This is a genomic window from Ruegeria sp. CDSA021, assembly GCF_059612325.1.
In genome coordinates this window covers 1-54727 of sequence record NZ_JBXWQJ010000021.1, presented here as the reverse complement: position 1 = coordinate 54727, position 54727 = coordinate 1, and the positions used below count along the sequence as shown (strand labels likewise).

47 protein-coding genes and 1 pseudogene are annotated in these 54727 nt (G+C 57.8%); 27 read left to right on the top strand and 21 right to left on the bottom strand.

The genetic code is table 11. The features are described 5' to 3' along the window. Positions 1 to 221 precede the first annotated feature (221 nt). Together AC2FLD_RS20335 and AC2FLD_RS20330 are read right to left on the bottom strand one after the other, a co-directional pair. Positions 222 to 431: pseudogene (locus tag AC2FLD_RS20335) on the bottom strand (IS6 family transposase); the annotation flags it as partial. A gap of 89 nt (positions 432 to 520) precedes the next feature. Further along, positions 521 to 1447 (bottom strand): LysR family transcriptional regulator, encoded by a 927-nt coding sequence (locus AC2FLD_RS20330; RefSeq protein WP_050604441.1) that lies wholly within the window; start codon positions 1445 to 1447, stop codon positions 521 to 523. Positions 1448 to 1552: 105 nt separating this feature from the next. On the opposite strand from AC2FLD_RS20330, the gene AC2FLD_RS20325 reads away from it, so the two are divergent. The 5 genes from AC2FLD_RS20325 to AC2FLD_RS20305 all read left to right on the top strand — a co-directional run bounded on the left by AC2FLD_RS20325 (position 1553) and on the right by AC2FLD_RS20305 (position 8069). Continuing rightward, positions 1553 to 2929, top strand: a complete 1377-nt coding sequence (locus AC2FLD_RS20325) for an aminotransferase (RefSeq protein ID WP_496673386.1) — start codon at positions 1553 to 1555, stop codon at positions 2927 to 2929. A 104-nt stretch (positions 2930 to 3033) separates the two neighbouring features. Next, complete coding sequence (locus AC2FLD_RS20320; protein ID WP_496673383.1) at positions 3034 to 4518, top strand: aldehyde dehydrogenase family protein; 1485 nt, start codon at positions 3034 to 3036, stop codon at positions 4516 to 4518. Next, on the top strand, positions 4515 to 5777 hold the full coding sequence (locus tag AC2FLD_RS20315) for a PLP-dependent aminotransferase family protein (protein ID WP_496673381.1): 1263 nt from the start codon (positions 4515 to 4517) through the stop codon (positions 5775 to 5777). Before AC2FLD_RS20320 ends, AC2FLD_RS20315 begins: the two co-directional genes overlap by 4 nt. After that, entirely contained in the window at positions 5778 to 6791 is a 1014-nt protein-coding gene (locus AC2FLD_RS20310; protein WP_496673379.1) for a glutamate cyclase domain-containing protein, read from the top strand. Between the two features lie 18 nt (positions 6792 to 6809). Next, positions 6810 to 8069 (top strand): aminotransferase class V-fold PLP-dependent enzyme, encoded by a 1260-nt coding sequence (locus AC2FLD_RS20305; RefSeq protein WP_496673377.1) that lies wholly within the window; start codon positions 6810 to 6812, stop codon positions 8067 to 8069. Positions 8070 to 8116: 47 nt separating this feature from the next. On the opposite strand, the gene AC2FLD_RS20300 is transcribed toward AC2FLD_RS20305, so the two are convergent. The 8 genes from AC2FLD_RS20300 to AC2FLD_RS20265 form a co-directional block, all read right to left on the bottom strand. Next, the gene (locus AC2FLD_RS20300) at positions 8117 to 10531 is read right to left on the bottom strand and encodes an FAD-dependent oxidoreductase (RefSeq protein ID WP_496673375.1); all 2415 of its coding nucleotides are present in this window, start codon (positions 10529 to 10531) and stop codon (positions 8117 to 8119) included. A gap of 5 nt (positions 10532 to 10536) precedes the next feature. Further along, positions 10537 to 12954, bottom strand: coding sequence for a GcvT family protein (locus AC2FLD_RS20295; protein ID WP_496673373.1), 2418 nt, complete (start codon positions 12952 to 12954; stop codon positions 10537 to 10539). Between the two features lie 4 nt (positions 12955 to 12958). Continuing rightward, positions 12959 to 14455, bottom strand: coding sequence for a trimethylamine methyltransferase family protein (locus tag AC2FLD_RS20290; protein WP_496673370.1), 1497 nt, complete (start codon positions 14453 to 14455; stop codon positions 12959 to 12961). A gap of 176 nt (positions 14456 to 14631) precedes the next feature. Continuing rightward, positions 14632 to 15876: a Tm-1-like ATP-binding domain-containing protein gene (locus tag AC2FLD_RS20285; RefSeq protein WP_496673367.1), complete on the bottom strand. Its 1245-nt coding sequence runs from the start codon at positions 15874 to 15876 to the stop codon at positions 14632 to 14634. A 22-nt stretch (positions 15877 to 15898) separates the two neighbouring features. Next, a complete protein-coding gene (locus tag AC2FLD_RS20280) occupies positions 15899 to 17383 on the bottom strand; it encodes an aldehyde dehydrogenase (protein WP_496673364.1) in 1485 nt (494 codons plus the stop codon). Between the two features lie 6 nt (positions 17384 to 17389). Then, complete coding sequence (locus AC2FLD_RS20275) at positions 17390 to 18910, bottom strand: tripartite tricarboxylate transporter permease (protein ID WP_496673362.1); 1521 nt, start codon at positions 18908 to 18910, stop codon at positions 17390 to 17392. A 7-nt stretch (positions 18911 to 18917) separates the two neighbouring features. After that, on the bottom strand, positions 18918 to 19454 hold the full coding sequence (locus tag AC2FLD_RS20270) for a tripartite tricarboxylate transporter TctB family protein (RefSeq protein WP_496673359.1): 537 nt from the start codon (positions 19452 to 19454) through the stop codon (positions 18918 to 18920). Positions 19455 to 19516: 62 nt separating this feature from the next. Further along, positions 19517 to 20446 (bottom strand): tripartite tricarboxylate transporter substrate binding protein, encoded by a 930-nt coding sequence (locus AC2FLD_RS20265; RefSeq protein WP_496673357.1) that lies wholly within the window; start codon positions 20444 to 20446, stop codon positions 19517 to 19519. A 108-nt stretch (positions 20447 to 20554) separates the two neighbouring features. Here AC2FLD_RS20265 and AC2FLD_RS20260 point away from each other — a divergent pair, with 108 nt between their 5' ends. Further along, complete coding sequence (locus tag AC2FLD_RS20260; RefSeq protein WP_496673354.1) at positions 20555 to 21334, top strand: IclR family transcriptional regulator; 780 nt, start codon at positions 20555 to 20557, stop codon at positions 21332 to 21334. A gap of 34 nt (positions 21335 to 21368) precedes the next feature. Next, entirely contained in the window at positions 21369 to 22721 is a 1353-nt protein-coding gene (locus AC2FLD_RS20255) for an aspartate aminotransferase family protein (protein ID WP_496673351.1), read from the top strand. Positions 22722 to 22753: 32 nt separating this feature from the next. Here AC2FLD_RS20255 and hpaR read toward each other — a convergent pair whose 3' ends face one another. Continuing rightward, entirely contained in the window at positions 22754 to 23194 is a 441-nt protein-coding gene (gene hpaR, locus AC2FLD_RS20250) for a homoprotocatechuate degradation operon regulator HpaR (RefSeq protein WP_496673348.1), read from the bottom strand. 105 nt (positions 23195 to 23299) lie between these two features. Here hpaR and AC2FLD_RS20245 point away from each other — a divergent pair, with 105 nt between their 5' ends. From AC2FLD_RS20245 to AC2FLD_RS20210, 8 genes are all read left to right on the top strand, one after another. Further along, on the top strand, positions 23300 to 23698 hold the full coding sequence (locus AC2FLD_RS20245) for a 5-carboxymethyl-2-hydroxymuconate Delta-isomerase (RefSeq protein ID WP_496673345.1): 399 nt from the start codon (positions 23300 to 23302) through the stop codon (positions 23696 to 23698). Positions 23699 to 23701: 3 nt separating this feature from the next. Beyond that, the gene (gene hpaE, locus AC2FLD_RS20240) at positions 23702 to 25210 is read left to right on the top strand and encodes a 5-carboxymethyl-2-hydroxymuconate semialdehyde dehydrogenase (RefSeq protein ID WP_496673342.1); all 1509 of its coding nucleotides are present in this window, start codon (positions 23702 to 23704) and stop codon (positions 25208 to 25210) included. Positions 25211 to 25264: 54 nt separating this feature from the next. Continuing rightward, the gene (gene hpaD / locus AC2FLD_RS20235) at positions 25265 to 26107 is read left to right on the top strand and encodes a 3,4-dihydroxyphenylacetate 2,3-dioxygenase (protein WP_050604460.1); all 843 of its coding nucleotides are present in this window, start codon (positions 25265 to 25267) and stop codon (positions 26105 to 26107) included. Between the two features lie 112 nt (positions 26108 to 26219). After that, on the top strand, positions 26220 to 27617 hold the full coding sequence (locus tag AC2FLD_RS20230; protein WP_496673339.1) for a pyridoxal phosphate-dependent decarboxylase family protein: 1398 nt from the start codon (positions 26220 to 26222) through the stop codon (positions 27615 to 27617). Beyond that, positions 27614 to 28468 carry a fumarylacetoacetate hydrolase family protein gene (locus AC2FLD_RS20225; RefSeq protein WP_496673337.1) on the top strand — a complete coding sequence of 285 codons (855 nt, stop codon included), beginning with the start codon at positions 27614 to 27616 and terminating at the stop codon, positions 28466 to 28468. Before AC2FLD_RS20230 ends, AC2FLD_RS20225 begins: the two co-directional genes overlap by 4 nt. Then, positions 28465 to 29265 (top strand): 2-oxo-hept-4-ene-1,7-dioate hydratase, encoded by an 801-nt coding sequence (hpaH, locus tag AC2FLD_RS20220; protein WP_496673335.1) that lies wholly within the window; start codon positions 28465 to 28467, stop codon positions 29263 to 29265. The genes AC2FLD_RS20225 and hpaH overlap by 4 nt, the downstream gene beginning before the upstream one ends. 11 nt (positions 29266 to 29276) lie before the next feature. Continuing rightward, positions 29277 to 30332 carry an aldolase/citrate lyase family protein gene (locus tag AC2FLD_RS20215; protein WP_496673333.1) on the top strand — a complete coding sequence of 352 codons (1056 nt, stop codon included), beginning with the start codon at positions 29277 to 29279 and terminating at the stop codon, positions 30330 to 30332. A 60-nt stretch (positions 30333 to 30392) separates the two neighbouring features. Next, entirely contained in the window at positions 30393 to 31175 is a 783-nt protein-coding gene (locus AC2FLD_RS20210) for a hypothetical protein (RefSeq protein WP_496673330.1), read from the top strand. Positions 31176 to 31199: 24 nt separating this feature from the next. Here AC2FLD_RS20210 and AC2FLD_RS20205 read toward each other — a convergent pair whose 3' ends face one another. Genes AC2FLD_RS20205 through paaG form a run of 4 tightly spaced genes read right to left on the bottom strand, consistent with a single transcriptional unit; the run spans position 31200 to position 34348 of the window. After that, the gene (locus tag AC2FLD_RS20205) at positions 31200 to 31796 is read right to left on the bottom strand and encodes a TetR/AcrR family transcriptional regulator (protein WP_496673328.1); all 597 of its coding nucleotides are present in this window, start codon (positions 31794 to 31796) and stop codon (positions 31200 to 31202) included. 3 nt (positions 31797 to 31799) lie between these two features. Beyond that, positions 31800 to 33110, bottom strand: a complete 1311-nt coding sequence (paaK, locus tag AC2FLD_RS20200; protein ID WP_496673326.1) for a phenylacetate--CoA ligase PaaK — start codon at positions 33108 to 33110, stop codon at positions 31800 to 31802. Positions 33111 to 33134: 24 nt separating this feature from the next. Further along, the gene (gene paaI / locus AC2FLD_RS20195) at positions 33135 to 33560 is read right to left on the bottom strand and encodes a hydroxyphenylacetyl-CoA thioesterase PaaI (RefSeq protein WP_496673323.1); all 426 of its coding nucleotides are present in this window, start codon (positions 33558 to 33560) and stop codon (positions 33135 to 33137) included. Positions 33561 to 33562: 2 nt separating this feature from the next. Beyond that, positions 33563 to 34348: a 2-(1,2-epoxy-1,2-dihydrophenyl)acetyl-CoA isomerase PaaG gene (gene paaG, locus AC2FLD_RS20190; protein ID WP_496673321.1), complete on the bottom strand. Its 786-nt coding sequence runs from the start codon at positions 34346 to 34348 to the stop codon at positions 33563 to 33565. Between the two features lie 121 nt (positions 34349 to 34469). Between paaG and AC2FLD_RS20185 the strand changes: the two genes are divergently transcribed. The 6 genes from AC2FLD_RS20185 (at position 34470) to paaZ (ending at position 42822) form a co-directional block, all read left to right on the top strand. Further along, positions 34470 to 36485, top strand: coding sequence for an FAD-dependent oxidoreductase (locus tag AC2FLD_RS20185; protein WP_496673319.1), 2016 nt, complete (start codon positions 34470 to 34472; stop codon positions 36483 to 36485). Between the two features lie 69 nt (positions 36486 to 36554). Then, complete coding sequence (locus AC2FLD_RS20180; RefSeq protein WP_496673317.1) at positions 36555 to 37574, top strand: TRAP transporter substrate-binding protein; 1020 nt, start codon at positions 36555 to 36557, stop codon at positions 37572 to 37574. Positions 37575 to 37631: 57 nt separating this feature from the next. Beyond that, the gene (locus AC2FLD_RS20175) at positions 37632 to 38135 is read left to right on the top strand and encodes a TRAP transporter small permease (RefSeq protein WP_050604472.1); all 504 of its coding nucleotides are present in this window, start codon (positions 37632 to 37634) and stop codon (positions 38133 to 38135) included. Beyond that, the gene (locus tag AC2FLD_RS20170) at positions 38135 to 39487 is read left to right on the top strand and encodes a TRAP transporter large permease (RefSeq protein ID WP_496673314.1); all 1353 of its coding nucleotides are present in this window, start codon (positions 38135 to 38137) and stop codon (positions 39485 to 39487) included. Before AC2FLD_RS20175 ends, AC2FLD_RS20170 begins: the two co-directional genes overlap by 1 nt. Further along, on the top strand, positions 39487 to 40674 hold the full coding sequence (locus tag AC2FLD_RS20165) for a cytochrome P450 (protein ID WP_496673311.1): 1188 nt from the start codon (positions 39487 to 39489) through the stop codon (positions 40672 to 40674). The genes AC2FLD_RS20170 and AC2FLD_RS20165 overlap by 1 nt, the downstream gene beginning before the upstream one ends. A 117-nt stretch (positions 40675 to 40791) precedes the next feature. Further along, complete coding sequence (paaZ, locus tag AC2FLD_RS20160) at positions 40792 to 42822, top strand: phenylacetic acid degradation bifunctional protein PaaZ (RefSeq protein WP_496673308.1); 2031 nt, start codon at positions 40792 to 40794, stop codon at positions 42820 to 42822. Positions 42823 to 42974: 152 nt separating this feature from the next. On the opposite strand, the gene AC2FLD_RS20155 is transcribed toward paaZ, so the two are convergent. From AC2FLD_RS20155 to comD, 3 genes are read right to left on the bottom strand one after another with little or no spacing between them, the layout of a single operon-like run. Next, positions 42975 to 44096, bottom strand: a complete 1122-nt coding sequence (locus AC2FLD_RS20155) for an alpha-hydroxy acid oxidase (RefSeq protein ID WP_496673306.1) — start codon at positions 44094 to 44096, stop codon at positions 42975 to 42977. A 10-nt stretch (positions 44097 to 44106) separates the two neighbouring features. Next, positions 44107 to 44661, bottom strand: coding sequence for a sulfopyruvate decarboxylase subunit beta (gene comE / locus AC2FLD_RS20150; protein WP_496673303.1), 555 nt, complete (start codon positions 44659 to 44661; stop codon positions 44107 to 44109). Then, the gene (gene comD, locus AC2FLD_RS20145; RefSeq protein ID WP_496673300.1) at positions 44658 to 45164 is read right to left on the bottom strand and encodes a sulfopyruvate decarboxylase subunit alpha; all 507 of its coding nucleotides are present in this window, start codon (positions 45162 to 45164) and stop codon (positions 44658 to 44660) included. The genes comE and comD overlap by 4 nt, the downstream gene beginning before the upstream one ends. 124 nt (positions 45165 to 45288) lie before the next feature. On the opposite strand from comD, the gene AC2FLD_RS20140 reads away from it, so the two are divergent. Then, the gene (locus tag AC2FLD_RS20140; protein WP_496673298.1) at positions 45289 to 46182 is read left to right on the top strand and encodes a LysR family transcriptional regulator; all 894 of its coding nucleotides are present in this window, start codon (positions 45289 to 45291) and stop codon (positions 46180 to 46182) included. Between the two features lie 403 nt (positions 46183 to 46585). Here AC2FLD_RS20140 and AC2FLD_RS20135 read toward each other — a convergent pair whose 3' ends face one another. The 3 genes from AC2FLD_RS20135 to AC2FLD_RS20125 form a co-directional block, all read right to left on the bottom strand. Next, positions 46586 to 47857, bottom strand: a complete 1272-nt coding sequence (locus tag AC2FLD_RS20135) for an MFS transporter (protein ID WP_496673295.1) — start codon at positions 47855 to 47857, stop codon at positions 46586 to 46588. A 72-nt stretch (positions 47858 to 47929) separates the two neighbouring features. After that, positions 47930 to 48214, bottom strand: a complete 285-nt coding sequence (locus AC2FLD_RS20130) for a DUF333 domain-containing protein (protein ID WP_496673292.1) — start codon at positions 48212 to 48214, stop codon at positions 47930 to 47932. A gap of 167 nt (positions 48215 to 48381) precedes the next feature. Beyond that, positions 48382 to 48984, bottom strand: a complete 603-nt coding sequence (locus tag AC2FLD_RS20125) for a helix-turn-helix domain-containing protein (RefSeq protein ID WP_050604481.1) — start codon at positions 48982 to 48984, stop codon at positions 48382 to 48384. 146 nt (positions 48985 to 49130) lie between these two features. Between AC2FLD_RS20125 and glyA the strand changes: the two genes are divergently transcribed. The 5 genes from glyA to AC2FLD_RS20100 all read left to right on the top strand — a co-directional run bounded on the left by glyA (position 49131) and on the right by AC2FLD_RS20100 (position 54635). After that, positions 49131 to 50384, top strand: a complete 1254-nt coding sequence (gene glyA, locus AC2FLD_RS20120; RefSeq protein ID WP_496673289.1) for a serine hydroxymethyltransferase — start codon at positions 49131 to 49133, stop codon at positions 50382 to 50384. An 11-nt stretch (positions 50385 to 50395) separates the two neighbouring features. Further along, a complete protein-coding gene (gene lpdA, locus AC2FLD_RS20115; protein WP_496673286.1) occupies positions 50396 to 51775 on the top strand; it encodes a dihydrolipoyl dehydrogenase in 1380 nt (459 codons plus the stop codon). Positions 51776 to 51789: 14 nt separating this feature from the next. Next, complete coding sequence (lipA, locus tag AC2FLD_RS20110; protein ID WP_496673285.1) at positions 51790 to 52734, top strand: lipoyl synthase; 945 nt, start codon at positions 51790 to 51792, stop codon at positions 52732 to 52734. 25 nt (positions 52735 to 52759) lie between these two features. Beyond that, positions 52760 to 54133 (top strand): alanine/glycine:cation symporter family protein, encoded by a 1374-nt coding sequence (locus AC2FLD_RS20105; RefSeq protein ID WP_496673282.1) that lies wholly within the window; start codon positions 52760 to 52762, stop codon positions 54131 to 54133. A 79-nt stretch (positions 54134 to 54212) separates the two neighbouring features. Then, on the top strand, positions 54213 to 54635 hold the full coding sequence (locus AC2FLD_RS20100; protein WP_496673279.1) for a universal stress protein: 423 nt from the start codon (positions 54213 to 54215) through the stop codon (positions 54633 to 54635). Positions 54636 to 54727: the final 92 nt, after the last annotated feature.

The window sequence follows — 54727 nt, the reverse complement described above, 5'->3', positions numbered from 1 at the left end:
TAGATGCCCGAAAGTCTTCCTGTCAGCCATCGCACTCGCCGCACTCGTCATCTATTGGCTATGAGTCCTGAGCCTAGGGCACGGCGCGTCAATTCATCGAAGGTAGAGTGTGAGGCGGCCAGCTTAGCGAATTGTTTGAAAGAACAGAGTCCGGGCAAGGGGTGGCCCTTTCAAATCATATGCGTAAGTTCGATGCCAGCGTTGCCGCCTCAGAAGCGAAAGCCTTGAACCTCAGCATGGGTCTCATCCATTCTCCGGGAACGGTCGCATTGTCCTTTTTGTCGCGGCGCTGCTTCCGCAATGGCACAAGAGTACCGCGCGCGCCATCAGTTCAACGTGGTGTGATCCACTACGACGCCGTATCGAACACTAGAAAGCACTGCATACAGGATCACATCCTTTGGACATTGCGCACCTTTGAAGGAAATCATGAACAGGCTCTCGGCTGAATTGTATCAACGTCCTCTCACTGTCTGCCTTCGCGTGCATCAATGGGAACAAGTTTGCAATAGATCTGACTTCAATTCATATGAAACCCGCAGCCGGGCAGGTCGCACCATTCCGACAACAGCTTGGCGATTTGTAAAATCGGATCTCCTTCTTCGAGATCCTCCGAGCGCAACACCGCGTGCCAAGGCACGGAAATTCCGTCCTGAGTAACCTGGGCACCAACGATGCGACCTTCTTTCAATGCGGATTGAAGCGCCCAGTTGGACAACACACTTGTGCCCAGATCCGAGGCAACCAGTTCGACAATCGCCTCGGGCAGTTCAACGGTCGCAGCCCATTTCGGGTAGCTGTCCGTGGGGCGAAACAACAGCGCAAATTCCCGGTCTGGTTCGGGGATCTTGGTATAGGTGATGAAAGGCTCGCCTACGATATCAGAACCTTCCACATACGGGCGATCTGCCAGACGATGTGACGGCGGCATGATGTAAAGCAGAGGATCGTCAAACAGTTTGATGCTGCTGAGCCCGGCCTGCGACACCTTGCCTGAGGTAATCGCAATGTCCAGATGCCGGTTCAAAAGCCCGGTCAGCGGATCACTGCGCGCACCCGCCATGATCTGAATATCGATCCCGTCGGTACGTGATTTCATGAATTTGATGAAGGAGGGCAGCCAGCGATAGTTGCTGTAGGCTTCGACCGACAGGCGCACCACATGCTGCACATTGGCATTCATTCGCCGCACGTCCTCTTCCGCGCGGCTCAGATCGGTGAGGATGCGTTCTGCCACGATTGCCATGTAATCCGCCGCCGGTGTCCGGCGCAGTTTCTTGTGCATTCGGGTGAACAGGGGCACATCCAGCCGACGTTCGGCCTCGCGCAGGCGATGCGACAGGGCCGATGGTGTAACCCCCAGTTTCTTGGCGGCATCGGTGATCCGACCGGTTTCGTTTATAGCCTGGATCAGTTGCAGATGCCGTAGATCGAGCAGCGGTTTCATGTGTTTTTAGCCTGAATGAAATTCACAAAAACCAAAAAACTTCGAAATTGAAATTCAGTCAATAAAAAGGTGAAGTTCCGGCAGATTTTCATTTGGAGCATCCCCATGAACGTTGACGCCCGACGCGCGATCGAACAGGACAAGGCGCACCACGTCCATCCTCAGTCGAACCTGCGCCAACACGCCCAAGACGGCCCGACGATGATCACGCATGGTAAAGGGGTGTTCATTTACGACAGCGAAGGGCGTGAGATCATCGACGGGTTTTCCGGGCTGGGCTGTGTATCATTGGGCTATCACAACGAACGATTGTCGAATGCCGCCAAGCGACAGATGGATGTGCTGCCTTTTGCACCAACCTTCTACAACCGCTCGCACCCGCGGGTGGCCGAGCTGGGTAAACGTCTGATCGGCATGGCGCCGGGCAAAATGAACCGGGTGATGTTCCAGTGTTCGGGGTCCGAGGCAAACGACACTGCAATCAAGCTGCTGTGGTACACCAACACAGCCCGTGGCGAGCCGCAGCGTCGCAAGATCATTGGCCGGGTGCGGGGCTATCACGGCAATACGGTGGCGACGGTGTCCCTGTCGGGACAACCGCACATGCATGCCAAGTTCGGCCTGCCGCTGCCCGAGTTCAAGCACGCCGAGCTGCCGAACTATTACCGTTTCCATATCGACGGCGAGAGTGAAGAAGAGTTTTCGGCCCGGATGGCGGCGAATTTCGAAAAGCTGATCCTGGCGGAAGGTCCGGAATCCGTGGCGGCCTTTTTTGCCGAACCGGCCATCTCGGGTGGCGGGGCGCTGATGCCGCCTGAAGGCTACTGGAGGGAAATGCAGGCGGTACTGCGCAAGTATGACATCAAGTTCCTGGCCGATGAGGTCGTGTGCGGTTTTGGCCGAACCGGCAATATGTGGGGGTCACAGACCTGGGGGCTGGAGCCTGACATGATCTCTTGCGCCAAGGCGCTGTCCGCTGCGTTCTTTCCGATCTCGGCCCTTATGTTCAAGGATGAGATGTATGCCGACATGATGAAGAACTCGGACGAGGTTGGCACCTTTGGCCATGGATATACTTATGCAGGTCACCCGGTTGGCGCTGCCGTCGGTCTAGAGGCACTGGATATTTACGATGAAATCGATCTGGTGGGTCACGTCCGCGCGGTTTCGGCCCGGTTCCTCGAAAAATGCTACTCGATGGCCGATCACCCGCTGGTGGCCGAAGTGCGCGGCGTCGGTCTGTTCTGCGGCTTCGAGCTGATGAAGGATGCAAAATCCCGTGAACCGTTCGATCCCTCTTGGAAAGTGGGTGAGCTTGTGCAGAACTTTGCCCATGATCGGGGTCTGTACCTGCGGGCGATTGGCGACCGGATGAGCTTTATGCCGCCGCTGATCATCAACGAGGATGAGATTGATATTGCCACTGAACGTTTCAAGGGCGCCTTGGATGACGCCTGGGCGGTGGTTCGAGCGAAGATCTGATTGAATTGGGGTCGGACTCAAGCTTTCATCCGATCCCAGCGCCGGTGGAAGCCCCCTCAGGCGGCGCGCATTTTTGAAACCGCGGTTCGCCAAGGAGAATAGGGATGACGACATACTTGGAGCCGAAACTGCCCGATGTGGGCTTGGCCGGTAGTTACATCAACGGTGCCTGGCATTGGCCCGAAGGGCGGCTGGTGGTCGAAAACCCCTCGCGCCGCACCCCGATCTGCGAGGTTGGTCGCGGCACGTCAACCGAGGTCGATTTGGCCGTCGCCGCCGCTCGTGCCGCGCTGCCGACGTGGCGCGCCTTGGCGGCGAGTGAGCGTGGCAAACGTCTCACAGAGCTAGGCCGTCGCCTGGAAGAGAACGCCGAAGAAGTGGCTCGCGTATTGGCGGCGGAAAGTGGCAACGCGATCAAGACCCAATCGCGGGGCGAAGCGATGGGGGCTGCCGGGGTTCTTAAGTATTACGGTGGCGTCTCGGTCGAACAAAAAGGGGAAACCCTGCCACTCGGACCGGGTCTATTCAGTTACTCCACCCGAGAACCACATGGTGTTGTGGGTTCTATCATTCCGTGGAACTCGCCACTCCAGTTGGGCGCTGTAAAAATCTCCATGGCATTGGCAACCGGAAACTGTCTGGTGTTGAAACCGGCTGAAGATGCGCCACTGGCGATTCTGAAATTGGCTGAACTGGCGGATGGACTGTTTCCACCGGGCGTCTTCAATGTTGTGACGGGGCTGGGTGAAGAGGCAGGCGCGGCGCTGGCTTCCCACCCCGATGTAGACAAGGTGTCCTTTACCGGTTCAAGCGAGGTCGGCAAGCTGATTGGCAAGGCCACTTCTGATCGCATTGCCAAGCTGACGCTGGAACTGGGGGGAAAGTCACCGACGATCGTGTTCCCGGACGCCATTTCCGAGGGCCGTCTGGACAGCACCGCGCAGCAGGTGGCTAACGCCATGCGCTTTGCTCGTCAGGGTCAAAGCTGCACTGCCGGATCGCGCCTGTTTGTGCATAAGGACATCTGGGATGAGCTCATGCCCAAAGTGGCCGAAAAATCGGCAGCTTTGAACGTCGGCGATGCACTGGATCCGGATGTGGATATGGGCGCGGTGGTGAACGCGGAACGCTACGGCGAAATACGCGCTTATGTGGCCGAGGCCGAAGCAGAAGGGGCGACCTTCCTGATCGGAGAAACGCCTGTCGAAGACCCCGCAGGGTTCTGCCCCAACCCGACAATCATCACTGGTGTCGACAACGATTGGCGCATTGCTCGGGAAGAGGTGTTCGGCCCTGTCATGGTGGCCATTCCCTTCGAAACGGAAGGAGAAGTCATCGCCATGGCAAATGACACTCATTACGGGTTGGCAGCGTTCTTGTTCACTCATGACGTAAGCCGCATTACGCGCCTGACGCGCGCCATTGATGCGGGTTGGATACAGGTCAATCAGGGCGGTGGTCAGATTCCCGGCATGTCTTATGGCGGCACCAAGCAATCGGGTATGGGCAGCGAATACTCCATCGAAGGCGCATTGGAAGCCTACACCTACCGCAAATGTGTCACCATCAACATTGAGGACGGCGCGTGAGCACGGACCGGTTCGGTAACGCCATCGATCCAAGCGTGGGATACGCCCGCGGCGCGCTGTTGCAAAGTTCAGCCGATGAGGTGCGCAGGTTGGCACAGGCGGGCCGTGTTGCTGCGGATTTCGTGGCACGCGAAGGTATCGACAAGGTCGCCATTTGCACAGGAAACCTGCGGTTCTATCCAGCAACGCCGGACGATTTGAACCTGTTGTGCGAAGAATGGATCGGTCCGGGCCTGTTTGGTGAAGAACTGCGCCAGGCCGCAATCGTTCATCTGGGCGGGCAGGGGCACGAGGCAGCAGCGGTGGTGAACCGTACAAGTGCCGGGATCGTTGCCACCATACTGGCGCATTCAGCAGGCAAGCCGGTGTTGTCTCTGGTGGCACACGGCGACCGGAGCCATGCCTCGGTTCTGCGCGGGGCGCGGCTGGCTAATGTGCAGGTGCGCGAAGTGCACGACCTGGACGCGATGCACCAGGCGCTGGCCAAGGACAGCCCGGCGCTGTTCGTAATCACGCCCGTCACCTCGGAACTGTCCATGCTGAGCGATGACCTGATCCGCGATGCAGTGGCGGCGGGGAACAAGGCGGGCTGTGTCACGTTCCTTGATGACGCTTACGGTGCGCGATTCCGTCCGGTGCTGCATGGCGGTGGGGATTCGCTTTCCTTTGGGGCGGATCTGGTGATCACCAATGCCGACAAAGCGGGGCTGTCCGGTCCCCGTGCGGGGGTTCTTTGTGGCGATCCGTCAGCGTTGATCCCAGTGCAGGCCAAAGCCAGCGAATTGGGGATGGAGGCACGCGCGCCCATTGCGGTTGGTGCAATGCGCAGTCTTCAGGGGTTCGCTCCGGATCTGTTGTTACAAGAAGCGCAAGACGGACAAGACCTGGCCGACGCGCTTGAATCTGCGCTGGGCGTTGGTCGCGTGTCTCGCTCGGCGCTGGGACCCAAGATAGACGAACAGGACGCGATGGACATTGTCCTGGGCATGGCTGACTCAGAAAAGACCAATGTTGTGCCTGCCGAAGTGACGGCCGCCATTGGCATGTTGATGCTGCGGGACAAAGGGATTGTAACCGTTAACACTCATGGACAGCCGGGAGGGCGCGTTTCAATCCGATTGAAGCCAACCTCCGGCGCTGTGGCTCGTGTCGGAGGTGCGATGGCCGTGACCGACACTCTCTTGTCGGCAATGCGCCAGACAGCGAACCACCTGAACGACAAGGCTTGGTTTGCAACAACGTTGTTTGGAGAAACGTGAATGGCTGACAAGGCTCTGATCACTCGGTTGGACAATCGGCTGGATCAGTTGGTGAATATCGATATGGGCGAACGCGGCGTCGAGCACCTGTTCGAGGCCGCACGCGCGCTTGAAGGTCAGTCGTTGATCGGCGCGGCGGCGGACACGTTGATGGCAGTGCCCGAGGGCGGGACCGTGGTGATAACGACCGGTTCGGTTTCGCGCGCCTGGATCACACCTGATCTGGGCGAAAATGACGGCCCCTCGGGCGCGGCGGCCATTGCGCGGGCGCTGGTACTGGCGCGTAACGTGACCTGCGTCTTGCTGTGCGAAGACACTCTGCTGCCGGCGATCCGCAACACCTGCCAGGCTGCGGGATTGTTTCCCGTGACATTGGAACAAGCAGCTATTGCCAGGGCGGACAAAAGCCTCGCCACGATCGTCATGCTGCCCTATGCCACCGATGACGTCGGGGGACAGGCGCAGGCTGAAACCCTGATGGATGAGCTGAACCCTGATCTGTTGTTTTCGACAGAGCGGGTCGGGCGCAACGAGTTCGGCGTCTATCATTCGATGCGTGGTATAGACTATGGAATGGGTCGCGCCCGCGTTGATCTACTGTTTGATCTGGCATTGGAGCGTGGCGTTCCTGTCGTCGCCGTTGGCGACGGCGGCAATGAGATCGGCATGGGCAAGGTCGCCGACCACGTGAAGGCGCATGTGCCCTATGGTGACGCTTGCCAATGTGGCTGCGGTGGTGGGATCGGCGCTTTGACCAGTTGTGACGTGCTAGTGACTGCCGCCTGTTCCAACTGGGGCTGCACCGCAATTGCAGCCGCCATGGCCGCCCGGGCAAGCAATGCCAAACTGCTGCACACACCCGACCGCGAGGCCTTGCTGCTTGACACCATGGTCGCCAACGGTCTGATCAATTCAACCCACGGAATCGTCGACGACAACGTCGACGGGTTCACCCGTCAAAGCCACATCGCGGTGGCCGAGCTCTGCCGCTCGATCGTAAGCCGTGCGATCTGAACATTTACAGGAAGACCCATGATCCAAGACAACCCCGCCCTTATCGACGCAATCCGCGACCGTTTCGCTCATGTCGACAGCTGCCCATTTCAAGGCGAACGGATCTTTTTCGAAAATGCCGGTGGCGCGCTGACGCTGAAATCCGTTGCTGAAACTTCGGCCTTTTACGCCGCGATTCCAGACAATCCCGGTCGGATCAACCCGGCGGGGCAGGGCACTCAGAACGTGATCAACAAGGCCAAGCAGGATCTGGCCGTTTTTATGAATGTCACCAGCGGACAGTTCTTTGCCGGGGAAAGCGGGACGGAACTGTTGTTCCGGATGATCCGCACCGCGTGTTTGGCTGCGCCAAACGGGGCCAAGGTGATCGGGTCGTCCATCGAACACCCCGCCACTCGCAGCGCCGCGCGCCGTTGGGCAAAGATCGCGGGTCTGGACTATGTGAACGTGCCCCATGACAATGATACCGGGTTGGTGACCGCCGAAGATTATGCGGGGTTGATGAGCCCGGACGTTGCAGTGGCCACGATCCTTCATGCGTCGCCCGTTACAGGAATGGGCATGGATGTGGCAGCGATTTCAGCCGCCATTCGCGCCGTCGCACCGGAATGCCTGATCATCGTTGATGGCATTCAGCACGCGGCACACGGACAGCTTGATCTTGATAGCTACAATGTCGATGGCTACGCGATCTCTCCGTACAAAGTTTTTTCGCGCCATGGGTATGGAATAGCTTGGATCTCGGACAGGCTGAGCGCGCTGCCGCACGACATGTTGATCGACGCGCCCGCCACCGGTTGGGAGTTTGGAACCCGTGACGCTGGGTCGTACGCAACCGTTTCGGACGTTGTGTCTTATTTCGACTGGTTGGGCGGAGAGGTTTCGGGTGAAGCCGACCCCCGCGCGCGCATCGAGGCTGCGGGCCGTGCCATCCACTCCTATGAGACCCACCTGACCAATACTGCCATCAACGGCACGGGCAATCTGCCGGGCCTGCGGGACATGGATCACGTGACCATTCTGGCAGGGGCCGACAACCCCGCGCGCGAAGGGCTGGTGTCTATTGTGATCAACGGCAAAGCCTCGGAAGATGTGGTTGAGGTTTTGAACCAACAGGGTATCCGCACCCACACGCGCAAAGCGGATCACTACTCGGGCAATGTTCTGACACCGTTGGAGTTGTCCGATTGTATTCGCATCTCGTTTTGTCACTACAACACGGAACAGGAAATCGCGCGCCTTCTTGCCGCAATCAATGAGATGGGCGGGGACGGCTGACCACGCGGTCTTTGTGTTTGGTCAAACCGTCTGAGGATGCGCGGTGGTTACCCGCGCATCCGGGCATTGTCCGGATCGTAAAGCGGTCGCAGGCTGGCCTGTGCCATTACAGCGCGCCCAGCCACCTTCACCTGATAGTTGCGCCCGGCAAGAGCTTTCATCGTCATGCCTTCGGGCCGCGAGACATAGCCCATGCCAATGGCACCACCGACGCTCCAGCCGTAGCTTGCCGACGTCAACCGCCCGACGATTTGCCCGTCACACAGGATCGGTTCCTTGCCGAAGACCAGAGCATTTGGGTCGTCCAGCCGGAAAGACAACAAGCGGTTCGCAGGGCCGGTCGATTTGTGAGTTTCGATCGCCGCTTTGCCGGTAAACTCGGTAGTGAAATCGCAAGCAAAAGTCAGGCCGCTGTCCACCGGGCTGTCATGTGGGCCGATGTCGTGGCCCCAGTGGCGGAAGCCCTTTTCGATCCGGCAGCTATCTACGGCCATTCCGCCGCACAGGCGTGGCGCATCAGGCGCAGCCATGATCATTTCAAACACCTGCTGTGCGAATTCGGCAGGGACGTGCAACTCCCAACCCAATTCGCCGACATAGGTAATCCGTTGTGCGCGGACCGGCGCATGACCAACGTGCAATGCCTGCCACGAGCCAAATGGGAAGACGACATTTGACAGGTCGGCATCGGTCAGCCCGGCCAGGAAGTTCCGCGCGCGCGGACCCATCAGGGCCAGCGTGGCCTCGGATGACGTGATATTGACCACTGAAACTGCGGTGTCCGCCAGTTGCGTTTTCAGCCAGTATTCGGTTTGCGGTTCAGCCCCGGCAGAGGCCATGACCATGTAGCGGGTCGCATTCAGGCGCGCGACGGTCACGTCCGCCTCGATCCCGCCTTGCGGGTTGAACATATGGGAATAGACCAGAGCACCCGGAGCAACGGCCATATTCGCCCCACAAAGCCGCTGCATCTGCGCCTCGGCATCTTGCCCGTCCACGATGAATCGGCCAAAGGTCAGATCGATGCAGCCCAGATCGGTGCGCAGCGCTTGATGTTCGGCCTGCCAGTCATCGAACCAGGGCTCGCGTCCGAACCCGTCCGTCATCTCACGCCCATAGAAGAGGGGCCGTTCCCAGCCATTGGCGCTGCCGAATTGCGCGCCCGCGTCGCGTAGATGGGTGTAATAAGGCGCCCGGCGCAAACCACGCGCCTGTGTTTTGCGCAGATAGGGCCAGTGCATCGTATAGGCGTGACTGAGCGTTTCGGCCGCCTTAGTTGCGGTATAGCTGCGGGCGTTCAGGCCGGGTATAATGCGACGACTGTCGACATCTGTCAGGTCCATGGTCATGTGTCCCGCCATGATCCATTCAGCCAGCGCTTTGCCCGCACCGGGGCCGTTTTGGATGCCGGTCGAATTGAACCCGGCGGCGACCCAATACCCTGTCACATCTGTGATTGGACCGAGGTAATGTTTGGCATCCGGTGTGAAGCATTCCGGCCCGTTGAAGAACTTGCGAATGCCGCTTTCCGCCAAGGCCGGAACCCTCTCCATTGCGGCCTCCAAGATGGGATAGAGGTGTTCTTCATCGCAGGGCAGTTCATCAAATTCGAACGCCTCGGGCAGGCCGTCCTTGGGCAGCCAGGGGGTCGCGTTGGGCTCGGAACAGCCGATCAGCAGCTTGCCTGCGTCTTCTTTGTAATAGGCGTATTCATCCATTACCCGCAGGACGGGCAGATCACCGGTCACGCCCTCAATCGGGTCAGTCACAACGTAGTAATGGTTTGTGTAGTGCAGCGGGATCTGCACACTGTGGGACATTCCAAACTCACGCGCCCACATGCCGGTGGCATTGACCACATGCTCGGCGCGCACCAGCCCTTCTTCGGTTTCCACACCAACAGCACGGCCACCTTCGATGACGACGCGTTCGACCTTGGTGTCTTCAAAAATCTGCGCGCCGTTCGCCCGCGCGCCTTTGGCCAGCGCCATGGTGGTGTCGATCGGGTTGGTATAGCCGTCACCGGGGAACCAGAACGCCCCCTTGGCGCCTTCGGTCGATAACATAGGCCAGCGCTCCTGCGCCACGGTCAGGCTGATCTCTTCGGCGCGCAGGCCACAGCCATGGGCATAATCGACCTTGCGGCGCAGTTCCTCCATGCGTGCCTCGGTCAGCGCCACGGTCATCGAGCCGTTGCGCTTGACACCGGTATTCTGCCCGGTCTCATCCTCAAGACGTTCCATCAGGTCGAGGCCGTATTTTGCCAGCGCCGACATGACCGGCACGCCTTGGGTTTCGCTGACCAGACCTGCGGCGTGCCATGTCGTTCCGCTTGTCAGTTTCTTGCGCTCGAACAGGGCGACGGACCAACCTGCTTTGGCGAGGTGATACGCAGTGGCACAGCCGACGATCCCACCGCCAATGATGGCGACCTGTACGTCGGTCGGAAGGGATTTTGCCATGGTTCTTATCCCTGCAACCGGTCGTTTTCGGGATCGTAGAACGGAACGGTCGCCACAGTCGCTTTCACAGGCACGCCAAGCACTTCGATATCAAACACATCTCCGGGTTTGGCGGGCACAGTCAAATAGCCAAGCGCCACCCTCTTGCCGATGCGGAACCCCGTACCGCCCGAGCTGACGTAACCGACCGGTTGACCATCCCGGCAAATCGGGTCCGAGGACAGCGCATCCGCGCCGTGACCGTCCAGCACAAAGGCGGTGAAATGGTAATCCTTCGGCAGTTCGGCTTGCGCCAGAAACGCCTCGCGCCCGACAAAACTGTCTTTCTTCTTGCTGACGAAACGATCCAGACCCGCATCGAACGCGGTGTATTCGATACCAAAATCCGCGCCCCAGCCGTGATAGCCCTTTTCCAGCCGCATGGCGTTCAGCCCGTAAGAGCCAAATTCGACAATACCGTGATCCGCGCCTTCATCCACGACGGCGGTGTAGACCCGGACTAGATCGGCGCTGCGCATATGCAGTTCCCAGCCCAATTCACCCACATAGGACACGCGCAAGGCAATCACCGGTGCGCCTGCAATGGTGATTTCCCGCACCGACATCCATGGCGCGTTGTCCTTGGACAGATCGTCCTGGGTCAGCGGTTGCAATACGTCACGGGATTTCGGCCCCATAACCATCAAGGCGGCGTCAAAATCAGAGCCGCGGGTCAGGGTCACGCCCTCGTCCGGCAGGTGCTTCGACAGCCAGTCATGGTCGCGCTGATCGGCCAGAGTGGGACCGCAGAGCAGGTATTTGTTCTCATCCAGCCGCGCAATCGTGGCCTCGGACCAGATCTTGCCCTTGGGCGTCAGCATATAGGACAGCTTGACCCGGCCTACGGTCGGCATCACGCCGCAAAAAACATGATTGAGGAATTCGGTGGCCTTTGGCCCCTCGACCTCGTACCGGGTGAAACCGCCGTGATCCATCACACCGACACGGTCGCGCACGCCTTCGCATTCAGCTTTGACCGCATCGTGCCAGACTTCGTGATGGAAACTGAGCTGGCCGTCATCCTTAATCTGATCTGTCTGGAACCAGAAGGCCCGTTCCCAACCCGCAATTTGCCCAAACACTGCACCTTTACCCTTAAGCGTGTCGTAGAGCGGCGTGGTTTGCACTGGACGACCTGATTTCCACAAACGATGCGGGTAGGGGATTGCGTATTGGTGTTCATAAAGTTCACTGGACCGTTTGACGGTATAGTCGAACGTCGCCCATTCCTCGCCAAAACGGCGGGGGTCCCAGAAGGACATATCCCACTCGGTTTCGCCCTCGGTAATCCACTCGGTCAGGGTTTTCGCAGCTGCCGCCGAATGGGTGATGCCCACCGGGAGACAGCAGGCATGGTAGAAGTTCGGCAAGCCGAAGGCGGGCCCACAAAGTGGCGCGCCATCCGGGCTGTAGGGGATGGGGCCGTTTACGAACCGGCTGACACCGGCCTCACCCAGCAGCGGCACATGTTCCAGCGCGGCCTCAAGGATCTCGGCAATGTCATCGACACTGTCGGGATAGAGCTGGTTGGCGAAGCAATCAGGCATTCCGTCCAGCCAGGCGGGGCGGCCTTCGTGGCCGTAAGAGCCCAGCAGCAGCCCGTTCCGCTCGCGCCGCAGGTAGTACATGATGTCCGGGTCGCGGATGAGGGGGAAATTGTCCGGGTTAGCCTCAAGCTCGGGCAGGCTTTCGGTGACCAGGTATTGATGCTCCAGCGTCACCACTGGCAGTTTCTGCCCGACCATCTCGCCAACCTGACAGCCGTAATAGCCCCCGGCGTTGATCACGACATCGCAAACCACGTTGCCCTTGTCAGTCTGCACCAGCCACTCGCCCGAGGCGCGGCGTTGGATGCCGGTGACCTTGGTGAACCGCGCAATCTGTGCACCCCGATCACGCGCGCCCTTTGCCAATGCCTGTGTCAGCTGCGACGGGTCCACGTCACCCTCGTAGGGGTCGAGGATGCCACCGATGATGCTGTCGCCCGAACTAAAGTAAGGGTGCATGTCATCCATCTCTGACGGGGTCAGCATCGCCATGTCATAGCCCAGCCCTTTGGAAATGCCGACCAGATGCCGGAACAGGTCCATCCGTTCCGGTGTGTGGGCAGGCCAGAACGCGCCGGTATGGCGATACGTGATCGGATAGTCGACCTCTGTCGCCAGATCCTTATACAGCCGCCAGGCATAGTTGCCCGCGCGCATCCCGCCCCAGCTGTTGGCATATGTCGGGATATTGCCCGCCGCGTGCCAGGTCGATCCGCTGGTCAGTTCGTTCTTTTCGATTAAAAGCGTATCGGTCACACCGGCTTTGGCCAGATGATAAAGGGTCGAGACACCAACCGCGCCGCCCCCGATGATCACAACTTTGGCATGGCTTTTCATTTGCTTAGTCTTTCAGATGGATGGGCAGGCGGGCGCGCAGGGCGGCTTCGATTTCGGTTGTCAGGTGCGAGGGCGCAGGTTGTGCTTCGATTTCGCCAACGCGGGCTATGGCGCGGTCCCATACCGTTTGAGCGCCGCTTTCAAGCCAGTCACTGACACTCTGACGGTCGCCGAGCGACGGGTAGACATATTCCTTGGTCATCAGGTCCAGAGTCTGAGCCGTGCCAAGGAAATGACCCTCTCCCGTTACGACCTGTTCGATCATGTCCAGATCAATCAAGCCTTCGAACATTTCGACCCCACGGACCGAGCGCAGGATGGCGCCGCACATGTCGTTGTCGATGACCAGTGCCTCTTTGCTGGCTGCCATGATCGAGCCGAGCATACCAACAGACAGGTTGATCATATCGGCCCCAGCCTGCGCCGCCAGCGCGATGGTATATCCCTTTTCGTAGCCCGATTGAGCGTCTGCCGTCTTGGCGTCGGTCATTCCCGCTGAAACGGTCGACGGCAGGCCAAGGTTCAACAGCAGCTGTGCGGCGGCAGCGTTGGCCACCGCAGCTTCACCCGAACCGCCGGTCATCGCTCCGGTACGCAGATCGGAAATAAAGGGCAGAAAGGCCAGAATACAGGGAAAGCCCGGCTGCATCATGTTGACCAGCACCAGACCGGCGAGCGATTCCGCCAGCCCCTGCGCCAGAGCTCCAGCCAGCGCCGCCGGGCTTGTGGCCCCAGCCTGCGCTGCGGAACAGATTTGCAGTGGCATTCCCAAACGCACGCATTCACGCATCACCCCGCAGGCTTCCTCGGCCAGCGTCAGCGGTGGCACCACGTGACAGACGGATGCAAAACAAAAGGGCTGTGCCTTGAACGCGCCCTCGCCGCCCAAAGCTGCGTCGAACATCTCGATCACAGGGGTCACGTTGGCGGGCTCGAAAAAGCTAGTGCCGATAGGCTTCGAAGTCGCTTTCATCGCGGCAAAGGCGGTGTTGATATCCAGCGAAAGCGGGTCTTCCAGATCCCTTGCCACTACGGGACGCAGGGAATAGTGGATGTTGTCGCAAGCATCGACAATACGCATCAGATTGTACAAGTCCTGTAATGTGCTGTCGCGGAATGTGTTTGTGGTGGCGTCGAGCACCTGTACCGCTGCGCCGCCCGTACCGATATGGACGCGACCGCCTCCAATCTCGATCCCGCGATCCCGGGTGAAACCGGGCAGCTCGACCCGCTTGCACGCGCCAGCGATCATGTCCTCAACCAATGCGCGTGAAAAGGTGATGCGCCCGTCGGCCCGCTCTGTTGCGCCGTTCTCCAGCGCCAACGTACGGATGTCGTTGGGTGCTCCTGATAGGCCAATCCGTTCCAGAATATCAAAGGCCGTATCAGTGATATGGGCCAGTTCGCCTTGATTCAGCGGCATGAACCGCCCGCCGATGGGCGGAATAGTCATTTGTGGCGTTGCGGAGTTGGAAGCCCGTCTTGATCGTGTTCGCCGCATGAGCGCGTTCCTGATAAGGTGTTTTCCCGCGCATCTTAGAAAGGGCTTTATTGTAGCTCAATTCCATTATTAGCTGATTTTCGTGAATGAAATTCACTCACCAACACTGCATGACTCACACACACAATCGCCAACGATGTCATGCATACTAAGGGGCGGAGCCACCCCCTGAAACATTAGGCTCGCGGCGTCGACTTAACCACGCCACGTTCAACCCAATCATCGAACAGTGCCAGCACGGCATCACAGAACGCGGTATCGTTGATATGGGCGTCCAGTTCGGTCATTGGCACCTGATCGGGCATCACCCGGCGGGCTTCGTCGATCATTTCGGCCAAGGCCTGTGGGTCATACGCCTCTTCGCCTTCCTTGTCCCAAGCTTCGATGCCCTGTAGCGGCAAGAAGAAATGTACAGGCCCCTTGGCCGCGCCCAGCCTATTGGCGAGTTCCCGAATCCAGGCACGCCGTTCAGCCCCGCTGAAGACTGAACTTTTGATCAGCCGGTTGTGCTCATGGAATGGCCGGTCTGCATAGTGTTCGGGGATGTCCTGCCATCCCGCAAAATCCAGCAGATCCAGTGCGCCAGGTGCGACCATCTGCGGGATACCCATGCGCCCGGCATTGGTAACACGGTCTTCACCGCTGGACACGACCGAGCCCGCCATCAGGTTTCCGAATTCCTGCATGCAGAAATCCATCACACAGGCGAACGCGCTTTCGCTGGCCAGTTTTTCATAGGCCATGCCACCCATTCCTGTCGAATGGAACACCGCCACTTCAAACCCACGATCTTCCAGTGCTGGTTTGAGGGTCTTCATGTAGCGCAGGCAGGATGACCCCAGGCTGGTCATGCCAACCAGCGGCTTTCTGCGGTCCGGTGCGAAGGCCGCCTTTGCCGCGCCAACCACGGCCCCGGCCGCCTGACTGAGCGAGGACTGACAAATTGAATTCATACCGTAGAGCCCGCCAGCCCAAAGGATCATCTGAATATCAGGGGCCAGCCGATGTGGCGGGATAAGCGGTGAGAAGCTGACGGTTGAGACGATGTATTTCGGCACGCCCATCGGCAGCGCTTGTGCACAATCCAGCGCAAGATCGGTGCCCATTGTGCCTCCGGTGGCCAGCATCCCGTCAAACCGCCCGTCAGCATAGGCTTGCGCAACCACTTTGGCGGCCCCGGCAGACATGATGCGGAAGGCTTTGTTCTCGTCCCCTTGTGCGATGACCTCATCAATTGTCATGCCACCAGCCGCGGCCACGTCATGCTTTGAGATGTCGGTCGGCGCGGTGGGATCGCCGAGAACGGACACATCCATCGTCAACACATCGGCACCCTGCGCCCGGATTGCGTTTTCGATGAACCGCATTTCGGGTTCTTTGGTGTCATAGGTGCCGATCAACAGGATTGTTTTGTTGGTCATGTGTGCCTCCCTTCCCCAGCGATCAGAGCTTGATCCAGGCAGTTTTCAGATCGAAGTATTTTTCCAACGCGTGCAAAGACTTGTCGTGCCCATTGCCGGACTGGCGCACCCCGCCAAGGGGTACAGTCAGGTCGGCCCCCCCATAAGTGTTCACATGTACCACCCCGGCGCGAACGCCCGCGATCATGCGATGTGCGCGGCCCAAGTTCGAGGTCCAAACCCCACCCGCCAACCCGTAAACTGTCGCATTGGCAAGACCGATCGCTTCTTCTTCATCCTTGAAGGATGTTACAGCCAGAACCGGACCGAAGACTTCGTTTTGGAACAGGGTGTCGGTTTCCTTAACACCAGCCATCACCGTCGGGGCCATGTAGTACCCGCCGGTTTCGGTCAGGATGCGGGATCCGCCGGTGCGAAGATCGGCCCCTTCTGCCCGAGCTTTTGTGACAAATTCCAGATCGGACTCCAGCTCGGACAGGCTGTGAACCGCGCCGATCTGGTTGTTCAGGTCCAACGGATCGCCAACGCGAAAAGCTGCGGCGTGGCGGGTGATCTCGGACAGAAAGTCCTCGTAGATCTCTTCCTGTACCAACAGGCGCGATCCCGCAACACAGACCTGGCCCGAGTTGCGGAAGATGCCGGCTGCCGAGACCTTGGCCGCTTCGGCCAGGTCCGGGGCATCAGCAAAGACGATGTTCGGGGATTTGCCGCCCAGTTCCAGATAACAGCGCTTTAGGTTGGACCGCGCGGAATATTCCAAAAGCCGTCGCCCTGTCGCACCGGACCCGGTGAAAACCACGATGTCGACATCCATCGACAGCGCCAGCGCCTCACCCACAACCGAGCCGCGACCTGTCACCACGTTGAATACCCCGTCGGGCACCCCGGCCTCAGCCGCCAATTCGGCGATCTTCAACAGGCTGAGCGAGGCGCTTTCCGCCGGTTTCAGGACCACGGAGTTGCCTGCCGCCAGTGCCGGGGCAATTTTCCAGCTGCCGATCATCAGCGGAAAGTTCCATGGCACAATCGCACCAACAACGCCAACAGGTGCGTGATGTATCAAACCCAGAACATCATCGCCCGTGGGGGCGATCTGGCCGTACAGCTTGTCGATTGCCTCGGCATAATACCGGAAGGTTGCCGCGGCTGAGAGTGCTTCGGCTTTGTAGGCCATGTTGATTTCGGTGCCGTTGTCGCGAACGCCCAGAACGGCAATCTCCAGCGCGCGGGCTTCGACCAGATCGGCTAGCTTCAACAGAACTTTCTTACGACTCGCAGGGGCCATTCGTGACCAACGCCCATCTTCAAACGAAACCCGCGCTACGCGAACTGCCGCGTCGACATCCGCTGCACTGCCCTCGGCGATCAGCGCCAGAGGCTGACCGTTGATCGGGGAATACACCTGATGTTGAGCACCGTTTTCGCCATCCTGGAAGCGACCGTTTATGAAATGCCCGCGCGGTGCGATTTCCTGTGTGCGCAGCGCGTCAATCGAGGACTGATCCATGAAGCGTTATCCTTGCTGAGTAGTGTCTTCGTCGAGAACCGGTTGCGGTTTGACGCGGTCTTTGTGTTCCTGGATCAGCGAGCGAATGTGCAGCAGGATGATCCCCAGGATCATCACAAACAGGATCGCCGCGATGGGTCGGTCGATGAAATCAAGCGGTGATTTCACACGGGCCATAGCGCTGCGCAGCTTGACCTCCATGATGCCGCCCAGAACCATACCCAAAATGATGGGCACGATCGGCAGGTTCAGGCGTTTCAGGATCAGGCCGACAACGCCGAAACCGGCCGCAATCGCGCAGTCCGTGATCGAGTTTCGCAGGCTGTACACGCCTACAAAGGAGAGGGTCAGGATCATGATGCCCAGAAACCGGGTTGGGATCTGAATGAGCTTCAGCAGCAGGTTGGTCGAAAACAGCAGAAAGATCAGAACGACCACGTTGAGAAGGATCAGTGCCATGTACAGAGCCATGACAAAATCCATTTGTTCCGCAAATAGTTGCGGGCCGGGGATCACATTGTGGACGTAGAAAACCGACAGCATCATTGCCGTCAGCGCCTCACCCGGAATACCCAGCGCCAGAAGTGGGATCATTGCAGCCCCTGGCACGGCGTTGTTGGCCGCCTCGGATGCCACCAGACCTTCGGGTGATCCTTTGCCAAAAGCATCGGGATCTTTCGAGGTTTTTTGAGCGTAGGTGTAAGACAGGAACTGGGACGTAAATTCGCCGGTACCCGGCACCATACCCATCAGAACGCCCAGTGACGACGACACCGTAGCTATTCGTTTCAGGCCCAGAAGCTCTTTCAGGCCGGTAAATATGTTGCCACGAACATGTGCTTCGCCGGGAGCGTGTTCCTTGTCGACCAGCAAAAGCAGCGCCTGGCTGATGGCGAACAGGCCCAACACAACAACGATCAGATCGACGCCCGATGACAGCCAGGTTTGATCAAAGGTGAAACGCCGTGTGTATTTTACAGGCTCCAGCCCCACCGTGTTCAGGAAAATTCCAAAAAACGCCAGCATTGCGGCTGAAAAGGTCTGTCCGCGATGGGCGAGGATCACCAGTAAGACACCCATCAAGGCGGCCAGAAAAATCTCGCGACTGCCGAAATGCGGGGCAACCCATGCCAGAACGGGCGAGAGGACGATCAGGCAAAGGATCGAGAAAATACCACCAAAGAACGAAGCTGAATAGGCCAGTGACAAAGCCCTGTGCCCCTCGCCGCGTTTGGTCATGGGATAGCCGTCATAGGTGGTCAGGGCGTTAACCGCCGTGCCGGGAGTGTTGATCAGAATGGCCGGGATCGCGCCGCCATACATGGACGACCCGTAGATGCCCAGCAGAAGGGTCAGTCCAACGATGGGTTCGAAGGCAAACGTGGCTGGTAGTAGGATAGCGATGGCGACGGCGGCGCCCACGCCGGGCAATGCGCCAATGATGACGCCACCGACGGAACCGATGATCAGCGCCACCATGACCTGCCATTGGGCCAGAATTGCAAAGCCGGAAATCAGGTTGTCCATAGCGGCCTCACAGATAGGTCAGCGCAAAGGCGCGCAGCCCGTCGGGCAGGTATTCATAAATGCGACCCGCCGGGATGTTCACTTGCAGTAGCGCCCTAAAGACGATTGCGACCACAGCGCCAAAGACAAGTGCAATGCAAAAGGCACCCGGCAAACGAAACCCCAAGCGTACTGTCAGAAGGGCTGCAAACAGCATGGTCGAGGGCAGGTACCCAAGCCATGGAACCGCCACGACATAGATCAGGAAATAAACAACGTATTCGAGAGACTTCAGCCAAAACGTGATCTCTCGCAAACGTCCGGGAATACGTGGCGACAGGAATGAGCTCAACAAATGCAGACCGCTGAACACTACCATGCCCCAGATCGCAATGGTTGGCCACAAAGCAGGTTGGGCAAACCACTTTGTCCGTTTGACGACCTGAGTCTCGGTGCCAAGCTGGCTGAGAAGGAACAGTGAGAACACGAAGAACATCGTGGCAAATACGATGTCACCAGGGCGTCGATAGCGCCGGAACATGTCTTGCAAAGTCTTTGCAATCATCGTGGCCTCCTGTTGGATGGAAAGAGGCCCGGCGGTGTTGAACTTGCCGGGCCCGTTCCGGTTTACTCGCCCAGGATCTCTTCGATCTTGGCGAACGAGGCTTTGTCTTGCTCGATCTGAGCATTGGAGGCATCGGGATCCTGCCAGTAAATCAGAGCCCCGGTTTCTTCAGCCAGTTGTTTGGCCTTGTCAGAGCTCAGCGCCTTTTGAGCAGCAGCCGAGATCTTTTCGCGGGCATCCGCTGGTGTGTCCTTATGGACAAACAAGCCGTTCCATAGGGCCAAAGGCAGATCCGGGTTCAGTTCCACGATTGTAGGTGTATCGGGCACCAGCGAAATCCGCTCACCGCCGATGCTGGCAAGAACGTTCACTTGATCCAGACAGGGCAGGATGAGTTGAAGCGTTGTGTTGATTACGTCAACATCGCCCGATGCCAGTGTGTTGCAGTCCAGCGCATCAAACGCCGCTTCGCTGGCAAAGTCGAATCCGCTGCTGACGGCAGCTGCAAAGGTCACTTGGGTGGGCGGCAGAACGGAACCGAAATGGCCAAGTGCGACGTCGTTTTCCTTGCCGTGTTCCGCTAGCTCCTCCCAGCTTGAGAAAGGCGCATCCTTGCTGGATGCGATAACGAACGGGTAGGTCAGGAAGATCCCGATCGGATCAAACGGGTTGGGGTTGAGCTCGGGGATTCCGATTTCGGGGCCAATGACCGGCACGCCGATGACAAAGGAACCGATGGTGTAGCCGTCCGCAGGGGCGGTTGCCACCTCGACGGCACCGGGGAACGGACCACCGCCGCCGCCGGGTTTGTTCACGACTGCGGCTGGCACGCCATACATGGCCTGAAATTCATCGGCGATCATCCGGGTCAGCACGTCCTCCAGATCGCCCGGCGGCCATGGCACTACAAAGCTGACCGGCTTTTCAGGGTACTCGGCCAGTGCAGCGGTTGCTGATGCCACAAAAGCCGCGGCTGTAAGAAATTTCTTCATTGACTCCTCCCATACGTGGTTCATTATTTGATCCGCGTTAACAATAATAATGTTGCTTTGTTAAGTTAGTTCTGTCAAGTATTCCCTGAGCGAGAGGACGTGAAACACATGGGTACTGCCCTTAATGCCCTAAAAATACTGGATTACTTTTCAAACGCGCGACCAGAAATCGGCCTGAGTCACATTGCGCGACTGTCCGGATTGAACAAGGCAACTGCGCTGCGCCACCTGCGTGCGCTTGAGGAATGCGGCCTGATCGAGCAGAACCCCATGACCAAGTCTTATGCCATTGGACCGGCAGCCTTGCGTCTGGCCGCGCTGCGCGAAATCGCCCGGCCCGGCATCGAAAGTGCGCGCCAGAAAATGCAGGTTGCGATGCAGAGCGTTGGTGAAAGCCTGCATCTGTCTCTGTTGGAAAAGACCGTGTTGCAAACCGCATTGGTGGTTGAAACAACGCGGCACAGCGTGCGCGTCAGCCTTGATCCCAGTGAAATTTTGCCGATCAATGCCACGGCTTCTGGCCTTTGTATGCTCAGCTTTGGCCCGACCAGTTTGATGGATCGTTTGGATCAGGACCAGCAGGTGCGGTTCACGGACGCCACGCTCACCGATCCTGATATTATCAAAGAGCGTGTAGCGCAGATCAGTGTCTCGGGTTGGGCCAACAGCAGCGGCAGCTACGAAGAGGGCGTCTTTGGATACGCAGCGCCGATTTTTGGCATCAATCAAGTCGCTCTGGGGACCATCGCAATTGCTGTGCCTGAAGGCCGCGCCACTGAAGACCGCCTGCCATCAATTCTGTCCGCTTTGCACGCTCTTTCGACTGACCTGACCGCAGATTTTGGCGGTCAGTTGCCCGACACCTTTCCAACCGAATTCCACCCGTGACCGAGGGTGAGCAACACTTCCGGAGGCCCGCACCATGAAAGATTCGAACTTTCTGAAGGAAAACAACGCCCGTTATTTCTGGCACCCGATGGCGCATCCTGCCGACAGTCAAAATAACCCGCCGACCATTCTGAATGGCGGTGAAGGTGTCAGCATCATTGATGTCGACGGTCACAAGGCGCTGGATGCCGTGGGGGGGTTGTGGAACGTCAATCTGGGCTATTCCTGCGAACCGGTAAAGCAGGCCATAGCAGATCAGCTGAACGCATTGCCTTATTACTCCACATTTCGCGGAACCAGCAACGACAAGGCCATCGAGTTGTCATATGAGCTGGCGCAGTTTTTTGCGCCAGACGGTTTGACTCGCGCGTTCTTTACGTCGGGTGGATCGGATTCTGTTGAGATCGCGCTGAAGCTCGCGCGGCAATATCACAAGGTTCGAGGCGACGCGGGACGCACCAAGTTTATCAGCCTCAAGCAAGGCTATCATGGCACCCATTTCGCGGCGGCATCAGTCAACGGCAATCAAAAGTTTCGCGCGGTCTATGAGCCGATGATGCCGGGCTGTTTCCATGTGCCCGCCCCCTGGACCTATCGCAATCCGTTTGACGAAACCGACCCCGCACGTCTGGCGCAGCTATGCGTCAAGGCGTTGGAGGCCGAGATTGCGTTTCAGGGGGCGAACACGGTTGCGGCATTTATCATGGAACCGGTTCTGGGGGCTGGGGGCGTGATCCCACCGCACAAAAGCTTCATGCCCATGGTGCGCGAGGTTTGTTCCAAACACGGTATCCTGTTGATCTCGGACGAAATCATCACGGCATTTGGCCGCACTGGCAGCGAAAGTGGTGCTCGGCATTGGGGTGTTCAGCCGGATATCATGACAACAGCGAAGGCGATCACCAACGGGTACTTTCCCTTTGGCGCTGCAATGATTTCAGGCGCTGTCGCCGAGGTATTCGAAAAGGACACCACCGGGCTCGCATCCGTCGATCAAGGATACACCTATTCCGGCCACCCGGTCGGGGCTGCGGCGGCGCTGGCTACCCTGTCCGAGATCAACCGACTGCGGATTTGGGAAAATGCGGCGGCGCGTGGGGATGAATTGTTTGCCGGATTGCAGAAGCTGGCCGAAAAACACGAGGTGATCGGCGACGTGCGGGGCGGAGAGGGTCTGATGTGTGCGCTCGAGCTGGTTTCCGACCGGACGACCAAGGCTCCCATCGCCAAACACCTGCCGTTGCAGGTTCAGAAGGCGGCTTACGAAGATGGCGTGATGGTGCGCGTATCCGGCAACAACATCATTCTGTCACCTCCGCTGATCATCACTTCGGGCGATGTGGCCAAGATCTTGTCAGCGTTGGATGCCGGCCTGTCGACTCTTTGAGCTTTCACCGGCCCCGTCTGCTGTAGGCGGGGTCAAACTTTGACGGCCTGTAATTCCTCCAGCAGGTCCAGCAATTGGTCCAGCTTTTCACGACCCATCTGAGCCTCGATATTGCTGGAGATCGCAAGTGACGTGGCCAGGTTTTCCTTTAGGATAGACCGACCCGCATCGGTAATCGTAACCATGGTGCGGCGCTTGTCGTCACTGTCCTGACGGCGGGTGATCTGTCCATCAGCCTCCATCGTGCGCAAGATGCGGGTCACGCTTGGAAGCAGCAGGCAAGCCTCGTGCGCAATGGTGCTTTGTTCCACTTCGCCCAGCTCATCCAGAACGCGCAGGATGCGCCATTTCTGTTCGGTTATCTGGATGCCTTGCAACATGTCCCGTATCGGGGCCATCACGGTTTCACGGGCTCGCAACAGCGCAATCGGAAGGGATCTGGCAGTGCTTTTGATATGGCTTTGAGTGGTCATGCGGCCTTCTAGAGTGGTGTTTCGGAAATTGCAAAGATTAACAAAGCAATCTCTTGACAGGTGGGATGCTAGAAACTAAACATGTTAAGTAATAAGGGAGGAACCATGCCACATTTCCACGTCGAATATTCCGGCAATCTGGAAGACAAGATCGACATGGGTGGCCTGTGCGAATGCATAAGGGCAACAGCTGCCGGGATCGACGCTTTTCCAATGCCGGGGATTCGCGTGCGCGCGACGCGTGTGGACCACTATGCCATTGCGGATGGGGGTCTGGCGCATGGTTTTGTCGATATTTCGATCCGTCTGCGCGCAGGTCGGTCCGAGGATGTCAAACAGGACGCGACGCAGCGCGTATTTGACGCGGTCAAAGCCTATCTGGCGCCCGCCCTTTCGCAGCATTCCATCGCTCTGTCGTTAGAGATGCGCGATATCGACCCCAAGCTTTCGCCCAAGACCGGCACGATCCGCGACCACCTGGCCGCGACCACGCAGGAGACCTGAAGCATGAGTGCGCTGGATACAAATATCGAGAAGCTGTCGGGCTTTCTGGCTCGGTTCAGAGAAACCGGCATCCGCAATCGCATTGCTGGCGAAGACCGAGACGGATCTGCAGGGGTATTCCAATCTACCTCGCCTGTCGATAAATCCGTGATCTGCGATGTTGCCCATGGCACGGCCGATGACATCGACGCGGCGGCCAAGGCCGCTCATGCGGCCTTCGCTGAATGGCGCGACATGCCTGCCACTGACCGCCGCCGAATCTTGTTGCGCGTTGCAGATGCCATCGAAGCCCGAGCCGAGGAAATCGCGCTATGTGAATGCTGGGATACAGGCCAGACGTTGCGCTTCATGTCCAAGGCCGCGTTGCGTGGGGCTGAGAACTTTCGGTATTTTGCAGATCAGGTGGTTCAGGCGCGCGACGGACAACATCTGAAGTCCCCGACCCTGATGAACGTCACCACCCGCGTTCCCATCGGCCCGGTTGGTGTGATCACCCCATGGAATACACCATTCATGCTGTCGACATGGAAGATCGCGCCTGCGCTGGCTGCAGGCTGCACGGTGGTTCATAAGCCCGCAGAAGACTCTCCCCTGACCGCCCGCCTGTTGGTGGAAATCGCCGAAGAAGCTGGATTGCCCAAAGGTGTGTTGAATACGGTCAACGGATTTGGTCCCGACGCAGGCAAGGCGTTGTGCGAACATGAACTGATCGAGGCCATAGCATTTGTGGGCGAAAGCCGCACCGGTAGCCTTATCGTCAAGCAAGGCGCAGATACGCATAAGCGCAATCATCTGGAGCTGGGTGGAAAGAACCCTGTGATCGTGTTCGATGACGCAGATCTTGACCGTGCATTGGATGCGGTGATCTTCATGATCTATTCGATCAACGGCGAACGCTGCACTTCGTCTTCGCGGTTGTTGGTGCAGGATACGATTAAGGAAGAGTTTGAGGCGAAACTGGTCGAGCGTGTGAACAACATCAAGGTGGGCCACCCGTTGGACCCGGCAACCGAGATTGGCCCGCTTGTAACTGAAGAGCACTACAACAAAGTCACCAGTTACTTCGACATCGCCAAAGAGGATGGTGCGACTGTTGCCGCTGGTGGCGTAAAGGTAGGCGACGCGGGGTACTTTGTCCGCCCGACACTCTTCACCAATGCCACCAACAAGATGCGTATCGCACGTGAAGAGATCTTTGGTCCTGTTCTGACCTCTATTCCGTTCGCAACCGAGGACGAGGCGCTTCAGATTGCCAACGACACGCCTTATGGCCTGACAGGCTATGTCTGGACCAACGATCTGACCCGCGCCTTGCGCTTTACAGACAAGCTTGAGGCTGGGATGATTTGGGTGAATTCAGAAAACGTGCGTCACCTGCCCACGCCCTTTGGTGGGGTCAAAGCGTCCGGCATCGGGCGGGACGGCGGTGATTGGAGCTTTGAGTTTTATATGGAGCAAAAGCACATCGGTTTTGCCACCGGTCAGCACAAGATTATGCAATTGGGGACATAAACCCCTCAGGCGATCCCGGACCGGGGCCGCCAGAACGCATCAGGAGGAACCGCCATGGGAAAGATCGTACAGGCCGCAAAAATCACGCATGTGCCCAGCATCTGGATGTCCCACACGATGCCGAAATACAAAGGTATCCGGCAATCTGCCATTGATGGGTATGCCCGCCTGCGTCAGGACGCGATAGACCGCGAGGTCGAGACGTTCATTGTGTTCGATACCCATTGGATCACCAATCAGGGGTTTCACCTGAACACGAAAGAACACCACAAGGGTCGTTTCATCAGCCACGAATTGCCGCATATGCTGGCGGATATGGAGTTCGACTATCGCGGCGATCATGAACTTGGGGAAACGATCCTTGACGTTCTGCGCGAGCGTGGAGAGCGGGCGCTGGGCCATTCGCACCCGGACATGGGCATGGAATACGGCACCCTGTTGCCTATGCATTTCATCAACGAAGGGGTTAACGCGCGGGTTTTGCCCGTGGCGGTCAATCAATTCTCATCGATTGCGGAAAACCGGGTTTGGGGTGAGGCCATTGCCGAGGGCATCCGGCGATCTGACCGCAACGTGTCTGTACTGGCGTCGGGGTCGCTCAGCCATGATTTCACGCCGAATGAACGCTCGGTCGAAGGGCTGAACGCAGTGAACGGTGAATTCAACCGCCAGATGGACATGCGCGTGATGGAATTGTGGGAACAGGGCCGTTTCGAAGAATTCCTTGAAATGCTGCCCGACTACGCCAAGAAATGCGCCGGAGAGTGTGCCATGAACGACACCGCCTTGTTGTTCGGCGCGCTGGGTTGGGGCAGCTACAAGGGCAATATCGACATCTATACCCCGTATTTCGGCAGCTCTGGCACAGGTCAGGCCAATGTCAGTTTTTCGGTCTGACGCCGGACACCGGGGGCGGTTTCATGAAATATAAACAAACCCGTTCGTTGTGGCCCTGTATCTTTCGGGGGCCGGGCGGGTTGATTTTTCTGCGACAACAAAAGGCTAATGCATGGATTGGGACACGTTTTCGCATTGGGGTCAGCACATTTCAAAATGGGCAGCCGATTACCATAAGACACTTGCTGAACGTCCCGTGCGCGCGCAGACCGCACCAGGGGAAATTGCGGCCCAGCTTGTGGCTACCCCGCCCGAGGCGGGTGAGCCTATGGATGCCATCATGGCCGATTTCGAACGGATCGTGATGCCGGGTATCACCCATTGGCAACATCCACGCTTTTTTGCCTATTTCCCCGCCAATGCCGCTCCACCGTCGATGCTGGCCGAGATGTTAGTGACGACGATCGCGGCGCAATGCATGTTGTGGCAAACCTCGCCAGCCGCGACCGAAGTCGAAGGTGTCATGGTCGACTGGTTGCGACAGTCACTTGGATTGCCTGAAGGCATGACCGGAGTTATTCAGGACAGCGCCTCTTCGGCGACTTTGTCGGCGGTTCTGACTATGCGGGAACGGGCCACGGGCTTTACCGGCAACCGCGAAGGTCTGAACACCAAGGGTGCGCTGCGGATCTATTGCTCGGATCAGGTACACTCGTCCATCGACAGGGCCTGCTGGGTTGCCGGGATTGGGCAGGACAATCTGGTCAAGCTGCCGACATCGGGTTCCAACTTTGCAATTGATGCCTTTGCACTTGAGGCCGCCATTCAAAGCGATATCGCAGCCGGTCATGTTCCGGCCGGTATTATTGCGATCACAGGTGGAACCGGCGTTGGTGCCTGCGATGATCTGACCCTTGTGGCAGACATCGCGCAAAAACACGACTTGTATACCCATCTCGACGCGGCATGGGCTGGGTCCGCAATGATCTGCCCCGAATTCCGCGAGCTCCTATGGCAGGGCGCCGACCGTTATGACAGCATCGTTTTCAACCCGCACAAATGGATGGGCGCACAGTTCGATTGCGCCATCCAGTTCCTGGGAGACGCCGCGCCGCAACTCAATACGCTGAAGATCGAACCGGAATACCTCAAGACAACCGGAGCAGAGGTGACGAATTACTCTGAGTGGACCATCCCTCTGGGCCGTCGGTTCAGAGCGTTGAAGATCTGGTTTCTGTTGCGCTCATACGGATTGGAAGGACTGCGCGAGCGCATCCGCAACCACGTGACCTGGGCCCAGGAACTCGCCGATCAGATCGGAGAGATGGAAGGGTTCGAGATCACCACCGGTCCGATCCTGAGCCTTTTTTCATTCCGTTGCCCAGGTGATGATGCACAGCAGCAGCGGCTGGTCGACGCGTTGAACGATGACGGGCGGATCTATCTGACCCAAGGCTTGTTCGATGGCCGCAAGATCATCCGCTTTCAGGTCGGGCAGTTCGATACCACCCGGGATGACGTGCTGATGGCAGCGGACGTGATCCGGGAAGTTTGGGAGACAATTGAATGAAGTTTGCAACTTTCTTCGCGGGCGAAGAGCGTTTTTTCGGAGCAATCACCGATGAAGGTGCCATTGCATTGAACCAAGCGTTCCCGGATCACAACAGCCTTTACGAGGTGATTGCCGCCGGGGCCTTCGATCAACTTGCAAAAGCTGCCGAAGGCAAACCCGTCACCCATACCGAGTTCACCTATGAAATGGTAATGCCCGATGTCCGTCGTATTCTTTGTGTCGGGGTGAACTTTCCCGACCGGAACGCGGAGTACAAAGATGGCAGCGCGCAGCCAAAGTACATGTCGCTGTTCCCGCGCTTTGCCAGCGGCTTTACTGGCCACGACTGCCCGCTGATCCGGCCGCCGGAAAACCACACACTGGACTATGAAGGCGAAGTGGCCATCGTGATTGGCAAGGCTGGCCGCCGCATTTCTCAGGAAGAAGCTTACGATCACATCGCGGCGCTGACCCTGTGCAATGAAGGCACCATTCGCGACTGGGTGCGGCACGCCAAGTTCAACGTCACGCAAGGCAAGAACTGGGATAACTCGGGGTCCATAGGCCCTTGGCTGGTGCCTTTCACGGATGCAGCCCAACTGGATGATGCTCGCATCCAGACCCGCGTGAACGGTGAGCTTCGTCAGGACGACACGCTGAGCCGCATGATGTTCCCAATCCGTCGCGAGATAGAATACATCTCAACCTTCATGACGCTTCAGCCCGGTGACATCATTGTCACTGGTACACCGACCGGGGCAGGGGCACGGTTCGACCCACCGAGATATCTGGTACCCGGAGATGTGGTCGAGGTGTCCGTCGAAGGTATCGGCACCCTGCGCAATACCATTGAGGACGAACGGGTATGACGCCCGAGGACCACGCCCGTGCAGCAGCCGATCTGTTGCAGGCTGAACGCAGGGGCGAACAGATCGGCCTGCTTAGTCTGCGCCATCCCGAGATGGGCATGGATGATGCCTATGAGGTTCAGAACGCCATCTATCATCAGAAACTGGCCGAAGGCCGCAGGGTGATCGGGTGGAAGATCGGGCTGACCTCGAAGGCAATGCAATATGCGTTGAATATCGACATTCCAGACAGCGGTATTCTGTTCGACGATATGGTCTTCGACAATGGTGCAACCGTTCCGGCAGGCCGTTTCATTCAGCCCCGGGTCGAAGTCGAGATCGCCTTTGTCATGAAGTCCGCCATTGGCGGCGAAGACGTATCTCGCGAAGAGATTATCGCCACCACGGGTTACGTCGCACCGGCAATAGAAATTCTGGATACCCGAATTCAAAGAGCAGATTCCGAGACCGGTAAGACCCGTACGGTCTTTGACACGATCAGCGATAATGCCGCCAATGCGGGCATCGTGTTGGGTGCAGAGCGTCACGCAATCGATGCATATGATCTGCGTTGGGTCGGGGCGCTTACCTTCCGCAATGGCGAGATTGAAGAAACCGGACTGGGTGCCGGTGTGTTGAACGATCCTGTTGAAAGCGTGGTCTGGTTGGCGCGTCGCATGGCGCAATACGGGCAAAGCATCGAACCTGGGCAACTCATTTTGTCCGGCAGCTTCATCCGCCCCGTCGAATGCCCCTCGGGCACCAAAGTTCACGCGGATTTTGGGCCGTTTGGCTCGGTCGATATCAATTTCGCCTGAAAGGAACGCTAATGCCCGCGCCACATAATGTATTCAAGGCTGCGCTGAAGGCCGGAACTCCTCAGATCGGATGCTGGGTTGGTTTGGCCAATGCCTACGTAGCCGAAATCGCCGCCACCGCGCAATTCGATTGGTTGCTGGTTGATGGGGAGCACGCGCCCAACGACCTGCGCTCAATCCTGGAGCAGGTCCGCGTGATTGAGGGGTCTGGTAGTGCGCCGGTCGCACGCCTGCCGATTGGCGAAACCTGGATGATCAAGCAATATCTGGACGCCGGCGTGCAGAATATTCTGGTGCCGATGGTCGAAAGCGGCGATCAGGCACGCGAACTGGTGCGGGCTGTGCAGTACCCGCCGCATGGCGTTCGAGGTGTTGGATCATCTCTGGCGCGGGCGTCACGCTTTGCGGCGATCCCCGATTATCTGAAAACCGCCGACGAACAGATTTGCTTGCTCGTGCAGGTCGAGAACAACAAGGGTATGGACGCGCTGGACGATATTCTGGCGACTGATGTGGACGGGGTGTTTATTGGCCCTGCCGACCTGGCTGCTGACATGGGCCATCTGGGAAAAGCGGACCACCCTGACGTAGTTGCGGCGGTGCTGGATGCAATCCGCCGTATTGTGGCAGCGGGTAAAGCCGCTGGGATTTTGACACTGGACCCGGATCTTCAACGCAAATGTCTGGATCTTGGCGCTACTTTCGTAGCCACCAACATCGACGTGACCTTGTTTGCCAAAGCCATCCGGTCTGCCGCTGTCGCGGGCCTAAACCTGTTGCCTGATCAGACTGCAACGGGCATTGCGCAGACGGGTGCGGCCTCAAAATACCTTCAGCAACTCTGCAAACATTGGTCGCACAAGGCCGAGGTCTCATTTGACGCAGTAAATGGCAGCGTGTCATTCCCTGACGGAGATCGGCTGGCATTGACGGCAGATGCAACCACTTTGACCGTGACAGCCGCTACTGGTCCGCGTGGTGATCTGCGTCGTTGGCAACAGGTGATCGAGGCGCATTTGACACGCTTTGCCTTTCGAGAAGAGCTGAACATCGACTGGACCGCTTGATGTTTTCGATGCGGCAACACTAAATGCGGATGTTACGCGTGGGTTAAGTCAAAAGGGTCGATGCTGAAGGTTGTTGTACATCAAGGGTTTCACAAAACCGGAACCAGAACCCTGCAAACGATGCTGTACAGGAACCGTTTCCAGCTAAAGGACCGTGTGAATGTTCTGGTGCCGCGGGATTTGAAAGAAGCTGGTTTTGCCGCACGCCGTTATTCTGTCGCACCAAACGAAAGAACGCTTCAGAAATTTCGCCAGATGTTCCGGCAAGCTCTGCTGCCATTCGAGGGCCAGACTGACGCGCCGTTGTTGATCAGCAGCGAAGAGTTTGCTGGTATGATCCCGGGACGTAAAGATGTGTGGTCCTACCACCAAACGCATGTCCTTGCTGAAGTCATCTTGGATGAAATCAACAGGTTCGCTGACAACAAGGCACGGATCACATTCTTTTACACGACCAGAGATGCCCCCGATTGGATCAAGAGCGCGTATTGGCAGAACATTCGCGGAAACAGAATACAAGAAGACCTTTCCGAATATGCGGAACTGCTGAACCCGGGCGCTGACCTCGAGAGTGTTGTGGGCCGGGTCGCGGCACAGATGTCTTCACGAGCCGAAGTCATCTCTCTGAACATCTCGGGTCTGAGCGATCGTCTGTTTCCCGTCACCAAGGTGCTTTCGATTTTGAATGTACGGTCGGACGATCTGACACCCGTCAGTAACCTGAATGTTCAGCCGGTTGGGGCCGCGGAACATTTCCTTGAACTGAACCGATCAAACATGACGGACGAGGATGTCATGGCCGCAAAGCAAGCCTACCTGGACAGGTTCAAAGCTGTGACATAGCGCCTTGTGCGCACCGCTGCGTGCCTACAGCTTTGGTACGCCTTGAACCGTCAGCGTGCTGACCAGATCGGCGTAGTTTTCGCGGGCTTTGGGGCCCGCGCCGGTGTTCCACATGTAATACCAGTTCAGCATCCCAAAGACTGACATTGTGGCACCGCGCAACTTGTCTTTGGCATCATCGAAAGTTTCGGGAGACAACTCCTTAAGGATGTCGCGCACAAAATTTACCAAATCAAGCTGATAGCCTCGTAGCAGTTTCTGCTGCTCGTCTGTCAGTGCGCTTATGCCGCTGATTTGTACGCGATGCTCGTCATCCGCGCCTTGATAGGCGAACAGGATTTCGCGAACCGCCTTGCGCAGCTTCTGCTCGGGGTTCAAACCGCTCAGATCCACGTTGCAGATCCGATCCCTTAGCTCGCGCAGATAGGTTTCAAGGATGTCATATAGGATGGCATCCTTGCTGTCGTAGTAATGGTAGATGTTGGCCTTCGAGATCCCGCACTCTTTGGCCAGCAGAGTCATCGACGCACGATCAAACCCCTGATCGGCAAACACTTTGGCCGCCATCTTCAGGATCTGTTCCCGCTTTTTGTCGTGGTCTTTGGCGATTGTTCGGGCCACGGTTTATTCCTTATCGCGATTGTCGACGACACGCTTCGCCTTGCCCTGAGAGCGTTCGACGTCGCCGGGGTCACCTACAACAATTTCAGTTGAAACACCAACGACGTCCTTGATCCGCTTGGTCAGCATTCGGGCCGCCGCGGTTTTGGAGAGCTCGTCGGTGGAATCCGGTGAGGATTCAACAAAGACCCGCATCGCATCCATGCGGCCCGACTTATAAAGTTCGATCTGATAATAGGGGGCAAGACCGCCTGTCGCCATGACCTGTTCTTCAATCTGGCTAGGGAAGACATTGACGCCACGCAGGATCATCATGTCGTCACTTCGGCCTGTGATCTTTGCCATCCGGCGCATGGACCGTGCTGTTCCCGGCAGAAGGCAGGTCAAGTCGCGCGTGCGATAGCGGATCATCGGCAGCCCTTCCTTGGTCAGGGTTGTGAACACCAACTCGCCGATTTCGCCATCGGGTAGGACCTCACCGGTTACGGGGTCAATGATTTCAGGAAGGAAATGATCTTCCCAGATCACCGGACCGTCCTTGGTTTCAACGCATTCATTGGCCACCCCAGGACCCATGATTTCGGACAGGCCATAGATATCGACCGCATGCATATCAAAGGCGGCCTCGACCTCGGCGCGCATGGCGTCAGTCCAGGGTTCAGCGCCGAAAACACCAACTTTCAATGAGCTTTCACGGGGGTCGAGACCAGCTTTGTGGAACTGCTCAAGGATATTGAGCATATAGGACGGCGTCACCATAATCCCGTCGGGCCGGAAGTCGTTGATCAGGTTGACCTGCTTTTCGGTTTGCCCGCCGGACATGGGGACGACGGTCGCGCCAAGCCGTTCGATTCCGTAATGGGCGCCCAACCCACCGGTGAACAAGCCATAACCATAGGCGTTGTGTACCATGTCACCCTTGCGCAACCCCGACGCGCGCAGGGAACGCGCGCCCAAGTCCGCCCAATTGTCGATGTCATTCTTGGTGTAACCCACAACCGTCGGTTTGCCCGTCGTGCCAGATGAAGCGTGCAGGCGAATGATCTCGCTGCGCGGAACTGCGAACAGACCGAAGGGATAGTTGTCACGCAGATCGTTTTTGTGTGTGAACGGAAATTTTGCCAGATCGGACAGCTGCTGTAGATCGTCAGGATGCACGCCGGCCTCGTCAAACCGCTGCTTATACATCAGAACGTTGTCATAGGCGTGGCGTACGGACCATTTCAGGCGTTCAAGCTGCGTGGCGCGGATTTCGTCGATCGAGGCGATCTCGATCGGATCCAGGTCCGCTTTGTTTGGGGAAAGGTCTTTCATCGCGTCACTCCTCCAGTCGTGAAGCTATTCTTGAAAATTCTGACCGCCAACTGCGCGGGACATGCCGCGAAACTCAGCGATCAGAGTGTTGTCTTGGTTGATGACGCGAACGTCATAGATGCCGCTTCGACCGGATACAGTGACCTCTGTCGCGGTGGCGGTCAGACGGTCCCCCTTTTTTCCCGGCGCGAGATAGCTCATCATCGTGTGCTGCCCGACAGTGGAAACGTTGCGGCTGTTACAGGCAAAGGCAAAAGCGCTGTCGGCCAAGGCATGAGTAACGCCCCCATGGCACATACCGAACCCGTTACAATGATGGGACGCGACGGTCAGGGTCAGAACGGCGCGACCTTCGTCAACTTCGGCAAGCTCCATGCCGAACCATTTGCTTGCCTCGTCATTTGCCCACATTGCAGCGGCAGATTTTTCGGCGCGTTCTTTTGGGGTCATCCTCAACGTCCCTGAAAATTCGGTGCGCGTTTTTCAAGGAAACTGGATACGCCTTCGGCGTAGTCCGGGCTTTCCCCGCAAGTTTTCATTGCGTTCGCTTCAATCTCAAGCTGATCGGACAGTGATGTGGTGGCCGCCGTTTGAATGCACTGTTTTGTCAGGCCCAGCCCGAGTGTGGGGCCGTTGGCCAATTGCGCGGCAAGCGCGCGAGCCTCAAGCATCAGTTGATCGTCGGGCAGCGCCTTCCAGATCAACCCCCAATTTTCTGCCTGTTTGGCTGAAAGAGGTTGAGCGGTCATGGCCAACCCCTTGGCGCGTGCCTCACCCAACAGGCGCGGCAAGTGCCAGCTGCCACCGGTGTCGGGAATCAGTCCGACTTTGGAAAAGCTCTGGATGAACTTAGCGCTTTCCCCGGCCAGAACCATGTCACAGGCCAATGCCAGATTTGCCCCTGCGCCTGCGGCAACCCCGTTTACGGCGCATATGACAGGGAACTCCAAGGATCGGATCAAGCGGACCAGAGGAGCATAAAACGTTCGCACCGTTTTGCTCAGGTCCGGAGGGCCATCCATTTTGGATGGGTCGCGGTCACCAAGATCTTGACCTGCGCAGAACCCGCGCCCCGCTCCGGTCAGCAATATCGCGCGGGCTCCGTTTTCGCGTGCGGTTTTTAACGCGTCCTGAAGGGCAACGTGCATGTCCTCATTGAACGCGTTCAACTTGTCGGGGCGGTTCAGGGTGATTTCGACCCAGTTCCCGTGGTCTTGTACAAGTATCGTATCGCTCATGGCTGTCTCTTCTGGTCTCGTTTCAACTTAATCATTGCATTAACCGAACGGTTGGTCAATATATAAACCTGTACCGAATCTGGACCGATCAAAAGGGTTGCCGATGTTGCAGTCGTCGCTGGTGAGCGTTGAATTTAAGGGTGACGTGGCTTGGGTCACGGTCAACAACCCGCCAGTGAACGCAACCTCTACTGCGGTTCGGCAGGGGCTGTCCGATGCGGTTGATGCGGTTCAAGGCGCGCGTGTGGCGGTGCTGTGCTGCGCGGGCAGAACCTTTATCGCAGGCGGTGATATGGCCGAGTTTGATGCGGCGCCGGTTGAGCCACATTTGCCGGACGTCGTTCAGAAGGTCGAAGATAGCAAAGTGCCGTTTGTCGCCTGCATTCATGGTAATGCGCTGGGCGGCGGGTTCGAGATCGCCATGGCCTGTGCCTGGCGGATCGCCGCGCCCGGTACGGGTTTTGGTCTACCCGAGGTCAATGTGGGGCTGATCCCCGGGGCGGGGGGCACCCAACGTTTGCCGCGTCTCGTGGGAATGCAGGCTGCAATCGACATGGCGTGTTTTGGTAAAACTCTGAAAGCCGAAGCGCTGGCCGAACTCGGGGGCATTGATCTGGTCGCCGAAGACCCGAAGGTTGCAGTGCTGAGTTTTGTTGCCACGCTGCCCGAACGTCCGATACCTGTCAGCCAGCGTTCCGTGCCGGAGTTCGCGTCTGATCTGTTGGAAACAAGCCGTCAGGCGTTGCAGAAGCGCGCCAAAGGGCAGCAATCACCACTGGAAAACCTGACCGCGCTGAGTTGGGTGTCCGAACCGTTCGCTGAGGGTCAGCCGAAAGAACGCGCCCGCCACCTGGCTCTGCGCCAAAGCGCTGAAAGCCGGGCGCTGCGCCATGCTTTCTTTGCCGAGCGCGTGGTGTCCAAGCCCGCTTTGATAAAGGGCGCCACTGCGCGCGACATTACCCGGATTGCCGTTGTGGGCGGCGGGTTGATGGGTGCAGGTATTGCCACGGCCGCGCTGAATGGTGGATTGTCGGTCACTCTGATCGAGCAGAACGCCGAGGCTGCATCGGCGGCGCAAGGGCGGGTTGAATCTCTGCTTCGGGGTGCCGTTAAACGGGGCAGGATGTCCGAGGCACAGCTGCGGGATTACCTGTTCAAATTTAAGGCTGTCGACGGCTATGCCGCTGCTGCGGATGCAGAGTTGGCTATCGAGGCAGTGTTCGAAGACCTGTCTGTCAAGCAGGCGGTGTTTGCGGAATTGGCCAGGTACATGAACCACGATGCGATCCTGGCCACGAATACATCCTACCTGAACCCGGTGGACATCTTTGCGTGTGTTGAAAACCAGGCCCGCTGCATTGGTCTGCATTTCTTCAGCCCAGCCCATGTGATGAAGCTGCTGGAAATAGTACATATGCCGCAGACATCTCCGGATACCGTTGCCACTGGCTTCGCGCTGGGCAAAAAGCTGCGAAAGGTTTCGGTTCTGTCCGGCATATGCGACGGCTTTATCGGCAATCGCATGTTGGCCGCCTATCGGCGCGAGGCCGACTATTTGCTGGCGGATGGGGCGCTGCCCTATCAGGTGGACGCAGCGATGCGGGCGTTTGGGATGCCCATGGGGCCTTATGAGTTGCAGGATCTGACTGGTCTTCAAATCGCCTGGGCCAACCGACAGCGCAATGCCGCAACTCGCGACCCAAACGAACGCTACGTGCGCATCGCCGATCAGTTGTGCGAGATGGAGCGTTTTGGTCAGCGAGCGGGCAAGGGTTGGTATCGTTACTCAGATGGCGACCGTACCCCGGTCCGGGACCCTGAGGTTGAGGCGTTGATTGAAACCTACTCGGCCGAACAGGGAATCACCCGCCAGCGCTTTTCACAGCAGGACATTTCCTCGCGTATTCTGGCGGTTCTGGCCAATGAGGGTGCTTTGATCATCCAGGACGGAATCGCAGAAAACACGGAGGCTGTCGATATGGTACAAATCCATGGGTACGGTTTTCCACGTTGGCGTGGAGGGCCAATGAACTACAGCAAGGAGATCGGTATCGACGTGTCCCACGCAACGATGCTGACCGTTGCAGACGAAAACCCCGGTTCGTGGCGCATCGCGAACCATCCGGGGGGTCTTTAACATGTTGATGGTTACAAAAGTGACCATTAACGCATTCTTGACTTATGTTTCACTGGGAGGAGACAGACCATGAAATTCACCAAGCTAAGCACTTTATTGGCGTCGGCCGCGCTGGCCGTTTCTGGCACAGTGGCGATGGCGGCAGACTATACGCTGACCATCTCAAGCTGGGCACCGCCGACTCATGGCATCAACGCCAAGATGTGGCCGAAATTCGTCGAAATGGTTGAAGAGGCAACAGACGGTCAGGTCACGGCTGAACTCAAGCTGGGTATTGCACCGCCACCGGCGCAGATGGACCTGATCATGGATGGTGCGGCTGATGCTTCGATCATCTTCCACGGCTACCAGCCGGGTCGCTTTGTCACCACCAAGATGATCGAACTGCCCGGGTATGAGGGTTCGGCCGAGGACGCCTCGGTCGCTTATTGGCGCACATATGACAAGCACCTCAAGGCGGCGGATGAGCATCGCGGCGTGAAGGTGATCGCCCTGCACACGCATGGTCCTGCCCAGTTGCATTCCAGCAGCCCGGTGACCACGCTGGAAGAGGTGTCGGGTCTCAAGGTGCGTATCCCAGGTGGCGTTGGCGGGGATGTCGGCACGGCGCTGGGCGCGACCGGCATTCAGGTGCCTGCGCCGAAAGTATACGAAACCCTGGCTTCGAAAGCTGCGGATGGGGTTGTGATGCCCTTTGAATCCCGCAAGGGTTTCAAACTGACCGAAGTGGCGCAGAACGTCTACGAAGTTCCGGGCGGCCTTTATCGCGGATCGTTTGCTTTCATCATGAATGAAGACACCTTTGCCGATCTGCCCGAAGACCTGCAGGCCGCACTGGAAGAGAATGTCTTTGGCGAACCACTGAGCCGCGAGATCGGTAAGATCTGGGACGAGATCGACGCCATCGGTCGTGAAGCAACCGAAGCCACCGAAGGCAACGCGATCAACGCGGCATCTGCTGAAGATCTGGAGCAATTCAACACGATTGCCGTGGATGTACGCGCCAAGGTCATTGACGAAGTTAACGGCGCGGGCGTCGACGCTCAGGCCGCCTACGACATGATCGTAAATGAAATGGCTGCCCAGTAACGCAGCCGGGCTGGCGGGCTTAAACCGCCAGCCCTTTTCACCCGCCGGGGACCAATCATGCACTCACTCGTGACCTTTGCGCGACGCATCAGTGTCGTTCCGACGCTGCTGGCCTGTGTGGCGCTGTTCATCCTGATGGTGATGACCTTTTTCGACGTTATCCTTCGTTCCGTCTTCAACGCCCCTATTGAGGCGGCAACCGAGTTGACCCGGATTCTGATGGCGATCCTTGTCTTCTCGGTCCTGCCCATAATCTCGGCTGGGCGCGGACAGATCGCTGTGGACCTGACAGATGGGATTTTCGCACGTTTACGGCTAAGCCGGGTGCGTGATGCGATTGTGTATCTGGTGTCCGGCATCATGCTGATCTGGCCGATCCAGCGCGTCTGGGTGCTGGCGGAACGGGCGCGGGATTACGGCGATGTCACCGAATACTTGTCTATCCCGGTCTTCTATCTGGGTTGGTTCATCGCCGCTTTCACTGCGATCACTGCTGTTGCGATGATCATCACCGGGATTTTGCACATTATTGCCCCCCAAGCCTTGTCGGAGCACTCCTAATGACTGCCGCTTTGATCGGTTTCGCCCTTGTCCTTGTTCTGGTGCTGCTGCGCCTGCCTATTGTGTTTGCGATGGGGCTCGTTGGGACGCTTGGCTTTGCATATGAACGCGGTGGCAGCATCCTGTCCGAACGTGGGTTGAAGGCTGCGATGTCCATGGTGGGCCGCCAGATTACCGACACGGCGCAGGATTATGGGCTGTCGGTTGTGCCGCTGTTCATCCTGATGGGGCTGTTCGTAAACAAAGGTGGCCTTGCGCGCGAGCTTTATGCGGTGTCAAACGCCTTCCTTGGCCATTTCCGCGGCGGCATTGCAATGGCCACGGTTGCTGCGTGTGGAGGGTTTTCCGCCATTTGCGGCTCGTCTCTGGCAACGGCGGCAACCATGTCCAAAGTCGCGATGCCGGAAATGCGCCGCTACGGTTATTCGGATGAGCTGTCTACGGCGTCGATTGCTGCCGGCGGTACGTTGGGGATCCTTATCCCTCCATCGGTCATTCTGGTGATCTATGGCCTTTTGACCGAAACTTCGATTGGCAAGCTTTTCGTTGCGGGTATCATCCCTGGCGTGCTGGGCATCCTGTTCTATCTGCTGGCGGTGCGTTGGACCGTTTGGCGCAGACCCGACGCCGGACCGGCAGGGGAGAGGTGCGGCTGGGGCGAACGTCTCTTGGCCCTGCGCTCGGTCTGGGCCGTGTTGCTGCTGTTCTTTCTTGTGATTGGCGGGTTGTACGGTGTGTTTGACTTCCACCCTCTGAACCTCACCTTCAGCCCGACAGAGGCTGCTGGAATGGGCGCGATGGGTGCGTTCCTGATTGCCCTGTCACGGGGCGGGCTGACCCTTGGTTCGACCTTTGAAGTGCTGAAGGAGACCAGTTTCACCGCGGCGGCGCTGTTCTCGGTTCTGATCGGGGCGCAGATCTTTTCGAATTTCATCAACCTGGCCGGTCTTCCTGAAGCGCTGATCACTCTGGTGACGGCCTATGAGGTTGAGCCGTTTGTGGTGATCCTGATGATCCTCGGGATCTACATCATACTGGGCTGTGTCTTTGAATCGCTGTCGATGCTGTTGCTGACGGTGCCGATCTTTTTCCCGTTGGTCACGTCGCTGGGTTATGATCCGATCTGGTTCGGCATCGTTGTCGTCGTCGTGACCGAGATCAGCCTGATCACTCCCCCGGTCGGTTTGAACGTGTTCATTCTGAAAGGTGTGGTTGGGGATGTCTCAACCGGGACCATCTTCAAAGGTGTCACACCGTTTTGGGTCGCGGACATCTTCCGTCTGGCGCTGATCGTTCTGGTGCCGTGGCTGGTGCTGGTTCTGCCGGAGCAGATGGGGGCGATGGGTCACTGATGTTCTCGCTGACCGCACTTCCCATCGGTTTTCACGAAGACCCTTATCCAGCTTATGCTGCGCTGCGCGAGGAAACTCCTGTCTGCCAGCAAGCGGATGGTTCGGTCATCCTGTCGCGCTATGAAGATCTGGATGTGGTGTACCGGGATACGGTGCGGTTCATCTCGGACAAGAAGGCGGTTTTCGGGCCGAAATACGGGGTAGACAGCCCGTTATACGAACACCATACGACCAGTCTGGTGTTCAATGACCCACCGCTGCACACCCGTGTCCGTAAGGTGATGGTTGGTGCGATGAACCCGCGTGCGCTGTCGCAGATGGAGCCGGGCCTGATACAGCTGGTTGATGGCTTGCTGGATCAGATGCAGGCCAAGGGCACTGTTGAGTTGATCGAGGATTTTGCCGGGGCTATCCCGATCGAGATCATCGGCAACTTATTGGGTATACCCCGATCCGAGCGCGGACCTCTGCGAGATTGGTCTCTGGCCATTTTGGGCGCGTTGGAGCCGCAGCTGACTCCGGAACAGGAAGACTGGGGCAACCGCGCGGTGTCGGACTTCAAAGAGTTCTTGCGCCACATCATAGATGATCGTCGCGCCAATCCGGGTGACCCGTCAACGGACGTGCTGACCCGACTGATGCAGGACGACACCGATGGTGGCCTGACAGAAATTGAGCTGTATCAGAACTGTATTTTCATCCTGAATGCTGGGCACGAAACAACGACCAACCTGATCGGCAACGCGCTAGAGCTGCTGGACCGGCATCGGGACAAGCGGGCTGAACTGCTGGCTTACCCGGAGCTTATCAACACCGCCGTGGACGAGTTCCTGCGACTGGAAAGCCCGAACCAATTCGGCAATCGACTGACCACCGAGGATGTCGCGTTTCATGGTCACACCATTCCCACCGGGACGGACATCCATCTTTGCATCGGTGCCGCTAACCGTGATCCGCGGCAGTTTGCCGAGCCTGACGATGTGATCCTGGAACGCCGCCCCAATAGACACCACGCGTTTGCAGGCGGGCCTCATACCTGCGTTGGCCTGACTCTGGCCCGCATGGAGGGCCGCGTGGCGGTCGGTCGGTTTCTGACCCGCTTCCCAGATTATTGCATCACCGAAGGTGCTGAACGTGGTGGCCGCATCCGGTTCCGGGGTTTCGCGCGACTGCCCGCGCAGGTTTGAAATGTACGGCTTGAGGTGTTTTTTGCCAATAATAACGACCGACCGTACGGTTAAAGATATGATCTCACCCGCTCCTAAGAGCGAGGCGAGGATCCAGACACTGATGAGGAGACGCTCATGACCATCCAACAGATATCCAGCTTTGCCGTCGGTGCGTGGGTGCCGCCTGGTGCCGGGGCGCGCAATATTGCCAGCGCAGTAACGGGCGAGGTGATTGCGACAGCAGGAAACGCGGACCTGGACGTGCAGGGGACGCTGGACTATGCGCGCAACGTCGGCGGGCCGGCCCTGCGCAAGATGACCTTTCACGAGCGAGCCAAGATGCTCAAAGCACTTTCGCTGCATCTGGGCCAGAACAAGCAGGCGCTTTATGACCTGTCTTTCAACACAGGCGCAACGCAGTCGGACCATATGATCGACATCGACGGCGGCATCAGCACGATGTTTGTCTTTGCCTCGAAAGGTCGCCGGGAAATGCCGGACGGGCATGTCTATCTGGATGGTGATGTTGAGCAACTGTCGCGCAATGGTACGTTTCTGGGTCAACACATTTGTACACCGCTGCGCGGCGTGGCGGTTCACATCAACGCGTTCAACTTTCCGGTCTGGGGAATGTTGGAGAAACTGGCGCCAACCCTGTTGGCTGGTGTTCCGGCCATCGTCAAACCGGCGACGAACTCCTGCTACGTGACCGAGTTGTGTGTGCGGTTGATGCTGGAATCTGGTATCTTGCCCGCCGGTGCGCTTCAGTTGGTTTCGGGCGGTTTGGGGGACATGCTGGACCGTATGACCTTGCAGGACGTGGTCAGCTTTACTGGCTCGGCGGATACGGCGCTGAAACTTCGCTCCAACCCGGTGATTCTGGAAAACTCCGTACGGTTCGTCGCGGAACAAGACAGCCTGAACTGTTCGATCCTTGGCCCTGACGCTGTTCCGGGCACGCCCGAGTTTGACCTCTTCGTCAAGGAAGTCCAGCGCGAGATGACCACAAAGGCAGGGCAAAAATGCACAGCAATCCGTCGGATCATCGCGCCTGAGGCACAGGTGCAGGCGGTGATCGAGGCATTGTCCGCGCGACTGGCCAAAACCGTCATCGGCGACCCAAGGTTGGAAACCACGCGCATGGGCGCGTTGGTCTCGAACGGTCAGAAACGCGACGTTCTGGAAAAGGTCGCGATCATCGGCCAAGAGGCCGAGCGCGTCTTTGGCAACCCCGATGATTTTACAGTCGATGGCGCGGATCCTGAAAAAGGGGCCTTTTTGCCGCCCATGCTTTACCACTGTGCTGACCCGGACGCCGCGCAGCGCGTGCATGATACCGAAGCCTTTGGTCCGGTCAGCACGGTCATGGGTTATCGCGATCTCGACCATGCAATTGAACTGGCAAACCGGGGACAGGGATCTTTGGTGGCATCGGTCATTACGCATGACCCTGACGCGGCGCGTCAGGTCGCCATTGGGGCAGGGGCCTATCATGGGCGTTTGTACTTCAACAACCGCGACTCGATGAAGGAGTCCACCGGTCACGGCTCACCTTTGCCACACATGGTGCATGGCGGCCCCGGGCGCGCTGGCGGTGGCGAAGAGATGGGCGGCGTGCGTGGTGTAAAACACTACATGCAACGGACCGCTATTCAGGGCTCGCCTGATCTGCTGACCGCGATTGGAAACAGATGGGTGCCCGGCGCGACCGAGGTCAAGGGCCCCGCTCATCCGTTCACACGCAGGTTTCATGACCTTGCCATTGGCGAGACCATCCACACGGAATCGCGTACCATCACTATGGAAGACATCGAACACTTCGCCACTTTCACAGGCGATACGTTCTACGCCCACTTGGACCAGGCAGCGGCGGAACGGAACCCGTTCTTCCCGGGGCGGGTGGCCCATGGCTATCTTCTGCTATCTTTTGCTGCCGGGTTGTTCGTCGAACCAAATGAAGGGCCGGTGCTGGCCAACACCGGCCTGGACGGGCTGCGTTTTATGAAGCCGGTTGAAGCCGGTGACAGCATCAAAGTACGCTTGACGGTTAAGGCAAAGACCAAACGCAACGATGAATATGGAGAAGTGCGTTGGCATGTCACCATGACGCAGCAGGATGATGAACAAGTCGCGGAATATGAGTTGCTGACAATGGTTGCCTATTAGTGAGCCTGACCAACAGATCTGGTCCTCCGTTACATTTAGGAAACGGAGGGCTGAGAACAGCTAAAAAGCGACCCAAGCCAGCAAAGGTGGATTGGAGGGTAATTCTTTAATGAGCAAGGCAAGGCACGTGTCGCGTGCAACCAAGCCCTAGGCTAAGCCGACGTACAGAGGCTTTGTTCAAGCTGCTCAACCTGGGGCGATGTCGCCCCGATCTGAGCCAGAGTCAGACTGGTTTCCTGAGATAGCACATCCCAAAGGGTTCGCAGCGCCGCCTCGCCTCCGGCGGCGATCGCGTATAACAAGACACGGCCCAGAAAGGTGAATTCAGCCCCTGACGCCAGCACCTTCACCACGTCTTCGCCGCTGCGTAATCCGCTGTCGTAGAACAGGGGGAAATCCGGGCCAACGGTCTTACGGATGGCAGGCAGGGCCAGAATCGGGGGGATTGCTGAATCGAGCTGTCGACCGCCGTGGCTGGACACCTGTATGGCATCCACACCGGCCTGTTTTAACCGCAGTGCATCTTCGGCATCCAGAACACCTTTGACGACCAGCTTTCCCGTCCATCGGTTGCGCAGTCGATTGAGATAGTCCCAATCAGCACGCGCGCGGGATTCCGTGCGGTCAAAGGTACCATCTGGAAAATTTGCCATCCTTGGCTTGCCGCGGAACAGTGTGTTCAGTGACCAGCCAGGATGTAGCGCGAAATCTACAAACTGCCGCGGTCCGATCCGAAATGGCATCTTGAAGCCATGGCGCAGTTCGCGCGGGCGGCGGCCAACTTCTGGCACGTCCAGGGTCAGAACCAGTGTGCGATAGCCTGCGGCCTCGGCCCGTTCCACAAGGTTCATTGCGCTGCCGCCATCGCCGCTGAAATACAGTTGGAACCAGGCGTGTCCTTGAGCCACTTCAATGATCTTTTCCAACGGAGTTGAGGCCACGGTCGAAACCCCATGCGGGATTTTGTAGTCGGCGGCCAAGCGCGCCAGCATGAGGTCCGCCCCGGGCGCAGCCAGATTGCACATGCCCATCGGAGAGATACCAAAAGGTCGTTTGGCAGCGTGGTCAAAGACTGGCAAGTCAAGGCTACGCTGGCTAACATCCACCAGCACCCGCGCGCGCAATCGGATGTCCTGCAAGGCGCGTCGGTTCAGCGCTGCGCCATATTCTTCGCCCGCATTACCATCCATGTAATCGAACACCATCCAGGGCAGACGCCTGCGGGCGATCCGCCGGGCATCCGCGCTGGAATGGATCTGGCCGGACGGCAACATGATCGGGGCCTCAGGCCTGAACGGCTTTCATGAAGCGATCACGGATCACCACCGGGTCCATGGTGATGACGGGTATCTTGGCATTGCCGCTTTCGCATTTGGCCACGATTATGGTCATCTCGTTCCCGGCCAGGGCGTCTTCGATCGCCTGTTTTGTATCCTCGGCCCGGCATTCGACTACGTTTTCGCAACCGCAGGCCGAGGCAACAGCCGCCAACGAGGTTTTCTGACCCGCATAGGTCGGCTGATCACCGGTCGAGCCATATGACCCGTTGTCGATGATCAGCAGAATGAAATTGTCGGCCACATTGTTGGCGATCGTCGGCAAGGTGCCGAAATTGGTCAGAACCGAGCCGTCACCGTCAATTGCAATCACCTTTTTGTCCTGAGCCAAGGCCAAACCCAACCCGATGCTGGACGCGAGCCCCATAGTGCCCAGCATGTAGAAATTGGTGGGCTGATCGTCGATGGCATGCAGTTCCTGGCTGGGGATACCGATATTGCAGACCACCAACTGGTCGCGGATAACAGGAGCGATTTTTTTCAGAATCTCAGAGCGGATCATTGGTCTCCATAGCCTCCCCAGAAGGATGCGTCGGTCAGGATGGCGACCGGCTTGTTGCACATGAAGGTGTATTTCAGGATTGTATCCAACTCGTCCGCGTCACTTTCCTTGTGGAAGTGATAGGTCGGGATGTTGAGTTGGGCCAGTAGGGCTTTGGTGTGAACTGCCATTTCAACCTGACAGGCGACTGGCTCGCGTAGTTCACCGCGATACGAGATGAGCATCGGCAACGGCATCCGGTAATATTGGATCAACGTGGCCAACGTGTTGATTGTCACGCCGATCGCGGTGTTCTGCATAATGATGACGGGTCGTTTGCCCCCCATCCAGGCCCCGGCGCACAGGCCCATGCCTTCGTCTTCTTTGTTTGAGGGGATGTGAAAAATCTCTGGGCGCGCTTCGACCTCGTCGATGACACCGGCCAATTGTTTACAGGGCACGGTTGTCACGAAACTGATGTCATTGGCCACCAGATCGTCAACGATTTTACTGTGGATGGACATTGTCGGTTCCTCTGTTCACTGACGTCCATATCGCGCAAAACCACAGCTTTACTCAATTTAAATCTACTTTATCTGATATAAAGTTGCGGTTTAGATGGTTTAAAAATTGCGAAAGACTTGGCCCATGAGCATCACGCTGTACAAAACACTGATCGCGATCGCCGAAACCGGTAGTTTCGCTGCAGCCGCAGATAAGGTTTACGTGTCTCAGGCGGCGGTCGGACAGCAGATGAAACGGCTCGAGGATCAATTGCAGATCGTTTTATTCGATCGGACCGGTCGTACACCCAAGCTCAATCAGACTGGCTGGGCGCTGGTGCCTAAGGCCAGGGATCTAGTGCGGGCCTACGACACCATTCTTGAAGGTGTGGCCGGTGACACTGCCTTTGGTGGTGAGTTCAAGCTGGGGGCGGTGTCATCGACCGTCCGCAGGCTGATCCCGATCACTGTTCGGCGTTTGCTGGAAACCTACCCGGAACTGCGCGTCCATGTTACGTCGGCCCTGTCCGGCGATCTTCAGACGCAGGTTGAACGCGGTGTGATCGATGCAGCGGTTCTGAGCGCTCCGGATATGCTAACGCCCGATCTGGAATGGCATCCTGTTGCAGATGAGGAATTGGTTCTGGTGACATCCCCTGAGGTGACCGAAGGCGATCCTGCGCAGATCCTTGCAAGCCAGCCTTTCGTGCGCCACGCCCGCGACGGGATGGTAGGCGTTCTGGCCGATGCATGGCTGACGCAGAACGGAATCCGGGTGAGTTACGCAATGGAGATGAAATCGCTGGAGGACCTCACCAGCATGGTAGCCTACAATCTGGGTGTCTCAATCGTGCCAGACCTTTGCGTACCCGACCCGGAATTCAGTCAGTTGCGGAAAATCCCACTGGGCGGCAAACCCGTATCCCGTGCACTGGGCGTTCTATTACGCGTCGACAGCCCGAGAAAAAGTTTGATCGATGTGTTGGTCGACGAAATCCGTACCACCGTTGCGCAGCAGCGGGGCAAATCTGCGGAATGAAGGATACGTTGCTCAGCTTTTCCCATTTTGTAAGAATTATGGAAGTGCCACTCGGGCGACCCAAGGTTCAAAACACGGTGGTGCTTTGGGGACGTCCGGGGCTTCCTTGGAAGTGAAACTAAACAGACGCCCCGGAACATAACCTGCTCATGGATTGGATGACCCGGACCATATCGGTCTGCACCACCGGCTGAATCAGGTCATCACGAGTTGTGTTCAGGATGAATGGGATGACGTCTGACGTTGGGCTGGCCTTGTATCAGGCCTTCGTTTAACGCCTCCAGAAGCTTTATGATAACGACGTTCTGGTCCAACTGGGCAATGCTTGGGTCGGGCTCAAAATCCGCACCTGAATTGTAATCGGGCAATGTGGTTATGGAGGATCTCTTATTTTCCCTGCGTTTTAGATACCGTCCACCGAACGGTTCTGGTCTTTCCTTTCTGCCTCTTCCTCTTCCTGCACCCAGGTTTCGGCTTGTAAGACGCCGGGTTGCGTTGCGCCGATGATGCCCACAACCTGAACTTCTCCGGTCTCGGCTGGGGCAGCGACCTTGAATCGGCGGATTAACGCGATCAGAGCAACCGAGATGCCGATCCCAGCCAAGAGTATTTGTAGGCCTCGGCCTCCAAACAGCGATATGGCGTTCGGACCCAACATGGTTCCGACCAACAGCCCAATATTCATCAGCAAAACCATAGTGCCACTGGCAGGCACGATCTGGGATAGCCGGAGTTGATCATTCGCATGGGCCGTCAGGATGGAATAGGTAGGATACAGGCCAATTGCGATGAGCATGAAGCCCAAGGTGAGATGCGTGGGGGACGTATCGACGGCAATCCAGAGACTTGCCACAGCTGTAATAACGCCCAATCCGATAACCACAAAACGCCTGTCTGTGTGATCGGAGATCCAGCCAACGGGGTATTGCACAGCAGCACCAGCAATCAGGGCCGCAACCAAGGCGCCGGATGCTTGTGCGGCCGAGAAACCCTGCTGCAAGGCATACAAGGGCAAGGTGATGTAATGGGCGGAAACACCTATGCTGACCAACACAATACCGATGACGGCGATCGGAGACACCTTGTACAACCGGGTAATGGGCATCCGTTCGGGAACGGTGTAATCCGGCGCTTTGTTACCGGACAAAAGCAGTGGCACGATCGACAGTGAAATCAGGATCGAGACGGTGCCGAACAACAGGTTGCCCGTGGGATCGGGAAAGCCAACAAGGGCTGTACCCAGTGCAGGTCCGGCAAGCTGAATGACGAAATAGAGCGACAACACCTGCGCGCGCGTGCTGTTATCGGATTTCGCGTTTAGCCAGCTCTCGGTAATGACGTAGAGACCCGGGTAACAAAAACCGCCCAGGAAGCGCATGACACTCCAACTGATGGCATCGCTGGTCAGCAGATGCACGATTGCGGCAATGGACACAAGTGACGCAAGGGCGGAAAAAGCCCGGATATGCCCGACATTTTCCACCAAGCGCGGGGCCATGGCGGTTCCTGCAAGTGCACCCAACGGATAGCTGGCCTGCATGACGGATATCGTAAAGTCGCTGAAGCCCAGGCTTGCCCCGCGAATTGTCAGCAATGTCGCCAACAGACCATTGGCAACCATCAGCATGAGCATCCCCAAAAACAGGGCCCAGTTTTCATTCAACGCACGTATCATGGCTTATGGCTATTGAGGACGCGGCGAGGAGTATACCAATCCCGCGACATGCCGATGTCGCGACTTGCACCTTCAGCCACGGCTAAAAGCGGACTGATCTTTCAGGATCAAAGGCGGGCTCACGTTCTGGCAAAACAAAGACAAGCGATCGACAATCGTGCGATGCGAGGCGACCGGATTGCTGATCCAATCGCTGGAGCCCATATTTTGCCTTCCATAGTCCCATGTATCGGTTTCGGTACTGCCCTCCAATACACAGACACCCTGCATCGCACCGCTGGCTTTTCCGCGAATTTCATCGCGCCTGCCCTGGTCGATACAGAACTTGGCGGCCGGATTCAGGCACGGACATCGCAACCTTCAACTTGCGCGCCCCAAAAACAAGGCACCGATCTCAGAAGGCAGAGGAAAGAGGGTACTGATCTGAAGATCCCTCTTTCTGCACGGTCGCAGGTGTATCCGGCAGGGATTAAACATCACTACCTTCGCATTTTCCACCTGCCTTGCTGCTGGTTGCTGCAAGCTCACTCGAGCGACACCCATAAGACCCGGGCATCTTCTTTGCTGGTCGAAATACAGCCATGCCCCATGCTGCTGTCGTAATATAGCGAGTCACCGGCTTTCATTGTCAAAGGTCGATAATGTTCTGAAACGAAGATCAGCTCGCCGCTGATCACATACATGAATTCCTCACCACTGTGTCGAATCCAGTTCTCGAACTCTGACACATCGCGTGCTTTGATGGTCGCGATGTAGGGTAACATGCGTTTTGTAGTCAATTCCGGACACAGTAGTTCATGCTGATAGGTCGGGGTGTCACGCTTTTCGCCCTGACCATTGGCTGTGAAATCGCGCCGACCCGAAATGCTGGTTTGACCCGATTGCAGGAACAGCTGCGGAGTGTTCATATCCAGGACCTGCGTCAGGCGCCGCACGATATCGAAGCTGGGTCGGGTTTGATTGTTTTCGATCTTGGACAGGGTCGAGCGACCGATTCCCGCCGCCCGCCCAACTTCTTCCAAAGTCCACCCTTTAGCCCGGCGAGCATCACGAATTGATTGCCCCAAAGCGGCACCTTCGTCCGGTTCTGCCTGTCCGGCCCCGTCGATGCGACTGTCATCAATCATAGAAATCCCCCCGATTTTCCGTAAGTTACCTATTTTTCCCAGCCTGCACAACTTCACAATTATGAGAGAAGTGTTGCCTTGAATGCACTTTTTCCACTATAGGAAACAAAGTTTCGCGTCTGAGGTTCTGCATCCGGGAGGGGATCATGTTCAAAATCGCGCTCAAAGAGGTTGATCCGGTCATCGCCGCGTCGATTGCAAAAGAAGGCAAACGCCAGGCCGAGCAGATCGAATTGATCGCATCGGAGAACATCGTTTCGCAGGCTGTTATCGAAGCGCAGGGGTCGGTGCTGACGAACAAGTATGCCGAAGGCTATCCTGGTCGCCGTTACTACGGTGGATGCGAGTATGTGGACGAGGTTGAGGCTGAGGCCATCGACCGCCTGAAACAGCTGTTCGGCTGTGAGTTCGCCAACGTCCAGCCGCATTCGGGGGCACAGGCCAATGGCGCGGTCAAATTGGCGCTGCTCAGCCCGGGTGACACGATCCTTGGTATGTCTCTGGATGCAGGTGGGCACCTGACTCATGGGGCAAAACCCGCCCAGTCCGGCAAATGGTTCCGCCCGATCCAGTATGGTCTGACCGATGAGGGATTGATTGATTACGATCAGGTTGAAGCACTGGCCAAAGCCGAAAAGCCCAAGCTGATTATCGCCGGCGCTTCGGCCTATTCGCAAAAGATCGACTTCGCCCGGTTCCGTGTAATCGCGGATGAGGTAGGAGCTTGGCTGCTGGCCGACATGGCCCATATTGCAGGGCTGGTTGCAACTGGTTTGCATCCTTCACCCGTCGGCCATGCGCATGTTGTAACGTCGACGACGCACAAGACCCTGCGCGGACCGCGCGGTGGCATCATCCTGACCAATGACGAGGCGCTGGCGAAAAAGATCAACTCGGCTGTGTTCCCCGGCCTGCAAGGTGGTCCACTGATGCATGTGATTGCAGGCAAGGCTGTGGCCTTTGGCGAAGCCCTGAAGCCGGAATTCAAGGACTATATGCAACGTGTCGTCGACAGTGCATCCGCCCTTGCGGACGTTATGATTGCGCGCGGCTGCGATATCGTTTCAGGCGGCACGGAAAACCACCTGATGCTGGTAGATTTGCGCCCTCTGGGTGTAACCGGGAAAGACGCCGAAGCGACGTTGGAGCGTGCCGGGTTCACCTGCAACAAGAACAGTGTGCCGGGCGATCCTGAGAAACCCACCATAACCAGCGGTATCCGATTGGGAACGGCAGCAGGTTGCAGCCGTGGGTTCGGGCCGGACGAGTTCAGGCAGATCGGCCACATGATCGGCGACGTATTGGATGCGCTTGCCAAAAAACCTGATGGTGACAAAGCCGTCGAAAAACAAACGCGCGAGAATGTCCTCGCTTTGTGCGCCCGCCATCCGATTTACTGAAAGAAAACGAAATGTCCTACGATCTGATTGTCATTGGGGGCGGACCTGGCGGCTATGTCGCTGCGATCCGTGCGGCTCAGCTGGGCCTGAAAGTGGCTTGTGTCGAAGGACGCGGCGCACTGGGCGGCACCTGTCTGAACGTAGGGTGCATCCCCTCCAAAGCGTTGCTGACCTCTTCGGCCAAATATGCCGAACTTGCACATCTCTCCTCCCACGGTATTGCGGTTGAGGGGGCCAGCATCGACATTGGTGCGATGATGGGGCGCAAGGACAAGATTGTTGGCGATCTGACGAAGGGCATCGCGTTCCTATTCAAGAAAAACGGTGTCGATCTGATCGAAGGCTGGGCCAGCATTCCCGCTGCAGGGCAGGTCAAAGTGGGTGAAAACATCCATGAGACCAAGAATATCCTGATCGCCACCGGGTCCGAACCGACCTCTCTGCCGGGGATCGAGATCGATGAACAGGAAATCCTCAGCTCGACCGGGGCGATTGAGCTGGACAGTGTGCCCGAGCATCTGGTGGTGATCGGCGCAGGTGTGATCGGTTTGGAGCTTGGTCAGGTCTGGGCACGCCTGGGCGCCAAGGTCACTGTGGTCGAATACCTGGACCGCGTTCTGCCCGGTATTGATGGCGAGATCGCCAAGCTGGCGCAGCGTGCCCTGTCCAAGCGCGGGTTGAAATTCCAGCTGGGCCGCGCGCTGAAATCGGTCGACAAGACCGGTGCGGGCCTGACCCTGACTGTTGGTCGCGTCGGCAAGGACAAAGAAGAAGTGATCGAGGCCGATAAGGTTCTGATCGCCGTTGGCCGCCGTCCTGTCACCCGGGGGCTCGGACTGGAAGACCTCGGCGTTACCATAAATCCACGCGGATTTATCGAGGTGGACGGTACTTTCCAGACTTCGGTTCCCGGCATCTATGCCATAGGCGACTGTGTGCCCGGCCCGATGCTGGCGCACAAGGCCGAAGAAGACGGCGTTGCTTGCGTGGAAGCTCTGGCAGGGCAAGCGGGCCATGTGGATTACAACACCGTTCCTGGCGTGGTCTACACCGACCCCGAAGTCGCATCGGTCGGGCTGACCGAAGAAGCGCTAAAAGAGTCCGGCACCGAATATTCGGTCGGAAAATTCGCCTTCATGGCCAACTCGCGCGCCCGTTCGACGAGTGAAACCGACGGTGCGGTCAAAGTTCTGGCTGACGCGGACGGCAAAATCCTGGGTGCGCATATCTGCGGTGCCCACGGCGGTGATCTGATCGCCGAATTGGTTCTGGCCATGACCAAGGGGGCCACTGTTGCCGAGGTCGCGGCGACCTGTCATGCTCATCCGGCAATGGGAGAGGCGGTAAAAGAAGCTTGCCTCGATGCCATGGGCCGGGCGATCCACGCATAACGAGGGACAGCCAGATGACCATCCAGCTTCGACCACGTCACCCGGAAAAGGCCAAGAAGGCTGACAGCGTCATCCCGCGCAAACCCAAGTGGATTCGCAAGAAAAAGGGCGACAGCGCCGCGTATTATGAAACCCGGCGCCTGATGCGTGATCACAATCTGACGACGGTGTGCGAAGAGGCCGCCTGCCCCAATATCGGCGAATGCTGGTCCAAGCGTCACGCGACCATGATGATCATGGGCGAAGTCTGCACCCGCGGTTGTTCCTTCTGCAACGTGGCCACCGGCCGTCCTGATGCACTGGACGCGTTTGAACCCGGTCGCGTGGCGGTTGCGGTGAAAAAGCTGGGCCTGCGCCACGTGGTGATCACCTCGGTCGACCGCGATGATCTGGCAGATGGCGGGGCCGAGCATATCGCTCAGACTATCCGTGCGGTACGCCATCAGAACCCCGGCACCACGGTCGAGGTTCTGACCCCCGATTTTCTGGGCAAAGGCGATGCGGCAGACATCGTGTTCGAAGCCGCACCGGACGTGTTCAACCACAATCTGGAAACCGTCCCGCACCTCTATCCGACAGTCCGCCCCGGCGCGCGCTATTATGCTTCGCTGCGTTTGCTGGATGACGCCAAGCGCGCCAATCCCGAAATCTTTACCAAATCCGGTCTGATGGTTGGGTTGGGAGAAACCCTGAACGACGTGCGTCAGGTGATGGATGACCTACGCGCCGCACAAGTCGATTTTCTGACGGTCGGTCAGTACCTGCAACCGACCGCGAAACACCACCCGATTGATCGTTTCTGGTCACCGGACGAATTCGCCCAGCTGGAGCAAATCGCGCGCTCCAAGGGCTTTCTGCACGTGTCGGCTACGCCGTTGACCCGTTCCTCGTTCCACGCGGACGAAGACTTTACCGCCCTCAAGCAGGCTCGCCAGCGGGCCATCGCCAACGGGGCATAATCTAAACGCAAATGGGAGGGAAACCATGGAAGCGTTAAATTCAATCGTAGGGGCCATTAATGGCGTCGTGTGGGGGCCGCTGATGCTGGTCCTCATTCTCGGCGTTGGCTTCTTCCTGCAGGTGGGGCTGAAATTCATGCCGATCCTGCGCATTGGCACCGGCTTCAAGCTGTTGTTTGCAGGCCGTGAAGGTCAGGGCGACGGACAAATCAGCCCGTTCAATGCGCTGATGACCTCGCTGTCGGCGACCATCGGTACAGGTAACATCGCCGGTGTGGCCACTGCTGTCTTCCTGGGCGGTCCGGGCGCTTTGTTCTGGATGTGGATGACCGCCCTGGTGGGCATGGCCACCAAATATGCCGAAGCCGTTCTGGCCGTGAAATACCGCGAAAAAGACGAGCTGGGCAATTTTGTAGGCGGCCCGATGTACTACATCAAAAACGGCCTTGGGGCGAAATGGGCCTGGCTGGGCGTTGCATTTGCCCTGTTCGGTGCGGTTGCAGCTTTCGGCATCGGCAACGGCGTACAGGCCAATGGTGTGGCACAGGTTCTGGAAGCGAACTTTGGTCTGAACACCTCGGTCACTGGCGTTGTTCTGATGGTTCTGACCGCCGCCGTAATTCTGGGTGGCATCACCCGCATCGGTGCGGTCGCCGGTAAACTGGTTCCGTTCATGGCGATTGCCTACATCATCGCTGGTCTGCTGGTCTTGCTGATTAACATTGGCAACATCGGCAATGCTCTGTCGCTGGTCTTCACCTACGCGTTCACCCCGTCAGCCGCCGAAGGTGGTTTCGCCGGAGCAGCTGTCTGGGCAGCGATCCGCTTCGGTGTGGCACGTGGTGTGTTCTCGAACGAGGCCGGTCTGGGTTCCGCTCCGATCGCACACGCAGCAGCCGAGACCAAAGGTCCGGTCAACCAGGGCCTGATTGCGATGCTGGGTACCTTCATCGACACAATCATCGTCTGCTCGATCACCGGTCTGGCAATCATCTCGTCGGGAGCCTGGACATCGGGTGAATCCGGCGCGGCCCTAACAAGTCACGCGTTCGAACTGTCGCTGCCGGGTCTCGGTGGGTATCTGATCGCCATCGCTCTGTCGATCTTTGCCTTCACCACCATCCTCGGCTGGTCGTTCTACGGCGAGAAATGTGTCGAGTTCCTGCTGGGCGTCAAATCCCTGCTGCCCTACCGCGTCCTGTGGATCGTCATGATCTATTTCGGCGCAACAGCAGATCTGGGCTTCATCTGGCTGCTGGCGGATACGCTGAACGCCATGATGGCTATCCCGAACCTGATCGCCCTGGCCCTGCTGAGCCCGATCGTCTTCAAACTGACGAAAGAGTTCTTTGCCTCGGGCGGCAAGTCCGAAGAGCCGGGCACCACACCTGCCGAGTAAGCTCGATCTGACTTAAAACGGGGGGCCATCCCGGCCCCCCGCCTTTGAAACAGAATTCAATATCTCGAGGAGAGACGTGATGGCCACGAAAATCCTGCTGCCGATTGATCATACCGACGACCGCTCGTGGAAAAACGCCCTGCCGCTGGCGCTGGAACAGGCGAAATTCTACGGGGCCGAGCTGCACGTGGTTGCTGTCATCCCCGAGATCATCCAGCTGCCGAACCTGCCCGCCAACTATGGCGCTGGTGCCAAGGACCATGTGCGCAATGCGGTACAGGCCATTCTGGATCATGGCAATGCCTCGGACGTGAACGTTCACATCGAAGAAGGCAGCGTTTACCGCGAAATCCTGAAACTCGCCTACAAGGACGGCTTCGACCTGATCATCATGGCTTCGACCAAAGGCGACTTCCCGAATTACGAGATCGGACCGAACCTGGCCCGTGTGGTGCGCAACGCGCATTGTACCGTCACTGTCGTTCGTGACCAATCCCGCTGATCGGAAGGTAGAAAGATGACTTCACTTAAACGCACGCCTTTGCATTCGTTGCATGTTGAGTTGGGTGGTAAGCTGGTTGATTTTGCTGGGTG

What these genes read in the sequence shown, in the direction of transcription:
- AC2FLD_RS20330 (WP_050604441.1), bottom strand. Translation starts at nt 1,447, where the DNA reads ATGAAACCGCTGCTCGATCTACGGCATCTGCAACTGATCCAGGCTATA.
- AC2FLD_RS20325 (WP_496673386.1), top strand. Translation starts at nt 1,553, where the DNA reads ATGAACGTTGACGCCCGACGCGCGATCGAACAGGACAAGGCGCACCAC.
- AC2FLD_RS20320 (WP_496673383.1), top strand. Translation starts at nt 3,034, where the DNA reads ATGACGACATACTTGGAGCCGAAACTGCCCGATGTGGGCTTGGCCGGT.
- AC2FLD_RS20310 (WP_496673379.1), top strand. Translation starts at nt 5,778, where the DNA reads ATGGCTGACAAGGCTCTGATCACTCGGTTGGACAATCGGCTGGATCAG.
- AC2FLD_RS20305 (WP_496673377.1), top strand. Translation starts at nt 6,810, where the DNA reads ATGATCCAAGACAACCCCGCCCTTATCGACGCAATCCGCGACCGTTTC.
- AC2FLD_RS20300 (WP_496673375.1), bottom strand. Translation starts at nt 10,531, where the DNA reads ATGGCAAAATCCCTTCCGACCGACGTACAGGTCGCCATCATTGGCGGT.
- AC2FLD_RS20295 (WP_496673373.1), bottom strand. Translation starts at nt 12,954, where the DNA reads ATGAAAAGCCATGCCAAAGTTGTGATCATCGGGGGCGGCGCGGTTGGT.
- AC2FLD_RS20290 (WP_496673370.1), bottom strand. Translation starts at nt 14,455, where the DNA reads ATGCGGCGAACACGATCAAGACGGGCTTCCAACTCCGCAACGCCACAA.
- AC2FLD_RS20285 (WP_496673367.1), bottom strand. Translation starts at nt 15,876, where the DNA reads ATGACCAACAAAACAATCCTGTTGATCGGCACCTATGACACCAAAGAA.
- AC2FLD_RS20280 (WP_496673364.1), bottom strand. Translation starts at nt 17,383, where the DNA reads ATGGATCAGTCCTCGATTGACGCGCTGCGCACACAGGAAATCGCACCG.
- AC2FLD_RS20275 (WP_496673362.1), bottom strand. Translation starts at nt 18,910, where the DNA reads ATGGACAACCTGATTTCCGGCTTTGCAATTCTGGCCCAATGGCAGGTC.
- AC2FLD_RS20270 (WP_496673359.1), bottom strand. Translation starts at nt 19,454, where the DNA reads ATGATTGCAAAGACTTTGCAAGACATGTTCCGGCGCTATCGACGCCCT.
- AC2FLD_RS20265 (WP_496673357.1), bottom strand. Translation starts at nt 20,446, where the DNA reads ATGAAGAAATTTCTTACAGCCGCGGCTTTTGTGGCATCAGCAACCGCT.
- AC2FLD_RS20260 (WP_496673354.1), top strand. Translation starts at nt 20,555, where the DNA reads ATGGGTACTGCCCTTAATGCCCTAAAAATACTGGATTACTTTTCAAAC.
- AC2FLD_RS20255 (WP_496673351.1), top strand. Translation starts at nt 21,369, where the DNA reads ATGAAAGATTCGAACTTTCTGAAGGAAAACAACGCCCGTTATTTCTGG.
- hpaR (WP_496673348.1), bottom strand. Translation starts at nt 23,194, where the DNA reads ATGACCACTCAAAGCCATATCAAAAGCACTGCCAGATCCCTTCCGATT.
- AC2FLD_RS20245 (WP_496673345.1), top strand. Translation starts at nt 23,300, where the DNA reads ATGCCACATTTCCACGTCGAATATTCCGGCAATCTGGAAGACAAGATC.
- hpaE (WP_496673342.1), top strand. Translation starts at nt 23,702, where the DNA reads ATGAGTGCGCTGGATACAAATATCGAGAAGCTGTCGGGCTTTCTGGCT.
- hpaD (WP_050604460.1), top strand. Translation starts at nt 25,265, where the DNA reads ATGGGAAAGATCGTACAGGCCGCAAAAATCACGCATGTGCCCAGCATC.
- AC2FLD_RS20230 (WP_496673339.1), top strand. Translation starts at nt 26,220, where the DNA reads ATGGATTGGGACACGTTTTCGCATTGGGGTCAGCACATTTCAAAATGG.
- AC2FLD_RS20225 (WP_496673337.1), top strand. Translation starts at nt 27,614, where the DNA reads ATGAAGTTTGCAACTTTCTTCGCGGGCGAAGAGCGTTTTTTCGGAGCA.
- hpaH (WP_496673335.1), top strand. Translation starts at nt 28,465, where the DNA reads ATGACGCCCGAGGACCACGCCCGTGCAGCAGCCGATCTGTTGCAGGCT.
- AC2FLD_RS20215 (WP_496673333.1), top strand. Translation starts at nt 29,277, where the DNA reads ATGCCCGCGCCACATAATGTATTCAAGGCTGCGCTGAAGGCCGGAACT.
- AC2FLD_RS20210 (WP_496673330.1), top strand. Translation starts at nt 30,393, where the DNA reads ATGCTGAAGGTTGTTGTACATCAAGGGTTTCACAAAACCGGAACCAGA.
- paaK (WP_496673326.1), bottom strand. Translation starts at nt 33,110, where the DNA reads ATGAAAGACCTTTCCCCAAACAAAGCGGACCTGGATCCGATCGAGATC.
- paaI (WP_496673323.1), bottom strand. Translation starts at nt 33,560, where the DNA reads ATGACCCCAAAAGAACGCGCCGAAAAATCTGCCGCTGCAATGTGGGCA.
- paaG (WP_496673321.1), bottom strand. Translation starts at nt 34,348, where the DNA reads ATGAGCGATACGATACTTGTACAAGACCACGGGAACTGGGTCGAAATC.
- AC2FLD_RS20180 (WP_496673317.1), top strand. Translation starts at nt 36,555, where the DNA reads ATGAAATTCACCAAGCTAAGCACTTTATTGGCGTCGGCCGCGCTGGCC.
- AC2FLD_RS20175 (WP_050604472.1), top strand. Translation starts at nt 37,632, where the DNA reads ATGCACTCACTCGTGACCTTTGCGCGACGCATCAGTGTCGTTCCGACG.
- AC2FLD_RS20170 (WP_496673314.1), top strand. Translation starts at nt 38,135, where the DNA reads ATGACTGCCGCTTTGATCGGTTTCGCCCTTGTCCTTGTTCTGGTGCTG.
- AC2FLD_RS20165 (WP_496673311.1), top strand. Translation starts at nt 39,487, where the DNA reads ATGTTCTCGCTGACCGCACTTCCCATCGGTTTTCACGAAGACCCTTAT.
- paaZ (WP_496673308.1), top strand. Translation starts at nt 40,792, where the DNA reads ATGACCATCCAACAGATATCCAGCTTTGCCGTCGGTGCGTGGGTGCCG.
- AC2FLD_RS20155 (WP_496673306.1), bottom strand. Translation starts at nt 44,096, where the DNA reads ATGTTGCCGTCCGGCCAGATCCATTCCAGCGCGGATGCCCGGCGGATC.
- comE (WP_496673303.1), bottom strand. Translation starts at nt 44,661, where the DNA reads ATGATCCGCTCTGAGATTCTGAAAAAAATCGCTCCTGTTATCCGCGAC.
- comD (WP_496673300.1), bottom strand. Translation starts at nt 45,164, where the DNA reads ATGTCCATCCACAGTAAAATCGTTGACGATCTGGTGGCCAATGACATC.
- AC2FLD_RS20140 (WP_496673298.1), top strand. Translation starts at nt 45,289, where the DNA reads ATGAGCATCACGCTGTACAAAACACTGATCGCGATCGCCGAAACCGGT.
- AC2FLD_RS20135 (WP_496673295.1), bottom strand. Translation starts at nt 47,857, where the DNA reads ATGATACGTGCGTTGAATGAAAACTGGGCCCTGTTTTTGGGGATGCTC.
- AC2FLD_RS20125 (WP_050604481.1), bottom strand. Translation starts at nt 48,984, where the DNA reads ATGATTGATGACAGTCGCATCGACGGGGCCGGACAGGCAGAACCGGAC.
- glyA (WP_496673289.1), top strand. Translation starts at nt 49,131, where the DNA reads ATGTTCAAAATCGCGCTCAAAGAGGTTGATCCGGTCATCGCCGCGTCG.
- lpdA (WP_496673286.1), top strand. Translation starts at nt 50,396, where the DNA reads ATGTCCTACGATCTGATTGTCATTGGGGGCGGACCTGGCGGCTATGTC.
- lipA (WP_496673285.1), top strand. Translation starts at nt 51,790, where the DNA reads ATGACCATCCAGCTTCGACCACGTCACCCGGAAAAGGCCAAGAAGGCT.
- AC2FLD_RS20105 (WP_496673282.1), top strand. Translation starts at nt 52,760, where the DNA reads ATGGAAGCGTTAAATTCAATCGTAGGGGCCATTAATGGCGTCGTGTGG.
- AC2FLD_RS20100 (WP_496673279.1), top strand. Translation starts at nt 54,213, where the DNA reads ATGGCCACGAAAATCCTGCTGCCGATTGATCATACCGACGACCGCTCG.